Source organism: Sporosarcina sp. Y1004 (genome assembly GCF_057669665.1).
Window position 1 is genome coordinate 1 of the sequence record NZ_JBYHFQ010000022.1, and the last position, 57,671, is coordinate 57,671.

Genomic DNA, 57,671 nt, shown 5'->3' on the forward strand with positions numbered 1-57,671 from the left:
CCTTTCACGGCGGTATCACGGGTTCGAATCCCGTAGGGGTCATAAAAAAAGCAGTAATACAAGTTTTTTATTAAACTTGCATTACTGCTTTTTTATTGTTTAGAAAGATAATTTTAATGATTGGAATTCATGTCTGGACTCGCCGTTTACTGCTTGTGGGGACAAGTCTTTTCCTACTACTATGAATCTGTAGATTCTCTTAATTATCTAGTGCATTGTAAACCTGAATATACTTTTTCGACTTGGTATTGTACTCAACAAATGCTAATAGATACAATGGAATCTACTTCCATTGTATCTAGCACCATAAATTAAAAACCTATTCCAATTGACTCAATTAACAAATTAATTCATTTTCTTTTGCCGTCAACATAACCATCGCTTTCATGATATGGAATGTCACCAAGTGGGGATTCAATTCCTTCATTATCCAGTTCATCTTCATATTTGTCAGAAGCATCGGATCGTACAAAACCCCTTGATTGACCATTTATATCGGTGCCAGTGAATTCTTCAATTTCTTCAGCTGCACCGTCTGAAATCTCGTTGTCGTATAGCGTATTGTAGCTGGCGTGATCCCCACTAAAATCTGAAGGGGTTTCAGATGTTCCGGATTTTGCAATTTCCTGAAAGCTATCTTCACCGTCCCGAGTTGTTCCCAACTTTCTATCGGCGAATGAGTTAGGGTTGGCCATGGTTAGAGTATCTTCTTCTACAGGTCTGTCTTGAGGTACTTCTTGCTCTGTCGCATGTTCAATGCAAAGAGTGGTATAAGGAACTGCCTCAAGCCGCTCAAATGGTATATCCGTTTGACATACTTCGCATTTTCCATAAGAACCATCCTCCATTGCTTGTAAGGCGTTTTCTACTTTATTAAGCTCAGAGCCTGCATGCACGTTCAGTGCTACGTCTTTCTCTCTCTCAAACAGTTCAGTACCCATGTCAGCAGGATGATTGTCATACATAGAAAGTTCTCCGACTTCTTCTAACGGACTATCTTTAATATCCGTTTCTTTTTCTGTTTTGGTTAAATGATCCATCATTTCATGTAACTCTTTTTTTAATGTCTCTGTTTGTTTCGCATCTAACATGTTTTGCCACGTCCTTTTCAGTAATAGTATCAGTATGCTCATTAATAACTTGCTTAATGAGCATGGAATGGATTGTTGTCTATTCTTTTTACTTTCCTTCTTGAAGTCCTTTTTAAACATTCGAACAAAAAAAGTCCGAGCCATCAGAGTGATGGTTCAGACTTTTTTTGATTAAATATTAAAAAAGAAGATGTCCAATGAGGATTCCAATGCCTAATAGTAATCCAAACAGCGTGTTTGTGATTGCAGTGTTTTTCATGGCAGGGTTCACATGTATGGGTAGGTGGTTATTTCGGAACACGGTGATTGCAGATGCCGGTTTTTTTAGACTTAAGAATATGATTAAAGCCCATGGAGTGAGATGTCCAAAGAGAATCATTGCCACAACCCAACCATAAGATACGATGAAAAATAGCATTAGGATGGTAATTGCATTAGAACGGCCAACTAGAATCGCAAGCGTCTTCCGTCCGCCTTCCTTATCTCCTTCCAAATCACGTATATTGTTTGCCATCATAATACCCGCGACAAGCAACATACTTGGTATGGATAGAAGTACTGCTTCTGTCGTGATCGTTCCTGTCTGAATATAGAATGCAATGAGGATAAGTAGCATTCCCATGACAACTCCGGAAAAGAGTTCCCCAAAAGGCGTGTACGCGATTGGATATGGACCGCCTGTATAAAAATAACCAATTATCATGGATATGCCACCGACCACTGCAAGCATCCACGACGTTTCCATGCATATGTATACTCCTATAAGAATGGAGATTCCGTAAAGCATAAAGGCAAGGTTCAACACCGTTTTCGGTTTGACGCCATTCCGGACAATTGTACCTCCGATACCTATGGATTGTTCTGTATCGAGACCTCTTTTGAAATCATAGTATTCATTGAACATATTTGTCGCCATTTGAATGAATATACTTGCAATAAGCATAGCGAAAAATAGAGGAAAATGAATGTCCCCATATGTCAACGCAATCATTGTACCGAGGAAAACTGGTGCAAAAGCTGCAGTGAGTGTATGAGGTCGGGTTAGCTGCCACCAAATTCGCCAACCTGAATCCGCTTCTATTTTCTGTTGCATTATGATTCTCTCCCTACATTTGTGATTAAGCCAAGAACACCCATGATTTCAGTCGTAGGAGGTTCATAATGACCTCATCCATTGTACTCCATAACTGGTGGAGTGAACAGAGAGACTGCATATTATGTGCCGAAACGCTACAGATTCGGTATAATAGAATAAAGGAATAAGCTCAAAATTTGACGTATGAATGTGCGGAGGGAAAATAATGAATCGGAAGTTGACCACTACCCGCGAATCTAAATTAAAAGTTAGTCAGCATGAATTGCGCTTTTTCACAGAAACTGTTGATGCGGATCGAATATCACCACTTGCATTTTTTGAGGCAGGGGATTCATGTTATAAAGATGAACGGTTTTATTGGCAAAATGCAGATAAAACATTAACACTTGTTGGAATTGGACATGCTACTGTATTGACCAGTGAAGAAACGGAGAATCGTTTTGAGGTTATTTCAGAAAGCTGGAAAAACTTGTGTGCGGCGCTTATAAAGGAAGAAAATGATCGGGAGCCTGTTCTTTTCGGAGGTTTCTCATTTGATCCTAAAAGTAATAAGGGAACAGAGTGGGATGCATTTCCATCTGCTCATTTTGTTGTGCCTGCTTTCCAGCTATCAATTACAAATGGCAAGACTGCCATCTCCATAAACCTAGTTACGAAAAGCAATGATGCTGCGGAGCAGTTTGAAAAGTTGCGCGAGGAAAGGGATCGTCTTATCCATATTGCACAAGTGGAAGAATTCGCTCTTCATACCAAGCCAGAAGTTGTATCTATTGAGGAGCTAGCGAAAAATCATTATATGGAAACGTTAGTTGATATTACAGAACGAATTAATAATGGTGAAGCGGAGAAGGTTGTAATTGCAAGAGCGATAAAATTAAACTTTAAAGATAAAGTACCTGCTGTCACGGCACTTCACCATATTACGAACGAACAACAAGAAAGTTACCACTTCGGTTTGCAAAAAGAAGGTCAACTATTTTTCGGTGCTACTCCAGAGCGGCTTATAGAAATATCGAATGGACGGGCGTACTCTGCATGTGTAGCAGGGTCTATCAAACGCGGTAAATCAGCGGCTGAAGACCGGAAACTTGGTGATCAACTTCTTGAAGATCGTAAAAATAGAGAAGAGCATCAATACGTTGTAAATATGATTTCACAAGTATTTGAAACTTTTTGTACAGATGTCAAAGTTTCAAAAGTACCGAAATTAATGAAAGTTCGTGATATACAGCATCTGTTAACACCAGTTGAGGGGAAAGTTGAACGTGGGACTGATATTTTTAGCATGGTTCAGGCTCTCCATCCAACTCCGGCACTTGGCGGTGTTCCGACAGAAAAATCGATGGAACTGATTCGCACTGAGGAAAACATGGATCGAGGATATTATGCAGCACCAATCGGCTGGACGGATACAGCAGGAAATGGTGAATTTGCTGTGGCTATCCGCTCTGCACTACTCGATGGGGATAGTGCATATTTGTATGCGGGGGGCGGTATTGTGGCGGATTCTGAACCTGATAAGGAATACGACGAAACATGGGTGAAATTCAGACCGGTCATACGTGCACTTGGGGGTAAATTAAATGGATAACCGAATAGTTTTGACTGATTATGTTCGACGTATGACAAGTGCTTTGATGATGGCCGGTGTGAAAACTGTAGTCATTAGTCCAGGCTCTCGTTCGACACCACTCGCATATGCATTTGCCTCAACAGATGAGCTTGATGTGTATATGCAAGTAGACGAACGCTCAGCAGCCTATTTTGCACTTGGAATGGCAAAGGCCTCTTCTGATCCTGTCGTTCTCTTATGTACATCAGGTACAGCGGCGTCCAACTATCATCCTGCGATAACAGAAGCGTACTATGCGCGAATCCCACTAATTGTTATTACTGCGGATCGCCCACACGAACTAAGAGAAGTTGGAGCACCACAGGCAATCGATCAAATTCGAATGTACGGTAAGCATGTGAAACATAGTGTAGACTTTCCACTTGCAGAAAAAAATACAGACATTGATGACTTTATCGATAGACATATAAGTCGGGCATTATCGGTAGCAACTACAGCTCCACGCGGACCGGTCCATTTAAATGTTCCGTTCCGTGAACCGCTACTCATTGATTTTGATCGTGAGATACCCAAAATGACTTTCCAGAAAAGGATTCAAAGTGTAGATAGTCTGGATCTAGAAACGATTCAACAAATTACCTTGTTACTTGCTCGTTCAGAAAAGGGAATAATTATTGCTGGGGAAATGCCAGTAGGATTAAATAAAGAGCTTTTCTGGAGCTTTGCAAAAGCGCTGGAATGGCCGGTATTGTGCGATCCGATATCAAATCTTCGTACGGAAATACCAGAGCAATGCCGTTCACTATGTATTGATCATTATGATGCAATATTAAAGAGTGAGTTATTCAAAGGGAAATCTGTACCTGATACTGTGATTCGATTCGGTACACAACCGGTTTCGAAACCACTTTCACTATATTTGAAAGCAATGCGACCAGCGAACGTTATCACGGTTGATGAATCACCGGAATTCCGAGATTCACTTGGTATTGTTACCCACCATATCCAGGCTTCACCTGAAACGGTATTAAGAATATTGGTCGAAAAACAAAAGACATCTTTTTCGGAGTCGTGGACACTAGCGAATGATGCTGCATCTGCAATCACCGATGAATACACGGGAGTTGACGGAGATGAAGGAATTTTTGCGAAGTTGCTTTTTGAGCATCTTCCCTCCGGAAGCGACTTAATTACTGGTAGCAGTATGCCAATCCGTGATGTTGATACGTTTTTTAGGAAAACGACCAAAGATATAGCGATTTTTGCCAACCGTGGGACGAATGGAATTGATGGCGTTGTCTCGACAGCTTTTGGTGTCCAGACCAATAGAAAGAGACCGGCGTGGCTATTAATAGGCGACCTGTCGTTCTTACATGACGTCAATGGGCTTATTGTAACTCGTTTTCATGAGGTTGACTTGACTATTGTAATTATCAATAATGACGGTGGTGGTATATTCTCATACCTTCCACAAGCTGAAGCAGGCCGTCATTTTGAAGAATTATTTGGTACACCTACAGGGTTAACGTTTGGTCACATAGCAGCTATGTATGACGCTCAGTATGCAGCGATAACAACCCCAGAAGAGTTTGGGATAGAGTTAGCTAAAGTGAAAAATAAACCAGTGCGCATCATAGAAGTATTTACAAATCGACAGGCAAACGTCGTTGCACACCGTGACCTATGGAAACAAATTACCGCTAGGATTGAGCAGGATGAGTAACAAGACGATTCGCATTCGGGGCATAGATATAAATGTAGTAATTTCGGGTGAAGAACAGTTACCCTCTGTCGTTCTACTACATGGATTCACAGGTAGCACTGCTTCATGGCGTGAAATAGTTGAATTATTCAAAGGTAAATACAGAACAATAGCTGTCGATTTGACTGGACACGGGAAATCGAGTATTCCAGATGATGTAAACAGATACACGATGGAACAGCAATTAGCCGATCTCGAGGAATTATTTACTGTGTTATCACTTGATCAATTAATATTGATAGGTTATTCCATGGGTGGGCGTATCGCTCTGGCTTATACAATTAATTATCCGAATCGGATTTCATCATTAATTCTAGAAAGCTCTTCTCCAGGTTTAAAGACAGAAAATGAAAGAAATGAAAGAAAAGCAGCGGATAAACGTTTGGCAGAAAGAATATTGAAAGATGGGTTACCTTCATTCGTCGACTTTTGGGAAAACGTTCAGTTATTTGCAACACAGAAAGTTTTACCTAAAGAAAAACAGATAGAAATCAGAAATGAGCGGCTAGGTCAAAGGGGTAATGGACTAGCCAACAGCCTACTCGGCATTGGCACAGGCAGCCAACAGTCTTATTGGGAATGTCTTGAGACGATCAATCTGCCTGTTTTGCTAATAACGGGAGAACTCGACACTAAGTTCGTAAATATTTCCCGGGAAATGCATGATAAATTTCACAATGTCCGCCATGAAACGATAAAACACGTTGGGCATGCAATTCATGTGGAAAAACCGGGTACATTTGCTACAATGGTAGAGCAGCATGTTTCAGAGTTGAAAAATCGAGGAGGGTCACTATGACACGTCAATGGGAAACGATACGTACATACGAAGACATCAAATACGAACAGTATGGCGGGATTGCAAAAGTAACAATCAACCGTCCGGAAGTGCGCAATGCATTCCGACCTAAAACGGTATCAGAGTTAATCGACGCATTTTCACGCGCAAGGGACGACCAAAGCATTGGTGTCATCGTATTAACAGGGGAAGGCGAGAAAGCATTCTGTTCAGGCGGAGACCAATCAGTTCGTGGTCACGGCGGCTATGTCGGTGAAGATGAAATACCGCGTCTTAACGTTCTGGACTTGCAGCGCCTAATCCGGGTTATTCCAAAACCGGTTGTGGCAATGGTTGCAGGATATGCAATCGGCGGCGGACACGTTCTGCATGTTGTCTGTGATTTGACGATTGCTGCAGAAAATGCAGTTTTCGGACAAACAGGACCGAAAGTCGGTTCATTCGACGCAGGTTACGGTTCAGGATACTTGGCACGAATCGTCGGTCATAAGAAAGCGCGTGAAATCTGGTTCTTATGCCGTCAATACAACGCACAGGAAGCACTCGACATGGGGTTAGTTAACACTGTGGTTCCTTATGAACAATTGGAAGACGAGACTGTCCAGTGGTGTGAAGAGATGCTTGGCATGAGCCCAACTGCACTTCGTTTCGTAAAAGCAGCAATGAACGCAGATACGGACGGACTTGCTGGACTTCAACAATTAGCTGGTGATGCAACACTTCTTTATTACACAACGGATGAGGCGAAAGAAGGCCGCGATGCGTTCAAAGAAAAACGTAAACCGGAATTCGGACAGTTTCCTCGATTCCCTTAATAAAACTGCATGAATACTTAAAGAGCTGCCTTTAATCGGGTGGCTTTTTCTGAATGGATGGTGATTGGATGATTCCAAATTGGTTAATACAGCGGGCATATTTAACGCCCGATAAAACAGCTTTTTCATTTAAGGATGAAAAGTGGACATTTATACAATTAAAAAATCGTGCAATGACTCTTGCGCAGAAAATGAAAGCCAATGGTTTAAGTGAAGGGGATCGAATTGCACTACTTGGGGCTTCCAATGCTGAAATGGTATTTGTCATTCATGCCTGTATGCTATTGGGACTAGAAATTGTCATGTTGAATAGCCGGTTGACGAAAAAGGAGATTGAGTATCAATTCGACGACTCAAGTGCTACCACGCTAATTGTGGCGGATGATTTACATAGCATAGTTGCTGACATGCCAGTACGGAAGTTACACTTTTCTGTAATTTACACGAGCCCTGAAAGGCCATTTATTATCCAGGATAGTTGGGAAACCGACAGAACCATTACAATTATGTATACATCAGGTACGACAGGATTTCCGAAAGGTGTCCGTCAAACCGTTGGGAATCATGTTTCGAGTGCACTTTCATCCGTCCTTAATCTGGGGCTTAACGAACGGGATGCGTGGCTATGTGCTATGCCACTTTTCCATATTAGTGGCTTTTCAATTCTAGTCCGTTCTGTTCTTTATGGAATGGAAGTCGTATTGCAGGAGAAGTTCGATGCAGTTAAATCTGCCAGTGCAGTAGAGAATGGGTTAGTCACATATATGTCCGTCGTATCACTTATGCTTGATAAAGTCTTGCGTGAAATGGAAGAGAGGAATAAGGTTGCTCATCCTATATTCAAAGCAATGCTAGCCGGAGGTGGACCTCTTCCAATCGATTATTTGAATCGAGCAAAAGCGCTTGGAGTTCCAGTTCTTCAAACATATGGCTTAACGGAAACAAGTTCTCAAACAACAACTTTGGCGGCAAACGATGCCATCCGTAAGATGGGTTCTGCCGGCAAACCTTTGTTTTTAAATCAAATCAAAATCAAAAATACTGAAACACCATTAGAAAAAGGTGAAGTTCTAATACGTGGATCCCACGTCACACCAGGATACATCGGTCGTTTCGGAGGGGTAGATCCTTTGGAGGATGGATGGTTCCCGACAGGCGATATCGGCTACTTGGATGATGAAGGCTATTTATATATCGTTGACAGAAGATCCGATTTAATCATTTCAGGTGGTGAAAATGTCTATCCGGCTGAAATTGAAAATGTGTTAGTTGCGCATCCAAGTGTCCGTGAGGCAGGCGTTTGTGCTAAAGAACATTCAGAGTGGGGAAGTGTCCCCATTGCATTTGTTGTCGTTTCTGGAAAAGTAACGGCTGAAGAGTTAACATTATTTTGCGAAGAGCGATTGGCTCGCTACAAAGTACCGAAGTCGTTCCATTTTGTCGAAAAGCTCCCGCGTAATGGGTCTAATAAGCTAATGCGTCGTAAATTGAAAGAGTTGGATGGATACTGAATAAAGAAAGAGCTCTTAAGTAGTCCAAGCTTGCACGCTCCCTCGGAGTGCCGTCTAAAACAAGTTATTCACAAGTCTTAGATTTGAAAATTCTGGCAACAAAATAGGCTATCAAGCAACCCAGATTTAATCTGGATTACATGATAGCCTTTTCGCATTTACTTCGTATTTAACGCTTTCTTAAGCGTCTCAATATTTTTGTTCATCAAAGTGAAATAGGTTTCATTATTTTTTATATCATCGACGGTTAATACGCCTAGATTATGAAGCATGAGTGACTCTGCTCCAATTTCATTCCTTACGACATCAGTCAATTTTGAAGAAACATTCTGCTCGAATAATACATACTGAACATTCTGCTCCTTCGCTGCTTTAACAATTTTAGTTAATTGTTTTTGTGAAGGTTCGCTTTGCGAATTCAATCCCGCAATTGCAATTTGTTCAAGGCCGTATGAATTTGCAATATAACCAAAAGAAGCATGAGAAACAAAGAATGTCTTCGAAGGTGCATTCAGAGCCATTTCTTTAAATTTATCATCGAGTTCATCAAGTTCTAGTTTCAATTGTTCATAGTTCTCTTCAAATTCAATTTCCATTTCAGGCTTTGATACAATTAATGCGTCTTTAATAGAAGATGCAAGTTCAATACTTAGTTTTGGCGAAATCCATACGTGCGGATCAATGCTGCCATGATTATGCTCTTCGTGTTCATCCTGTTCTGCATCATGGCCATGTGCTTCCTCTAGCGACTCTTCGGTTATAGCTTCTGCTGTTGCAATCAGTTTGACATTTTCATTTTTTAATGTTTTTTCAGCATTTTCGACAAATCCTTCAAGGCCCATTCCGATATAGAAAAACAAATCCGCTTCCGCAAGTGACATCATATCTTTTTGTGTCGGTTCAAAAGTGTGCTCGTCCGTTCCAGCGGGATAGACGGACTTAACTTCAACATGATCAGCACCAATACGTTCAGTAAAGTATTGTAGTGGATAAACCGTAGTATAAATTGTTAGTTTTTCAGATTCGCTATTCTCTGTGTTCTTCACCTTATTACCACATCCAGAAAGTACTATAATTGTGAGTAAAGAAAAGATGATTAGCAGTTTCCGGTTCATGCAAAAACCTCCATTTATTTAATAGTAATCATTCCGATTTAGAGAACTGACTTTTTTATCATACAAGAGCTTTTCTATTTTGGCAACTAAATAAGTGGTTTTATTATCATCAAAAAAAGACAGTTCGGCAGTTTTGCCTACCTGTCTTGTCCTAGGAATTACTTTTTTTTTGAGTCTTTCTCAGGAACTGGATCAAATCCACCTTCATGAAATGGATGACATTTTGAAATTCTTCGAACCGCCAACCAAGAACCCTTTAATGCACCATGCTTTTCCACTGCTTCAATTCCATAATGGGAGCAAGTTGGATAGAAACGGCAAGACGGGGGAGTTAAAGGCGAGATAACTTTTTGGTAGATTTTGATAATGCCTATTACAATTTTTTTCATTTCATTTCTCCCTATTAGTACCTATATGTTTATTGTAGTGGCTTTAGTGGTAAATATAAAGAAGGACGAACTATATAATAACAAAGGGAGAGATTAATATGTCAAAAGAACTTATTGAAGAATTGAACGTGCAAGTATCAACATGGTCGGTGATGTATGCAAAACTTCATAATTACCATTGGTACATAAAAGGGCCTCATTTCTTCACATTGCATGCCAAATTTGAAGAACTTTATAATGAGGCTACGCTTCATATGGACGAAATCGCTGAACGTGTGTTGACGCTGGGTGGAAATCCGGTAGCTTCTTTAAAAGAACATCTTGAAATGTCTGTGGTGAAAGAAGCTACAGGAAAAGAAAAAGAAGACGATATGGTCAAGAACGTCGTCGATGATTTTGGTAAAATTATGAAATCGTTGAAAAAAGGTATGGAATTAGCTGCAAAAGATGGCGATGACATGACGGAAGATTTACTGAATGCAACTTATCAGAGCATTGAGAAACACCAGTGGATGCTAAATGCGTTCCTTGGGGAAGATAACAAGTAATTAATTTGCATTAAAATAATCAGCTTTATGCCGATAGTATACTAGTGAGGAGAGTGGTGTAAATGAATATGGGTTCCATCATGGCTAGTCAATTGAATAGTTTGCAATCGACTGTCCGGTTGAGTGTTCTAAACAACACACTTTCAATGAATACGGCAGCTGCAACAGAAATGCTGAAAAGTTTAGCTGATCAGTCTGCTGCAACGCATCCTCATAAAGGTGCTTCGGTCGACGTTCAAACTTGATTTGCGATAAAGCATGTATTCCCGTAAAGGGAATGCATGCTTTTGTTCATTTTAAGCCATGCTAAAAAGAAAAAAGGATGGGTTGGCATGGAAAAATACAATATGTACGTTTCAGTTGTACATCAGCAAATATATCATCACCCAGATGATTCACCGTGGGAGTATGAAGTTAAAATCACAGAAGAACATATTCCCGTATTCAATCGTTTATTTTCACAGATAGATGAACTTGAAATTCGGAACTTTATTAGGTCGCATCTACCGTTTTTACCGTATTATTATGGCCGGAATAATGAAAAGGTCGATCAACGTACGATGAGGATTTATGCACTTATCCATGAGTTCACCGATGAGCCATCGAAGCGATTCATCGAAGAACTTCCTTATTTTCGTTGATACTCATCCTGTCCTTCGTTAAAATGAACGAAAGGACGGGATTTTAATGCTGACATTTAATGATGTAAACGGTGGCCGTGTCGAGCTGTCATTTGAAAAGAATCGATTTAGTATGCCTGCTCGGCATGTTCTTGTTGTATTGAAATATAAAGAAAAGTGGCTTCTAACTCGTCATTTGGAGCGTGGTGTCGAGTTTCCAGGTGGCAAAGCAGAAGAAGGGGAATCAATCGAAGAAGCGGCCATTCGTGAAACGATTGAAGAAACCGGCGTTAGAATTACGGATGTGCAAAATTTTGCGGAATATGTCGTTCGAAGCAATATCACATTTTGTAAAGCTGTATTCACGGGAAGCGTTGTAGAAATTGATGAAAATCCAACACTTTACGAAACGAATGGCGCTACATGGATGACAAGTGAGGAACTGGACGCGTGTGATGAGTTAAGTTTTCATATGAAAGGCACGGGAATGGAAGCTTTAAGAAAGTGGGTGGAAGCACGTGAGTTATGATGGCACTATTATTCATCGGAAAGCCTATCCTTCGCCAAACCCAAACGTTTATCTTGAAGAAATCACTTATTTTTCGGATGGGCTGAGAGTGAAAGGGCTTATGGCGCAACCGCTTACGCATGGAACCTATGAAGGTATCCTTTATTTAAGAGGCGGTATGCAACATATAGGAATGGTTCGTCCAGCTCGAATTGCCCAGTTTGCTGCGCAAGGGTTCGTTGTATTCGCTCCTTACTACCGTGGGAACCGTGGAGGGGAAGGTCGGGATGAATTCGCAGGTGCCGATCGTCAGGATGCGTTGAATGCTGTAGACGTGCTGAAACAAAATCCTATGACAAACGTCGAGAGGATTCACTTATTCGCGTTTTCACGAGGCGGCATTATGGCTCTGTGGACCGCTATTTTGCGTGATGATATTACTTCGGTTGTTACGTGGTCGGGTGTTTCCGATGTCATTTTTACATACAAAGAACGGAAAGACATGCGGCGGATGATGAAGCGAGTTATCGGTGGAACGCCGAACAGCGTGCCTGATGAATACAGAAAAAGGACAGCGCTGTTTCGCGTAGATGAAATTACTGCACCTGTTCTTATCATTCATGGCATGATTGATGAGAACGTCTCATTCCAACAGGCTGTGTTATTGGAGAACGCATTGCGTGAACATAATAAAGTATACGAGACATGGTACTTCCCAGAATACACGCATTTCATTCCACCGGGCATGAATGCACAGCTTGTTAGAGATTTGACGAGTTGGATGAAGAGACAGTGAGTAGATCATTACTGATTATAATGATAAAAAAACAGGGTAGCACAATAAATGTGCTACCCTGTTTATATCTGATTGTCTTTACGCCATTCCTAGTCTATCGGATATAGACTAAGAGCAATCTTCTTATGCGATTGGTCCGCCTTTATACGTAATCTCTTCTGAAACCGAACCGAATTTCTTAAAGTTTTCACGGAACATAGATGCTAGTTCTTTTGCTTTAAGATCGTAAGCATTTCCATCAGACCATGCATTGCGTGGGTTCAATACTTCTGTCGGAACGCCTTCAATCTCTGTAGGCATTGCAAGACCAAAAATGCTATTCATTTCTGTTTCAACATTATTTAGTTTACCAGCAAGTGCTGCACGAACCATTGCGCGTGTATATTTAAGATCCATACGCTTACCAACACCATATACGCCACCAGTCCAACCTGTATTCACTAGGAATACTTGTGCGTCATGTTCATCAATTTTTTTCCCAAGCATTTCAGCATATACTGTCGCTGGAAGCGGTAGGAAAGGTGATCCGAAGCATGTTGAGAATGTTGCTTCAGGTGATGTGATACCACGCTCAGTTCCAGCAAGTTTCGAAGTGAAACCACTTAGGAAGTGGTACATTGCTTGCTCTTTCGTTAATTTGGAAATAGGGGGCAGTACGCCGAAAGCGTCAGCAGTCAAGAAAATAATTGTTTTCGGATGACCTGCAACTGAAGGGTCAACGATGTTATCGATTGCTTGAATTGGATATGCTGCACGTGTATTTTCAGTCAAAGATCCATCATCGTAATTAGGAATGTTTGTTACTGGGTCGATAACAACGTTTTCAAGAACTGACCCGAAACGAATTGCACCGAAAATTTCAGGTTCTTTTTCTTGAGATAAATTGATACATTTCGCGTAGCAACCACCTTCGATGTTAAAGACACCAGTGTCAGACCAACCGTGTTCATCGTCTCCGATTAATTTGCGGTTCGCGTCAGCTGAAAGTGTTGTTTTACCTGTTCCTGAAAGACCGAAGAACAAAGCGACATCGCCTTCTTCGCCGACGTTCGCAGAACAGTGCATAGGCATGATGCCATTCTCAGGTAGGAAGTAGTTCATGACAGAGAAGATTGCTTTTTTCATTTCACCAGCATATTCAGTACCACCAATGAGAACGATGCGTTTTTCCATAGACACAATAATGAACGTCTCGGAATTCGTACCGTCAACTGCAGGATCCGCTTTAAAAGAAGGAGCTGAAATGATAGTAAATTGCGCTTCGTGTTTCGAGAGCTCTACTTCAGTCGGGCGAATAAACAATTGATGGACGAATAGGTTATGCCAAGCAAATTCATTCACGACTTGAATGGATAGACGTGAAGCTGGATCTGCACCAGCGAATCCTTTGAAGACGAACAGTTCGTCTTTAACTTTTAAGTGTGTAAGCATTTTATTATATAATGAGTCAAATACATCAGATGAAATCGGACGGTTTACGCTGCCCCAATCGATTTTGTCTTTGGAGGACGCTTCCTCGACAATATATTTATCTTTAGGGGAACGACCTGTATACTTCCCTGTTTGAGCCGTGACTGCTCCATCGGAAGTCAGTTGAGCTTCTCCACGTGATATCGCTTTTTCAACAAGTTGTGGTACTGAAAGTTGAATTTTTATATTTTCACCGGAAAGAAGGTTATTTAGATCGTCGCTAATCTTTGCTGTAATCATAATTATGTACCGTCCTTTACTCATAGTCCCATATAATTGGGTGTCATGTCATCACATTTCTTAAATAGTATAACACATTAAGAATAATAATCTATATTAATCAAAATCTCAAGCAATTAGTTGTAAAATCGGCAAAGAAATTTGACAGGGAACAAGTTTTTTCGTAGCATATATAGTTGAACGGATACTCTTATCCCGAGCTGGTGGAGGGGTCAGGCCCAATGAAACCCGGCAACCTGCAATGACTTATTTGTCTGCGCAAAGGTGCCAAACCTGTAGCAAGGCACAGTCCTTGTATGATAAGAGTGAAAGGTGCTTTTAAAATCATGCCTTTCCTCATGTATTAGTACGTGAGCGAAGGGCTTTTTAATTTGTTTAGCCCTTTATCCTCGTGTATAGAGCTCGCAGTGGCTTGTAGTCTTTCCTGAATCCGGGAGGACTCTACATGGGACATATGAGTACCGTATCAATCTCGTAGGATATAAGGAGGAAAAGACATGACTAACCGCCGACTGTTTACTTCAGAATCGGTAACTGAAGGACATCCAGACAAAATGTGCGACCAAATTTCAGATGCTATCCTTGATGCTATTTTGGAGGAAGATCCAAATGCACGCGTAGCATGTGAAACGACAATCACTACAGGACTGGTACTCGTAGCAGGTGAAATCACGACGACTACATATGTCGATATTCCAAAAGTTGTGCGCGAAACTGTTAAAGGCATTGGTTACGTTCGAGCGAAATACGGATTTGATTGGGAAACGTCTGCAGTTCTCACTGCGATCGATGAACAATCAGCCGATATTGCTGCGGGTGTTGACCAAGCACTTGAAGCGCGTGAAGGATTAATGACAGATGACGAACTTGAAGATATTGGAGCAGGCGACCAAGGTTTGATGTTCGGATATGCTTGTAATGAGACACCAGAACTGATGCCATTACCAATTAGCTTAGCCCATAAACTATCCTTTAAACTTGCACAAGTACGTAAAGATGAAACACTTTCGTACCTAAGACCGGATGGGAAAACGCAAGTGACTGTAGAGTATGATGGAAATAATATACCCGTCAGAATTGATACGATTGTTATTTCAGCACAACATCATCCTGAAGTGACACTTGAGCAGATTCAAAGTGATATTAAGGAATTCGTTATTAATCCAGTTGTACCAACTAATTTAATTGATGAAGAAACAAAGTACTTCATCAATCCAACTGGACGATTTGTAATAGGCGGACCTCAAGGAGATGCAGGTCTGACTGGGCGTAAAATCATTGTTGATACGTATGGCGGTTATGCCCGTCATGGCGGTGGGGCATTTTCGGGGAAAGATCCTACGAAAGTGGACCGCTCAGCTTCATACGCGGCTCGTTATGTTGCAAAAAACATCGTTGCAGCAGAACTTGCAGACCGCTGTGAAGTCCAGTTGGCTTATGCAATCGGTGTAGCTCAACCTGTATCGATTTCGATTGATACATTCGGAACAGGTACTGTTGAGGAGAGTAAACTTGTGGAATTGACACGTGAACTCTTTGACCTTCGTCCAGCAGGTATCATTAAAATGCTTAATCTCCGTCGTCCTATCTACAAGCAGACGGCAGCGTATGGTCACTTCGGCCGCACGGATGTTGATCTGCCATGGGAGCAAACGGATAAAGCTGGAGCTTTGAAAGAACTAACAGGGAAATAATTATTGAAAATGCCGGAAGCAAGGACTCCTCCTTAGCTTCCGGCATTTTTTATCGTGTGTTATTATCCTTCAATAAAAAAAGCCGCCAATCAATGGCGGCAATACATCACTTTTGTAGACTCTTATAATATTGCCCTTTTTCCGCGTATTCACGAACAATTCTTTCCATATCTGCACGGTCATCTTCATTCAGTTCTCGAACAACTTTTGCCGGTGAACCGAGTGCTAACATATTCGGTGGAATCTTCTTACCGGGCGGTACTAGACTGCCCGCTCCAATAAATGCCCCCTCGCCGATTTCAGCCCCGTCTAGAATGATGGAGCCCATGCCAATCAGCGCCCCTTTTTTTATAGTGCAGCTATGTAGAGTAACTTGGTGTCCAATCGACACTTCGTCCTCAAGGATTAGTGGAGAGTGCGGGCTTTGATGTAGGCAGCACAAGTCTTGCACGTTCACTTTACGTCCGATAATTGTAGCTGAGACATCACCGCGAATCACAGTATTGAACCAGATTGACGATTCGGCACCAATTGTTACATCTCCAGAAATTGTTGTATAATCTGCAATGAATACGGATGGATCGATTACGGGTGTTTTATCTTTGTAGGGATAAATCATTCAACTCTCCTCATTTCTTTATGTAGTGTATAATTATCGTAACAAAGATTAGGATTTTATAGTAGGTTAAGAGTTAAACAATAGAAAGAAAATAATGTAATAGGTTAGGGGAAGATGACCGTGTGGAAATGGGAAGCGGAAGGACAGCCTAAAGCTGTCGTGGCGATCGTTCATAATGTGTACGAACATCATAGTAGAAATGCTTGGCTCATTCAGAAGCTTCGTAATAGTGGTTTCCATGTCGTGGCAGGTGATTTACCTGGACACGGAGTAGAAAGCCAAGGGAAAATCCACAACGAACAGGTTGATACATACACTAAATATGTGGAAAAGTTAATAGAGGTCGGTCTCGGTGATAATCTACCTTTTTTTATTATAGGACATGGAATGGGTGCGACGTTCGTCATGCGTCTTTTGCAAAGAAAGAAAATTGAGTGTGCAGGAGTTGTATTCAGTTCGCCTTGGTTGGCGCTGCGTCACCAACCGCCGAAGTTTTCGAACGTACTGACTAAACTTTCATCTTCTACTAAGCTGGATCATGAAATTGATGTTGAAATGTTGACTCGTAACAGTGAGTTATATGAAGAAATACGGTCAGATGAGAATTATGGCACTGAAAGCACGGTATCTTGGTACAAAGAGTTACAGGCATTCATGAAATTGGTGGTACAGCACGAAGGAAATATGCATGATACTCCAGTTTTAATGCACATTGCAGAGGAAGATAAAATTACGGATACCTCCACTGTGAAGAAGTGGCTCATTAGGCAAAATCTATCTGAACTTCAGTACAAGCAATGGAAGCATTTGTACCATGATATTTATCAGGAACCGGAACGAGAAGAAGTTTACTTATATACGGAGTCATTTATGAATAATGTACTGAGATCTGTTGGATACGTCGTGTGAGAACGGCATTGAATTTTTCTAGCAAAGGGGTGTTTAATATTACGACTTTTGGATTTGTGAGACATGGAGTCACTACGTGGAATAAAGAAGGACGTGCTCAAGGGAGTACTGATATCCCGCTTGACGAAGAAGGAATTGAAATGGCTAACCGAGTGGCAAAAAGGCTTTCAAGCGAACAATGGGATTTCATCTACACAAGTCCCTTAATGCGGGCAGCAAAAACAGCAGAAATCATTGCTGATAGTAGTATTGGAATTCCTCTGATCGCTGACAACCGTCTGCGTGAATCAGGGGGCGGCTTAATCGAAGGAATGACGGAAACAGAGCGCGTTGCAAAATGGGGTCATTCGTGGAGAAAGCTTGAACTGGGGTTCGAACCGCAAGAGGAAATTGTCTCACGCGGTTTGGAATTTGTTAAGGAAATGAACGCGGCATATCCTGGGAAAAGAATCCTAGTTGTTAGTCACGGTGGATTTCTCGGCCGTTTGATCAACGAACTAGTTCCCCATAAAGACTTGAGAGAAAATCTTGAAAATACTTCACTTACAATTATTGAGCTTCGAGAAGAAAGAAACATGTGCGAATTATTTAATTGTACGAAGCATTTACAAATGGTTGATTAACAAAGCGCCAGCTAATGGCGTTATTTTTTTGGGGAAAAATATAATCTGAACCGTTGATACGATGCGATTCTGGAATAGTTCAAATAATAAAATAATGCTTCAGTCTTAGAGTCTTTTAGACTATACTTGAACTAAAAGGAATAATGAAAAGGGGAAATAGGATGAAATCAATTCGCACAAAAATTGTAGCTGGCGTTTTTTTACTATTTTTTGTTTCGGTTTTATTCATTTATGGCGTTGTCAGTACGCAGATGGAGAAAAATGCTACCGCAAATGTATTGAATAACAGTCAAGTCACTATTAAAGAAATGAATTATTCAATACATAACTTTCTGATGCAATATGAATATGCTTTAGGAATGGTGTCAGAAAACAGTAACGTTATTGATTATATCGATACACAAACTGGAAAAGAAAATGTAACGGCTACGCTAGACAAAGGGATAGATGAAGCTTTCCTAACTTATCGAAATAATTTATCTGAAACTGAAGCAATCTTTTTTGGATTTGAAAATAAGCATACAAAACTTTCTGGGGACACTCCTCCGCCGGAAGGATATGACCCGACTTCACGAGGATGGTATCAATTGGCAAAGGAAAGTCCTAACGAAGTCATTTGGACAGATCCTTATATTGACGCATTTACGGGCGGCTACGTCATAACGGTAACAAAAGGAATAATGAAAGATGGCGAATTTGTCGGAGCAATTGGGGTCGATCTTCTATTAACATCACTATCTGACAGAATCGGCAAAACAAATCCTGGCTTTGATGGTTACCAGTTCATTTATGATGCAACAGGCGTAGCTGTCGTTCATCCTGTTACACAAGGAGAGAGCAGCATCGAAGAGAAGCATGTTGCCTCACTGTATACAGATGGGAAAACAGACGGAGTAATCGAGTTTACTGAAAATGGTAGAAAAAAGATTGGTGTTTATGAGACGGTGGACAGTTTTGATTGGAAAATTGGAACGGTTTATGATGTAGGTGCCATAAAAGGTTCCGTAACTGAGGCACGTAATCTAATTTTAATCATAGCGCTTATTACTGAATTGGCCGTCATTGTTGTTTTGTGGATACTTATATCACGGCTTATCAGACCTCTTTATACGTTACAATCGGCAATGGACAAAATGGCTGATGGGGATCTAAATGCACATGCCGAAGTGAACTCGAGAGATGAATTTGGTCAACTGGCAACCAATTTTAATACAATGGGTTCTAAAATTAGAGATTTAATTACGCTCGTTAACAGCTCCGTCAATGAAGTTCGTCTCGCTGCAGAAAGCTTAAGTGCATCCGCGGAAGAGACGAATGCCGCTAGTGAGCAGATGGCTGGAGCGATTGATGATATTGCGTCTGGTGCAACAAAGTCTGCGCATGATTCTGAAGACGTTACGAAAACGGTCGACCACTTAGGTAATCAAATTGTTGGAATCCAAGAAAAAGCCAGCATTATGACGGGGATTGCCAAGGAAGCCGAGGTAGTCAATAAGAGTGGACTTAGTCAAGTCAATCAACTACAATCATCGTTCGATGGCTGGAAGAATAACCTACAGTCGATGGCGGATGTCGTTGGTGAGTTAGAAACAAAAGTCGGAGCAATCGGAGTAGTGATGGAAACGATTACTCAAATTTCTACGCAGACGAACTTGCTGGCACTTAATGCGAGCATTGAAGCCGCACGGGCGGGCGAACATGGTAAAGGCTTTGCTGTGGTAGCGGATGAAGTGCGTAAACTTGCAGAACAATCAGCTCGTGCTACAGAGGAAGTGAAAGCAACTGTTATGGAGCTTCAAAATGGTTCTCGTCAAGTTTCCATGCAAATGAGAGAAACGGGAGCTACATTCGAGAAACAAGGTAAAGTGGTAGAAGCTACACAAGTGACGTTCGCTGATATATCCGAACTGATGAATAAGTTAGAGCAGTCAATTAGTAGTGTCTACGATGAGGTCAATAAGGTAGTGGAGCATAAAGAAACGGTCATGCAGACAATTGAAACAATGGCGGCAACCGCTGAAGAAACAGCGGCTGCAAGTGAAGAGATTAGTGCGTCGACAGACGAACAGCTTCGAGCAATCCAAGAAGTGGCACAAGCCGCGGACACATTGTCGGAGTTAAGTGACGACCTCTATAAAGCAATCAGTCATTTCAAAATCTAAAAATAGCATTCATAACTGAACTAAGCACTGTCTTCGGACAGTGCTTCAGATTTGTAGACAAAAAGGCTGGAAATCAAATTGATTTCCAGCCCTTTTGTCTTTTTAATGTTTTGTTTGCGAACAATAGCCATATTCTATCACTATTTTTATTTCAATTACGCCGTAGCTGGCGTTTTTCTGGTCCAGTTTGTGAGCATCTAAAGATTTTGGGCAGGGAAAGTTAGCATCGCCTGCATAGACAATTTTATAAGCCCTCTAGGGGTTGTCCATCGCATACCATGCTTCTCTTTGGCATTGGCAAAGACGCGTTCGACCGTCTCTTTTCGATTACCATATTTTCTTTGATATCATAGTGGTGTCTAAAGTCCCCCACTACATCCAGATAGTCTTGCCAGATGTGTCGCTGAATTAGCTTTTGTTGGTTCTTACTGTTTGTGCATCTTGCCCTTCCCGTTCATGAATTTGATTCTTCGTCATCATATCCATCACCTCATTTGATACTTAGGAAACACTGTTGATTGGAGCGGAGAGCGGCGACTCCTGCGGGAACAGCGCGAGCTGAAGGCCCTGGACTGAGCGCAGCGAGGGAAGCGGCTGAAGCCGTGCCCGCGGAGAACGTCCGCTCGCAGCGGAAATCAACTTTTCAGGCTTTATTCCATTGTAAAAGAAAAAAGACTGTAAGCACTGTCTTCGGACAGTACTCTATCAATTTAGAAAAGAACTTTGACGTTTAGCAGGAAAATTGGATTAAGAATAGAATATAGAGCATAGGTAGTTGTTAAAAGGGAAGTCTTGTTTTGTGCAGATAAAAAACAACGAAAAGAGTTGGGGGTTATCAGATGAAAGAAGGAGAAAAAAGCGATCTTATTTCATGGATTCAATCATTAGCAATAGTCTTCATTATTGCAATTTCCGTACGGCAATTTCTCTTTACACCGGTAGTTGTTTCCGGTCAATCGATGCTGCCAACTTTTGAAAATGATAATAAAGTCGTCATTTCAAAGGTATATAAGATTGATCGCTTTGACACGATTGTTTTTCATGCTCCCAATTCTGACGATGATTTCATCAAGCGAGTAATCGGTCTGCCGGGCGACGTAGTTGTCATGAAAGACGACATACTTTACATAAACGGCGAAGAATACGAAGAGACCTATCTCCGAGACATGAAAGAAAATGTTTTCGAAGGACAAAAATTAACGCAGGACTTGAAGGTAGAAGTACCAGAAGGTTATTTGTATGTCCTCGGCGATAATCGGAGAAACAGTACAGATAGCAGAATCATTGGCTTCGTTGATGAAAAGTCGGTTGTGGGTTCGGTGAAATTCAGGTTCTTCCCATTCCAGGAAATAGGAATTACTAAGTGAAGCATCAATCCAATCATTCTTTCATCCTCGGAATTGACGGTGGTAGTGGATCAGGGAAAACTACGTACGCTCTTACATTGCAGCAACAGTTAGAAGGTTCAATTGTCTTTCACCTTGATGATTTTATTCAGAAAAAGAAAGTCCGATATACCTTTTTCCCGCTGAAGAAGTGTATTTACAAATGTGTAATCCGCGTACGCTAGCAGATGAAATTCGATACGACGTGAAAGGGAGTTTCTAATGACATTTCCACTTTTAAAAACCTCACGCCTTCTATTGACTGAAGTCACACCGGATCATGCACCAGCGCTATTTGAGGTTTTTTCAAATCCAGAAGTAATTAAGTATTATGGAATGGACTTGATGAACGAACAGGCTCAGGCAGACAAAATTATACAGCATTTTAGGACCAATTTTGAAACGGAAAAAGGAATCCGCTGGGCAATTATGTTGAAGGATAGAAATCAGTTCGTTGGCACAATTGGTTTAAATAATCTAGCACTCGGTATGAAAAGAGCCGAAGTCGGATTCGAAATACATCCAGATTTCTGGAGAAGTGGCATTACGTCTGAGGCACTGCAAGAAGTTCTGCATTATTCATTCACAGAACTCGGTCTTCATAGGATAGGCGCAGTTACATTTCTAGCAAACGGTGCATCAATCGGACTTTTGAAGACAAATGGGTTCATAGAAGAAGGAAAGTTGCGCAGTTATTTATTTCAAAATGGGCATTCGCACGACGCGCTAATGTTTTCCCGAATCCATAACGATGGGTCTGTTAAATGAATAAGAACACTCCGATGAGGGTATATTTTTACTGACGAATCTCGAATAGAGGAGTGAAGAACATTGCCACAAGACGAAAAAAAGCCGATGTCCGATAAAAAGACGGGTAGCTTGAACCAAACCGAAACGACTGGCAAAGAATTTTCAGATGAAGAGCGTCATACAAACGAAGTCGCTTCGACTGAGTACACAGGCGGCGGAGAAGGAAAAAAGGATTTGAAAAATGACCGACTCGAAACGGGCGGATTTTAAGACGATTTAGAAGGTCTTTGCACATTCATTGTGTAAAGGCTTTTTGTTTGGGTAACGCTGGATTCCTCTACAATTAAGCATTCTTATGGTAAATTTAGTACAGTTGAAGTAAAAGGAGTTACAAACCATGAATGACTTTTTCGAACGTAAAAAGAAAGAACTAAATATAGATTTAAATGCTGTGCAGAAGAAAGCGGTAACGCAGACGGAAGGCCCGCTCCTTCTATTGGCATGCCCGGGTTCTGGGAAAACGACGACGATGATTATGCGAATTGGTTATTTGATTGAAGAAAAGAAAATCAACCCAAAACGCATAAAAGCAATTACATTCAGCCGGGCATCTGCGCGCGATATGACAGAGCGTTTTACACGGTTTTTCCCACTGAGTTCCAGAGTCGACTTTTCGACAATACATAGTTTGGCATTCAACATTGCACGTACGTATTTAGAGAAAATCGGTACAACTTATGAACTGATTGAAGGAAGCGGTAAAGGACGTCAGTCAGTCAACAAAACTTTTTTATTAAAAGGGATTTATAAAGAAGTATTAAAAGAGGATTGCACGGATGACGAATTGTCCTCACTTTCCACATTCATCAGTTCCATTAAAAACCGGCTAATTCCTATTGGGAAATGGGACGATCTAAAAGGACCTGTCGAAAAGGCGGGCCGTATTGCAAAGAAGTATGAACAATATAAGATGCGTACAAAGGGTCACTTACTTTTGGATTTCGACGATATGCTGACGACTGCAGAACAGGCACTTCGGGAAGACGATGAGCTAAGTGAACATTTTCGAAACCTCTATGATTACCTTCTGACAGATGAGAGCCAAGATACATCACTTGTTCAGCACAAGATTGTTGAGCATCTAGTGGCGCATCATGGCAATCTTTGCGTTGTCGCAGATGATGATCAGTCAATCTATACATGGCGAGGCGCTGAGCCGGATTATCTGCTGGACTTTAAACGTGTCTATCCGGACGCCCAAGTGCTGATGATGGAGCGCAACTACCGTTCGTCAAAAGAGATAGTGGAGATGTCTTCGAGGTTCATCAAACGCAACAAAACACGCTATCCAAAAGAAATGCACACTGAAAATGACAAGTTAGGACCCATTTATATTAAACAACTGAACAACCCGAAACAGCAGTTGGAATACGTGACGTACGAACTGCTGGGTGAAAAGAATTTGAATGAGATCGCCATATTGTTCAGGAATAACTCATCTTCGACGATGTTCGTAAGCGAGTTGCACAGGCGGGGGATTCCATTTTATATGAAGGATGCAGACGATAAGTTTTTCTCGCATTGGATTGTTGAAGACATTCTGAATTTCATGCGTCTCAGTTTTAATGTGGAACGAAAAGATGTTTTCGCAAAAATCATTATGAAAATGAATTTATTTATCTCACGAAACATGCTTACTACGTTTGAAAATACGGAAACGACGGGGAATGTGTTTGATGCCTTTATTCAAACGGTTGAGTTGAAAGACAGCCAAGTTAAAAAGTTAGCGGACTATAAAAAAGGCTATGCTGTGATTCCTGACATGCGGCCTGAACGAGTAATTCAGCTAATTCGCAACGATTTTGGTTATGAGGCGGGACTAAAAAGTAGGGCCGAAAAATTCGGCTATCGATTCGATAGTCTCCTACGCATTTTGGACACGCTTGAAGGCATTGCATCACAACTCCGAACGATGGTGGAATTTGCAACGCGTTTGAAAGAACTAGAACAAGCTGTACAAAATGCTAAATTCAATGCCCCAGAAAATGCAGTGACATTATCAACGTTTCACAGCGCAAAAGGGCTTGAGTTCAGACGTGTATTCATGATTGATTTACTAAAAGGGATCATCCCATCAGAGGACGACGAAGGGGACGTGGCAATGCTTGAGGAAGCGCGTAGGCTCTTCTATGTCGGCATGACACGTGCTAAAAATCGTCTTGAATTGCTTTCATATGGGCAGGACGAAGGAAAACCTAAAGAAGATTCGAGGTTTCTGAATGAAGTGCGAAGCCTCCTATTGAAACCGGGAGAAGTGAAAAAAGACCAGAAACCGATGAAGATTACAAAAGCAGAGATTGAACTTAACCCTGACGGTATACAGGATAGTGAGGAACTCAAAGTCGGAATAGCAGTTAAGCACAGAGTCTTCGGATATGGTGAAATCATCCGTCGTGAGGGTGAAGAAATTCATATTCAATTCGGTGAAACAGAGAAAAGGCTTGACCTTGATACTGTGATATCTCTAAGGCTACTTGAGAAAGTTGCCACATGAAAAAGTTGTTGTGGATTGGGTTGGCGGGAGCGACTGGTGCAATTATGCGGGTGGCGATTGGTCAAGTCATTTCCAGCGATTCAGGATTCCCTATTTCGACTCTTACTGTAAATGTGATTGGAACATTTTTATTATGTTTCATCCTCGCAGGTGCTTTTCGCTCACTTTCAACACATAAAGAATTTCAAGCCGCAGTTACAACTGGTTTTCTTGGTTCATTCACAACATTTTCCGCTTTTAGCATGGAAACGGTTTTACTCGTAGAACAAGATCAATTTCTGCTAGCTGGACTGTATGTCATTATAAGTGTATTTGGTGGAATTTCTGCAGGTGTCCTCGGCTTTCATCTTGGCGGTAAGAAGGTGAGCCCATGACTTTTTTTGAATTATTGATGGTTGGAATCGGAGGTTTTTTTGGTGCTGTCACTCGGTATTTCATTTCCTCTAAAATGAATGGTGAAAAAACTTTGCCTATGGGCACATTGCTTGTAAATCTGACAGGGTCTCTGCTGATTGGAATCATTTTAGGGCTTGGATTACCTCTGTGGGTGAAATTGCTATTGGTCTCAGGATTTGCTGGGGCACTGACGACGTTTTCTACGATGAATAAAGAACTAATCGAACTTTGGAAAAATGACAAAAAGCATCAAACAGTACTGTATTTGCTGTTAACCTATGGGGGGGGAATTGCGCTGGCAGCCCTCGGTTATTACATAGCGGAAATTTAATTGTTTTTACGAAAAGGAATGAGTTATATGGCAAAGGTAAAAGTGAATAAAATTTTAAAAAGCCCGTCAGGTATCGTCAGTATCATTCTTGTCTTAGCCGCTTTAGTTATATATAATCTGTTCTTCCCGGAAACAGACCCAGAACCAGGCCGCTCGGATTTGATCCCTGTCGAACTTGTAAAGACAATCGACGGCGATACGATTAAAATTATGTATGAAGGCAAAGAACAAAATGTCCGTTATTTACTCGTAGATACCCCGGAAACGAATCATCCGCGACTCGGTAAGCAGCCATTCGGCGACAAAGCAAAAGAGCGCAATCAGGAGCTTATGAACAGTGGGAAACTTGAAATCGAATTTGACATTGGCGGAAAAACAGACAAGTATGACAGACTGCTTGCCTATATTTACATTGATGGTGTAAGCGTCCAAGAAAAGCTACTTGAAGAAGGTCTTGCCCGCGTTGCGTATGTTTATCCGCCGAACACACGATATCTCGACACCTATGAAAAAGCGCAGGCAAAAGCGAAAAAAGCGGGAATTGGCATCTGGACACTTGAAGATTATGCGACAGATCGCGGATTCGACAGTGAAACTTCTGTTGACAAGGAAGCCGTGAAGAAGCCGGTGTCGGATGCTGGAGAATCTTTCAAAAATTGTACAGAACTGCGCAAGAGCTATCCGAATGGTGTGAAAAAAGGACATGCTGCATATTCCGAAAAAATGGATGGCGATAAAGATGGCTTTGCATGTGAACGTTGACACTTCGTTTAAGAGTTAGATAAAACACTCAATTTCGTGTTTTCGTAATCCACTTGACTTGCTCCAGTAACATGATAATATTCAAATCAATTACATTCGAAATAACTAATCGTTATAATTAAATAAATGTGAGAGATGGTCCAGTAATCAAATTGTGAGCAGCAGCTAGAGACTGAATGGCAGGTGTGAATTCAGGCAGCAATATGTATGAAGTACGCCATCCGATTTTCTCAACGACTAATGAAGTGGATGGCCGGTTCAGGACTGGTTCGTCAATTAGGGTGGTAACGCGGAGAGCTCCTTCGTCCCTTTCCAAGGGATTGAAGGGGCTTTTTTTGTATCCAAAAGTACTTTTCAGTTTTCAACCATCGAGGAGGATTTCATCATGTTTAAAATAAAAGCAATTATTTCGCCGACTTTTACAGAGGCGGTAACACTTGTAGCAGCAATTGTATTGATGATTAGTGTAAGTATCGTTAAATTTGAAGCAGTTCCGCATATGCCAATTCTATTTTCCATAATGTTATTAATTTGTTATGGTCTGTTCAAAAAAGTTCCTTACCGTAAACTTGAAGGTGGTTTAGTAGAAGGGGCTGGAGCCGGAATGAGTGCGGTCTTCCTGTTTTTCTTCATCGGAATATTGATCAGTAGTTGGATGATGAGTGGGACGATTCCAACGCTAATCTATGCAGGGTTTAATTTGATCACGCCATCCTTTTTCTTTGCAATTGTTTTTATAGTCACTTCAATCATTGGTCTGTCAATCGGCAGTTCTTTGACTACGGTTGCAACGGTCGGTGTTGCATTTATTGGTATGGCTACAGTGCTTGACCTATCAATGGCGATAACGGCAGGAGCAATCGTTTCTGGAGCATTTTTCGGAGATAAAATGTCGCCTCTTTCAGATACGACAAACCTTGCTTCTTCGATTGTGGACGTAGACTTATTCGAACATATACGAAATATGGGCTGGACAACAATTCCCGCTTTTGTTATATCATTAATTATCTTCGGTATACTTTCCCCGAGTACCACGGTGACTGAAGTCGATAAAATCGCCTTTTTCCAGGAAGGGCTTTTAGAGACAGGGATGATTCATTGGTATACGGTAGTTCCGCTAATCGTTCTTGTTATTTTTACGTTCATGAAAGGTCCTGCGTTAATGACATTGGCAGTAAGCGCAGCCAGTGCGGTCGCAATTTCATTTTTCCATCAAAGCTATAGCGCAGCACAAGTATTCAAAATCTTATTCAGTGGCTTTGTTTCTACGACAGGGATTGAGGACATTGATGCGCTGCTCACTCGTGGCGGCATGGAAAGTATGATGTTTACTGTTGGGTTAGTATTATTAGCGCTTAGTATGGGCGGGTTGTTGTTCACGCTTGGGATTGTCCAATCACTGCTTTCCAAAATTGAAAGTCTATTGAAGAAAGCATCATCGGTGATTGCGGCTTCTGCGTTAACCGCTATTGGCATCAATGTGTTGATCGGTGAACAGTATTTATCGATATTACTAACAGGCCAAGCATTTCAATCACAATTTGAAAAGGTGGGCCTCACGGGCAAGAATTTAAGCCGAGTGATGGAGGACGCGGGGACAGTCGTGAATCCATTAGTGCCTTGGAGTGTCTGCGGAATTTTCATCACGGGAGTACTAGGCGTCTCTACGATGGAGTACTTGCCATTTGCATTCTTTTGCCTGTTATCACCTATATTAACGGTTTTCTTCGGATTTACTGGGAAAACGTTGACCTATCGGGCTGTAGAAAAGTGATGTATGAGTAGAATTATGTAACGGGAGAGAGCATACCTCATTAGGTAGTGCTCTTTTTGGTGTGGAATTATGATCGAAGGGAAATACAAGCAATAGCGTATTCTTTTTGCACAAATTATTCTAGACTTCGTTTCTCTGCAATTCTGCAATCCAATGCTGCCCCCGCAATGAATCCTGGAATACCTCCACCTGAAATAGAAACAAACACAAAGGACATTTTAAATGTGCCGTATACGCTATAGAGCGCAGTACATACCAATAGACTTGTTCCAAAAAAGAAAAGTATCGAGTATAAATATGTGATGGCTAAATCATTGTTCATTTGTAGAACCTATTTTTCTTTTTTGATACGAAATGCTGATGTATAGTCGTTTTTCTACTCATTTATTTCACGCCTTTCATCCTATGTTGGGGCCGCTTCATTACTGTAAAAGTAGCGTGACTAACGTAAATAAAGAGATTGGTATAGCAAGTTGCAGTTATTACGCTCGTATATTTTACTACTTTATAAAATCTTTGCCTAGATTTCCTAATTTTATTCGACAATGTAAAGCTAAGGCTAAATCTATTTCTAAGTTGTATTATGAAGTCGTATGATTTTAACCATTAATCATGAGAAATGACGACTCTTCTATAAGAATCATGCTCAAATACATCCATTCAATTAGACAGCCATATTTTAAGACATATTTAGGTGAATTTTTGGGTATATCAATTAAGAACTTTGTATATTTAACGAACATTATAAAATTGTTTGTTCAGGATACATATATTATTACATGAAAATGGTAAACTAGAGGCATCACGTGAGAGTTTGGAGGCGAGCCTATTGGGAAGGATAAACTAAAAATTGCGGAATTAGCCGGTAGTGCAGCTGTATCCAAACGGGGAATTGATGATAATACAAACTTGAATCCTTTAAACCGTCACGTTCCGACACAGGTAATCGTTTTTTGAACTTTCTGATGTTGATTTATTACAGAAAATCGTACATATGAAAGGATAAGGGTTCCCCTGTCAAAAACTTCCGATTCTTAATTCTAATAATCAGATGTTGGAGAACGCACTCCTAATATTAACTAATCTCCAAGAAGTTTTTGATTTAGTAAAATGAGTTAATCGGAAAATGCTTCAAATAATCAAAGTATTACTCATAATACTTTTCCGGTAATTCATGCTATATACCAATTACATGTATAATTCAATACTCGATAGTAGCAAACTATCATTTATGGAGGTGGAAGCCTTGCATCACGTAAGGTTATCATAATGGAAATAATAAACTTAGTATTAGTCGCATTACTTATCGCTTTAACCGCATTCTTTGTAGCAACAGAATTTGCATTAGTGAAAGTTAGAAGTTCAAAAATTGACCAACTCGTTTTAGAAGGTAAAAAAGGGGCTCTATCTGCAAAACATGTAACGACTCATTTAGACGAATATCTTTCTGCATGCCAATTAGGAATTACAATTACGGCTCTAGGGCTTGGATGGCTTGGTGAACCGACGGTAGAGACAATGCTACATCCTTTGTTCGAAAGGTTCGCTGTAGATCCATCTGTCTCTCAGATTCTTTCCTTTGTCATTGCCTTTGTCTTCATCACTTTCCTACATGTTGTAGTGGGGGAACTTGCTCCGAAGACGATAGCGATCCAAAGAGCAGAAGCACTGACATTGCTTTTTTCTAAACCAATCATGTGGTTCTATAAGTTAATGTTTCCGTTTATTTTTGTGTTGAATGGATCAGCTCGTTTGCTTATCGGTCTATTCGGCTTTAAGTCAGTATCGGAACACGAAGTTGCTCTTTCGGAAGAAGAGTTACGGCTCATTTTGTCAGACAGTTTTAAAAGCGGAGAAATTAACCAGTCCGAACTGAACTATGTCAACAAAATGTTTGAATTCGACAACCGAATTGCAAAAGAGATTATGGTGCCACGGACTGAAATGGTAACGTTCTCCTCAGATGTTTCTTTCGATGAAGTAGCCTATACAATCCAAGAGGAAAGATACACACGATATCCCATTTACGAGGGGGATATAGACAATATCATAGGTTTCATCAACAGCAAGGATTTACTATACTTCACCCTCGGCGATCGCTCGTCGTTACAGACATTCTCCATTAAAGACTTGTTACATCCAATACCAATGGCAATCGAAACATTGCCAATCGATGAAGTTCTGAAAAAAATGCAAAACGAACGGTCCCAATTATCGCTTGTAATCGATGAATATGGCGGCACGGCTGGAATGGTAACAATCGAAGACATCCTTGAAGAAATCGTCGGGGATATACACGATGAATATGATGCAGATGAAATCGCGGAAATCACAAGGATTTCAGAGAACCATTATATCGTCAGCGGTAAAGTGTTGATAGAAGAAATCAATGATTTGCTTGGGATATCACTAGAAATGGATACGGTAGATATGATTGGCGGATGGTTCTTAACACAGAGTTCCGATCTTAAAGAGGGAGAACGGATTGAGCAAGATGGCTACATTTTTATCCTCAATGAACTAGAAGGGCACCAAATACACTATATAGAAATTCAAAAAATTTGATAAAATATCTATTTGTAAATGACCATATAATAAACAGGAATACAAAAACGCTGATGAATTCTCATCAGCGTTTTTTTAGTTTAGAGGAATGGTTTAATCGTGCAGTGAAAAGGTCTCTTTATAATTTGTCGCTTCCTTCAATGCTTTCTCTTCCGCAGGAATTCGTACTGACAACATCCATACATTCAACAGAGAAAATACTATTGCTGTTAAATATGCGCTGAACAGTAGTGGAAGCACGAGAAGTTCGGTGGCGACAATTATATAATTCGGATGACGTACCCACTTATAAGGCCCTTTTTGTACAACAGTAGCACCTGGTAGTATGATGATTTTCGTATTCCAAAACTTCCCGAGTGAAGCAAGACACCAGATTCTTGCCGCTTGTGCGATTAGAAAAATGACGAGAAATATAATCCATAGTGGAGACAACGCTTTTTCGAACAAAAAGACCTCTGCAAGGAGTGAAATAAAAAAAACGATATGCATAGATACCATTACGGGATAGTGGGTAGCACCCGCTTCAAATGCCCCCTGACTGCGCATCCATTTTTCATTGCGCTTCGCGATAAAAAGTTCGATGAGGCGCTGTAAGATGACAATTGAAATGACAATCGGAAATAACATTAGCATCAACCCTCATTCCCATTTCAATAGTAACAGTTCACCGCAAAATCCTGGCCCAAGAGCAGCCATCAATCCATAATCACCAGCGACAGGTTCGTTTTCCATGAATTTTTCTAGAACGTAGAGAATAGTTGGTGAAGACATATTGCCATTTTGACGCAGTACGTCGCGCGAGATATCCGTTTTAGTTTTATCAAACCCAAGTGCGGTTTCATAAGCTTCGAGTATTTTTTTACCACCAGGATGTGCGACGAAATGCGTAATATTGTCTTTAGTAAGTCCATGTTCACTGAGAAATTCATGAACGAAAGGGCCGAGCCAATTTGTGATGATAGCAGGAATGCTTTTTGAGAAAACAACATAGAGCCCAGTGTTTTTCACATCCCAGCCCATGACCTCCTCAGAATTGGGCATCAGTTTTGACGTAGTGGCAATCACTTTAGGCATTGCTTTAGTAACCTTTACCAATGATTTCTCTCCAGAAACCAACGCACAAGCAACCCCATCGGAAAATAACGACACACCTACCAGATTGCTTTTTGAATAATCGTCTTTTTGGAATGTTAAACTACATAATTCAACAGAGAGTACGAGCACATTCGCCTCAGGGAATGCAAGGCAATATTCATAAGCTCTGCTAATCCCCACCGCGCCACCAGCGCAACCCAGTCCCCAGATAGGAATACGTTTTGCATTATCACGGAAAGGGATCTTATTCATGATGCGTGCTTCAATACTTGGAGTTGAAATTCCACTGCTTGAAATGAAATAAATCGCGTCAATCACAGATGGTTCAATAGGAATGTCGAGCTTGCCATTTCCTTGAAGGCACGATAGTACGGCTTGTACACCGAAGTCGACCGCATGTTGAATATATAAGTTATTACGCTCTTCAAAGTCATGCTCTTTGCCATACCATTCAATGGGCATGCATACATTGCGAGTCTCGATATCTCCATTTTGAAATACATTTAATAGTCTTTCTATATCCTTGTATTTCTCACTGAAAAGAGAACGCGTCAGTTCAACTGCCTGTTCTTGTCTAACTACATGCGGGGGTTTGAAAGTACTAACAGAAATAATTTTCGGCATAGGTTACCTCCCACTCATTATCTACTACATATTACCTGAATATGACTTCATCAAACGTTTAACCTGAGCGTCCCTACCATATAGTCACTATACTTCGTGTAAAATGGTGGCATAATGAATGGAGGAAATACAATGACCATCAAACTAAGTATATTGGATCAATCACCGATATCTGAAGGTAGCAACGCTATGGAATCATTAAAACAGACAGCAATACTTGCACAAAAAGCCGAAGAATGGGGTTATACTCGTTTTTGGGTTTCCGAACACCATGACACGACATCACTTGCCGGGTCGTCACCTGAAATACTAATCTCTCACCTTGCTTCTGTAACCTCTACAATCCGACTCGGAACGGGAGGTGTTATGCTGCCCCATTATTCCGCGTACAAAGTTGCAGAGAACTTCAAACTCCTTGAAGCACTCTTTCCTGGTCGGATTGATGCGGGCGTTGGGCGCGCTCCGGGAGGAATGCCACGAGCGACATATGCTTTGCATAATGGAAACTATCGGGATGTCAATAAATTCCCGGAACAGGTGGATGATTTAATCATGTATTTGAACGACGCTATCCCAGCTGACCACGCCTACTATGGCTTGAAAGCCACGCCTATAACGGAAGAGGTGCCGCCAGTTTGGATGCTAGGATCGAGTCAAAGCTCTGCCTTTCTTGCCGCTGAAAAAGGTCTACCCTATATGTTTGCACAGTTCATTAACGGAGAAGGCGGTCCCTCATATGCGAATCATTATCGCAAAAGGTTCCAGCCTTCCGTAAATTTACAAAAACCAGAACAAGCAGTTGCTGTCTTTTTCGCTTGTGCAGAAACGGAAGAAGAAGCCGAACGGATCATCTCTTCACTTGATTTATCTAGGATTATGCTAGAACAGGGCATGCGCTCCAAAGGAACACCTTCGCCCGAAAAAGCGCTTGCATACCCATACAGTCATTTTGAACAACTACGTGTTTTAGAAAATCGTAAACGGATGATTGTAGGTACACCTAAAATGGTCAGAATAGAAATAGAAAAGATTGCAGAAGAGTACAATGCGGATGAAGTGATGCTTGTGATGATTGCATATGACTTTCGGGACAAGTTAAAGTCTTATGAATTGATTGCCAATGAGATGCTTACCTGAACGAATGTACATACATTAGCGTACGCATAACTTGTACGAAAGATGACTATTTTATGTAAAAGCACTGCCTAGGTGGTGCTTTGTTATTTTTCGAATTAATAACACTGTTATTTACAAGTCACAATTGTTCTTATATATCATTAAAAAAAGCATCGCAATGCGATGCTTTTTAGTTTAAACAAGTTATTCAGTAAAATTTTCATCTGATAAAATATCTAGATAGCGCTTGTTTAATTTACATGTTTACAAGTTGTGTACATAACTTTTTAAGACTCTCTTCGAACTTCAAATCACTCTCTTTTGAGCGTTTCTTTGGACCACGTAAGCGTCCGCCAGCCATTCGGACTTTTTGTGCAGTATGGCGGGCGTACAATAGCTGATCGATATTGTCCTCCGTATAAAGGCGTCCATTTTGATCGATTGGATGCCCTTTTTTTGCTAGGACCATAGCAGCTAAACCGTAATCTTGTGTAACGACAATATCATCTTTTTGCACACGATTTACAAGAACAAAATCGACTGCATCTGCTCCCTTAGAGACTATTATCGTCTCGGCCCCTTCGCGATGCATTTCATGTGTCGTATCGCAAATGAGGATGCAGCGGAATCCGAAGGTCCCTGCTATTTGAATCGTTTCTTTTACAACCGGACATGCATCCGCGTCGATAAGAATTGTCGTCATGGGACGTCCCCCTTTATACTTTCTTATGCGTAATTCTATTAAAAAAGAACCTTCAACTTGTCATTCTCTATATACGTCTGGCAAAGTTAATTCAAAAACGGAGGAACCGACGATTTTCGCAACGTTCTGTAGACGTTCCTTACTTAACTTTTCAATTGTGTCTTCAGGAGTATGATACCACTCTTCAACAGGATCATAAATGAACAGCGCTGCATCAATTCCCGCATCATGAAATGGAACATGATCACTTCTGTCCCCAAAATCAGTTTCGATAGGGTCTCCATAGAGTTGTTCATTCGCTTTACTTGCGGCTTGTGTAACAGTATTATCCGATCCATCCATCGTTTGAATGGTTAAATCTCCGGCATAAGCACTTCCAACCATATCAAGATTGAACATTGCGACAGAGCGCTTAATTTCACTAGGAGACATCGCATTCACATACTTTTTGGAACCATACAATCCTTCTTCTTCAGCGCCAAAAAGTAAGAAACGGATTTCTTTATTTGTTGGAACGGTTTTGAACAACCGTGCAAGTTCTAAGACAACTGCTGTGCCGCTAGCATTGTCGCTCGCACCGGGTGCATTTGCGACAGAATCATAGTGGGCACCAATTAATACAATTTCATCATTGACTTCGGAAACAGGTTGTTTAGTAGCTATCAAATTTTGCGATTCTTCTATTTGAATAGAGGCACCACCAATTTTAACTTCCGCATTGATAGGGCTGCTAGTTTTAACTAAGTTTACAAGTTTTGTACCTTCCTCATAATTTAGAGCAAGCGCAGGAATGAAATCGTCATAATGTTCATCGCCGAGTGACCAGTTATCAATCTCCGACTCATCAGGGAAATAAAGAATGATTCCCTCCGCACCGGAATCTGCTGCTAGTAAAACGAGTTCGTAGAAAGGTGTATCCTTAACCGCAACAAGTACAATTTTTCCTACTACGTCCACTTTTTTATAGTCGGCTTTTAAACCATGGCCTACGTCAATCAATTGTCCTTTGGCGTGACCGTCAACTGAGTATTGAAACGGAGAAGGTGAGAGCGTGCCATCAAATCCTTCAACGACAATGTTGTGAAATTTAGGCATGATATATCGCTCAAACTCAAAAGGTTGAACTTCAACTTCATAACCAGCCATTTTAAGTTGGGCTGTTATAAAAGTAGCCGCTTGCAGTTCAGATTTCGTGCCTGCAACACGGGGTTCTAACGATAATTCTTTTAGGGAAGCGTAAATGTTATTAACGTTTACATTATTGCTAAAGTCAATATGCATTTGACTGAACTCTGGACTTTCCACGACCTGTGTTTTAGATGAACAGGCTGTTAACAGGACAATACATACGAGTAGTAAAGAGAATAGCTTTTTTTTAAAAATCATAGGACTCCTCCAATCTGATTAAGGAAATTATAGCATGACCATTCAGTTTCAATATAAACAGGTAAGGGAATAGTTACAAAAAGGCTAAAGTGGAAGGAGTGAACTGAATGTTTAAAAAACCAGAAGATGCACGAATGACACGTGAAGAATCGGAAGGATATGGGTGCCATACAGACGCTAAAAATGCAAGATATGAGCATGTTGAGTTGGATAATGATAAAGACAACAATGCCAATTCAGCTAGTACCCCTCTAACTGAAGAAGAAATCGTCAGGCGGGTAGGCGAACAAAATTATAAAAATATGAATGATGATAAGACATGAGCATCCATTAATAGCTAAAAGAGACAGCTTCTTTGTTAATGAAAACAAAGGAAAACGACTATCACATGTCGAATGGTCCTTAAGATAATTAGTATATAACTTGGAGGCGCTGTAGATGTTTAAAACAATTGGAGAATTTCTTGTTAACTGGGGTCATGAAAGTGGTTCTACACAAAAGATTCTAGACACATTGACAGATGAATCACTTCGACAAGAAGTATCACCTGAAGATCGCACGCTCGGTAGAATTGCTTGGCATCTCGTTACAACACTTGACGAGATGGTATCGCGTACAGGTCTTGAATTTGATGCGACTCCCCATGACGCTCCTGTTCCAGGAAAAGCTACTGATATTGCAGATGCCTATCGTTCTTCAAACAATACGATGGTTGCGGCAATAAAAGAACAATGGAATGACGATATTTTGCATGAAAAGAAAGATATGTATGGAGAGCAGTGGACGATTGGCACCGTCCTAAATATATTAATAGCACACCAAACGCATCACCGTGGTCAAATGACTGTTCTTATGAGACAAGCAGGTTTACGTGTACCGGGTGTATATGGACCGTCTCGCGAAGAGTGGGCAGAGTTTGGCGGAGAAGCTCCTAAAGTCTAAATATATGAAAAGCTGCTCAAAATCAGTTGATGATTGAGCAGCTTTTCTTTTAATTATGGGGGGGATAAGTATCTGAACAAGGTTTTTATATTGAACTATAAAGAAAGAAATAAAATATTTGCCTAGCACATTCGTGGGTTACTTTAGCCGCATTGGGGGCAATGAGTATTACCGACCGCTCGAATCTGTACCTGGACCGCTCAAAACTCGCTCAGCAACGATCCAAAACCCACCGCTAACCAACAATATCCATACTTACTTAACCGTAATCCGTCCATTATCGGTCTTTAAACGAATCGTATGCTCTCCGGCACCGATAACCGTCCGTAAATTCCGTTCTCCAAAGACATCAATTCCGCTATGACTCGTCTTCGCATGTATTGTAACATTTTTCGCGCTTTCACTTGATTCAATAAGGATGCTTCCGTTATCTGTTCGTAAATCCATATTTCGATCAATACTATCTGTTTGAACGATAATTCGTCCATTATCCGTACTTCCGACAATGGATCCTGATACATGTTCCAAAACGATTCGCCCGTTATCCGTTTCTGTTGCAATACTGACCGCATCTACATAGCGCATTTCAATCCGTCCGTTATCCGTTTTCGCTGTTATCTGTTCAACTTGTGCTTTATCGACTTCAATTCGCCCATTATCCGTTTCAGCATTCAATGTCGTTGCTGCAATTTCTTTTAAATGGACTGCTCCGTTATCAGTCTTCGCTTGGATTTTCTTGGCAAGCAGTTTCTTAGCGGTAATTCGTCCATTATCCGTCTTCATAGCAATTTTTTGATAAAGTTTAATTGGAATCATGACATTTAGAGTCACTGCCTTAAAATTGAAATGAAGCATGAATAACCAGTGACGCAAACCTTTGAGTCTGATGAACAATGTGTCTTCAATAACTTCAGCCGACAGCTGCAATTTCTCATCCCAACCAACCAATTCAACTGTGGTAACCGAACTGTCGGATGGACTTACCACAATTGACCCATATTTAACATTGATATCGATATTGTTAAAATGGTTATCTGAAATTGTAATCATTTTATTTATTGGTGTCACTTCTACTTCATTTTTAGAGAACGAATGGGAAGCTTGCAATTCTTCAGCAATAGTTTGAGGGGCTCCTAAGGAAGCAGCAATTTCACTATCTGATTTTCCATCTTCACGTCCATTTGTAAAGTATTCTCGGATATCTAGAATAATATCGTTCAGTTCCTCTGCAGGTAGCCTTTTTAAAGCATTTTGAAGTTCAACAATAAATTGATTTTCAGTCATTAATAACGCCCTCCTCGATTAATGTATTAACGCCATCCGTGAAGTTTTTCCATTCAGCCAGTTGTGCATGAAGATAATCCCGGCCACTATCCGTCAATTTGTAATACTTGCGGGGAGGACCTTCCGTCGATTCCTGCAGGTAAGTTGTAAAATAACCTTCCTTGGTCAATCGACGCAGTAAAGGATATACTGACCCTTCTGAAATGGATATTTGATCCGAAATCTTCTGCACGAGTTCATATCCATACCGATCTTGTTTATCCAGCAGTACAAGCACACACAAATTCAACACACCTTTTTTAAATTGCACATTCACTTAATTTCGTCTCCTTTCGCTATTAATCAATGAATAGTACCATACCATGCGATGTACTTAATGACACCAATATATCATATGGTATTGTTCACTACAAGGTACCGATATAAAAATTATATAAGTGAATCCCATTTTAGCAACGGAACTTTCATTAGGGAGAAACGTAGTACATGATAGCAGTTGATTAAATGATAATACCAAGGGGGTAATAAGTTGAAGAAAGTCTTAATGATAATCTTTTCTGTACTGTTACTAACAAGTTGTAGTCAGGGAAAGCCTCATCACAATAAAGAACTCGAGATATTATCTCCATAATGAATGAAAAAGTAGCGGTGGAAATCAACTTGAATAACATGACGGATTTCATATGGGACAAAGCATTCATTATCCGGCCTTATACGACTAATCAAGCGATAAAGGAGCTAATTGGCGGCAAAGACCTGAACAATATGGAAATCCGTGATGATATAAATACTATTATTTTTAGTAAAGCAGGTAAACCGATTCAATATGTGGAAATACCTCGGTATACGGATTTTGTAGTAGAAGACGATACAAAACCGATTACACCGGAAGAAAGTATCTTGAAATTTGAAAAGACCTCATAATCATTTAAAATGTTTCAGCGCTTCTCGCTTACTAAGCGGTTTTAGAGGATGTTTTTCAACAAATGACATCACAAGATCTGGATCTGTTTTGGCATATTCCCTTAATGCCCAGCCAATCGATTTTTGAATGAAGAATTCCTTTGAAGTAGAATGCTGTTGAATGATTCTAAAAAGTAAATCTGCGTCTGTTTCTTGTTTGAATTTTAGTTGATGGAGAATCGCAGAACGGTTAGTCCATATATTGTCTGAAAGAGACCAATCTAGCATCACTTTTTCTCCATATTTACGATTGATTTTCACTACATGACCAACGAGAGAAGGGGCAATCGAATCTACGCTATCCCACCATGATTTAGACTCAATTAGCTCCTTTAAAACAGGGAAGTCATCTATTGATAACTGTTTTTTTAACTTATCAATAAGCGCGATAGCTGCGTACTGATACTCACGTTCTGGAAGATTATACAGTTTCCATGCTTCAACAAAAAGCTCCCCACGTTCAGGTAAGGAGAATTCGGAAAACTGTTCCTTTAATAATACTTTGCGAAGTGGACTTTTAATACCAAGGAAAGGAAAATGGTTTTTCAAATAAGCCACCATTGGTCCTGCCTGTTCAGTGTTTCGATTCGCTTCAAATTTCTCGATAATTCCTTTATGATCCCACGCTTTTTTCAATCCAGCTACCTCCCAGAAGTTTTAATTAAAGTGTAACATACTCACATACATGGGGCCTTTAGACAGAAATACATTCAAAATCGTTTGGAGTCATTCAAATGAAAAACGAGAGTTACTACGTAGGTTGAGGAACACTCGCGTTATTCACTGCACGATTGGCGTAATGGAAAATATGGGCTGAAATGGTTTCTCTTATCTTTAATTATGGTTCATTCACAAGTCTTACCCTCTTTCTTTTGGATAAAAGATAATTCTACGAAATGGAATAATTTACGGTAAACTATTTTAGAAGTCGAAATAATTTACCCAGGGGGAAAATGAATGACTATTGAAGTAAAAGTTATTTTTTCGAGCAATCCAATTGTTTCAGATAATGCCACAGTCAACCAATTTGTTGCCAATCAAAAAGCAGGACATTGTTCTGTATTAATTGGAGAAACGCATTATATCATTGTGAAAAAGTGCAAAGAAAAAGAGATGACACTCGAAAAAGTCCGTGCTACAGCGGGTAATATCGCACGCAATGTAAGCGCTCAAAAAGTGGATAAAGCAATAGTGGACGGCGTGGAACTTTCAAATTCATTTACTGTGTTGGATAAAGAATCCATTCTGACAGCTTTCTCAGAAGGATGGGAATTGGGATCTTATCAGTTCGTAACCTATAAATCAGCAGTCACACCATTCCAAACTGAACTCCATGTAACAGGCGACGAAGCGAAGCCTTTCGTTGAAGTGGGAAAAATTCGTGCGGCAGCAACAGCATTTTCACGTGATTTAATGAATGAAGTATCGAACGTTTTGAATCCTGAAACGTTTCCTGAAGTACTGAAGCAAAATTTTGAAGGCACAAATGTCGAAGTCAATGTGTTAGACAAAAAGAACCTTGAGGAAATGGGAATGAACGGGGTTCTGACAGTTGCTCGGGGTAGTATTTACAAACCTTCATTTGTTGAACTCATCTACAAAGGCGACGCTTCGAAACCGCTTGTTGCACTTGTGGGTAAAGGCGTGACGTTCGATACAGGCGGCATCAGCTTGAAGAGCGGCAAAGATTTAAGCGACATGCGTATGGACATGGGTGGGGCAGCTGCTGTTTCTGGTGCTCTTACATTGTTGGCAAAGTCGAATGCAAAAGTGAATGTCGTGGCATTGATTCCAATCGTGGAAAACATGCCGGATAACACATCTGTTTTGCCCGGTGAAGTTATCACTTACAAAAATGGTTTGACAGTGCAGGTGGGTAACACGGATGCAGAAGGTCGCCTCATTTTAGCAGACGCACTCATTCGTGCAGGTGAATGGAAAGCGGAATACATCGTGGATATCGCTACGCTGACTGGTGCAATCGTCAATGCACTCGGAACTGAACTAGGAGGCGTATTCGGTGATGAAGAACTGTCTGCACAAATGAAAAAAATCGGTGATCAAAATGGCGATTTCATCTGGCCGATGCCATTAGTCGAAGCATACGATAAGTCGCTCGACAGTGATTATGCGGATATGAATAACATCAGTTCACTTGGCGGGGCTGGCTCGATTACAGCGGGATTATTCCTACGCCGTTTCGTACCGAAAGAGAGTAAATGGCTGCATGTTGATATGGCGGGGATGATGAGTAAAACCAGCGCATCAGGCTATTATGCTAAATCTGCTACAGGGTATGGTGCGCGGTTACTGGCTGACTTTACAACGCATATCTCAAAATGAAAGAAAGTGCTCAGTTATACTGGGCACTTTCTTTTTCCTTATTCAAAGTCTAAGTAGTAGAGATGTGGCTGGAAATACACATCAGCAATCAGCGCTAAATCCGTCTTTTTATGAATCAAATGATAAACTCACCAAAAGGGATAAGGCACTTTCATTATTCGCAAACTAATACTTGTCTGATGAAATGTCCCTTTTTAGCAACACAACGATCGACGATAACGAATCCGGCTTCTTCAAGCATATGATCAATCGTTTCAATCGTCACGACAACAACTTTTTTAGTGAAACGGCGTGACTCTATTAATATATCCAGCTGTTCTCCTGGTGTAATATGCGTGAATAAATTATAAGGCATATCAATGATTGCGACGTCATAGTTGTCAACGACTTCTGCAATAGGTCCGATTTCTACATTGCCCTCGAGTCCAAAATGAACGATGTTTTTTCTAGAACCTAAAACGACGCGCGGGTTAATGTCTCGGCCGACGATGTTAATGCCCATTGATAGTGCTTCAACTAAAACTGTTCCAATCCCACAACAAGGATCGATTGCTCGAATCCCTTCAGGATGAGGCACTGCAATATTGGCAACTGCCCTGGCAACACGTGTACTTAGCGCAGTAGAATACATATGCGGTTTTTTCTGATGAAGAAACCAGACAGATTCACTTTCGACATGCTTCCCAAAATACCATTTGCCATTCAATAGGACGATGCCGAATGACTTTTCGGGAGAATTCACTAAATCAGGGGTGCCATTGATACGCAGTCCGATTTCACGTTCGATTTTCCGACGTTCAGGATGTCCAATTTTAGTAGTTGTATCAAGGTTGGTCGTATTTAAGCAGACAACTCTAAATGTAGATTCACCTAAATCATACTGTTCGACTTGACGAGAAACTTCTTCAAGACTGTCACCAACATAAATAATTTCCAGTCTTTCTTTCATGAATGCACTTCGGCTAGGATCGATTTTAATCGAACTTATCAATGCAGTGGAAGGTACATCAAAACCGAAAAAAGATCTCATTTCGAGCATACACAGATCATGCTCATCAGTATGTTGCGTATATGTGTATAGAAAGTTCGAATCGTTCACTCATTTCCCATCCTTCACTGCGTATCATCCATAGCCTCAACCAAATTAAATATAAAATTGTACATTAGTTGTAGAATCTCTATAAATGACAATTCTTCACTAAATCCATCTACGTAGTCTAATGCAAAGTTCATATCCCAAAGTCCGTCTTCACTCGAAAACATCACACTGTATTTCGTGCCATCTCCATTTAAGTGTGTGTCGAGATATGCTTTCATATCATCGCCGTATTTCTTTTGCAATTTCAGTCCAAATAAAGCGGTATACGTTTCAAAAACTTCATCAAATTCAAGTACGACCGCATCGACTCGAATGACTTCAAAAGCACTTGATTCTAAGTAAACGAATTCATTCAGATGACTTTTTAAGTATAGAATATGCTCATTTAAAAAGGACTGATCTTCTTCACGAATTAAATTTTCCGTTTCTTTAACACATCGTTCGATAGCACTGAATTTAAAGTCTTTCTCAACAACTGTTACATCACTAGGTATCAATTGATGCTTCTCTACATACTGTTGATCAATTTCAAATAACTCAATTTTACTATCAAGCGTATTTTCTGTAATATACTTATCCATCTGTTTTTTTAACACAATCAGTCATCTCCTTCATTGAAGAGAAATTAAAATGGTATCCTCTTATATAGTAGTATATCCTAAATTGGACTGTTCGGCTTCGAATTTGTAACTGGCTTTATGTGTGATTAATACAACAGAGGCTTATAAGAAATAACTAATAAGTTGAAGAAAACTGAATTAATATGGTTGAGATTATTAGCGTTGACAAAGTGTCAATGCATCTATACAATTCATCATGTGCGAACTGTACTAATACATACCTAGTATTACAGACAGGAGCATCACCCATGACGGCAGACAAGTTTAGAACAATTTGTTGACAGTCTGAAAGTACCTTTGACTCATTTAGTTGAAGATTCTGGTTTCACGGTTAATGAAAATGGTTCGAAACTGCTTCTAAGAAATTGAATCTCCTGAAACAGGTTAGCATATATATGACTCTCAATTGCAGATCTTTCCAATAGGTTACTTGGACGACGCGATTGCTGTATAATTAACGATGAATGCTTTATCAAATAACTAACAAACAGGTAAATGATAGGTGGATCTATATATGAAAAGAAGCGATAGAAGAAAAAAGAAACATAAAGGGCTCAAAAAGTTCTTTTTAGTAGTTGGATTGTTGGTGTTACTAGGAATTGGCTATGGGGTTTATCAATACTCTAGCGGTTTGTCATTAGCAAACAGTGGCATGCTAAATGATGATGAAACAAATTTTGATGATTTCGAAGGCGCGGATTCACAATTTGGAGAGATTAATGTCCTGTTAATGGGAAGTGATGCTCGAGGCGATGAGAAGGATGCACGATCAGATTCTTTAATGATTGCTCATTACAATCAAACAACGAATGAAGTGAAAGTCGTTTCCATTATGAGAGATACATATGTGGAAATTCCAGGTCACGGAAAACAGAGAATAAATTCTGCGTTTTCAATTGGAGGTCCGGAACTTGTTAGAAAAACGATTAAGCAGAATTTTGATGTAGATGTTCAATACTATGCAATCGTTGACTTTTCGGGATTCCCAAAAATTGTAGATGTTATTGCTCCTGACGGAATAGAAGTGGATATACCATATGCAATGTCTCATGGTATCGGAATGACACTACAGCCGGGAAAACAAGTTTTATCTGGTGAGCAGCTGTTGGGATATGTCCGTTTCCGTCACGATATCAATAGTGATTTTGGGCGAGTAGAACGACAACAAGAAGCATTGTCTAAATTGAAAGAACAAGCAGTGAGTGTTCATAGTTTAATGAAAATACCTAAGTTACTTGGAGTTGTAAATCCTTACGTTGAAACAAACGTTGATAACAGAACGCTACTAACGATTGGGAAAGGCTTACTCAAAGGTAAATCTAAAGAGATGGAGTCGTTAAGAATTCCTGTTGCAAATTCGTTTGAAAATGAACGTGTTGACGTGGGAGAGGTTCTTAGTATTGACTTTGAAAAAAACAAACAGGCACTACAGGAGTTCTTATCATCAGAAGGCAATACGGATGACACAACGCTAGATGAAAGTGAACCTGAAGATAACAAAAATGAGTACAATCAATAAAAAGTTGAATAGAAAGTTAAATCGGAAAACGCGCATGTGTTATTAACACGTGCGCGTTTTTTTGCTTTAGTCCTTAGACGTTTTTTCAAATCATCAACGTTTTTATTACTTCCCGTTAGGCTTTATTAAATACGTAATCGATAAAAATGGGATTGAAAATATACTCATTTCATGTTGGGCACTCAATTTACTGTCTTTCCTATCACTAACGGTAAAATCCTCCGCGATGGGAAGCTTGAACGGTTGATTGGCGAGGAAAGATAGATAAATCCCCGCATCCGATTCACAAGAATGAGGCTTGCTGGTCAGCCGCAAATCGTTCTCACTCTGATGCAGTTCCAAGATCCCGGTCATCGTTGAAAATGGTAGCGGCAAGGCAATGTTCATGTACATTCGACCTGCTGTACTATGCTGTGAATAAAGTGCGATGAATGTAGTGTCATTGCCGATTTTACGGACCCACGCCCTTACATTATCTCTGCCGTCCGCTTCATCCTGAAGTGCAATTACATTCCCGGTCATTTTAACTTGTCTACCATGAAGAGGCAAATTGATTTGTTGGGTTTTTCTGCTTATAAACGCGTAAAGAACGGCAAACGGTTTAAACCAAGAATGCCAGTTAATCGTTGCGAATAACTGGTAGTCATTGGTGTTTTCATAGAAATCAATGATGCGAGGGGATATCGTCTCGCATTGAATAAAAGGCTCGTAAACCTTCATGTCGTCGACAAGTCCTTGATGTTTTTCACGCAATCTGCCTTCGAGAACGTGTTCACCTATAACCCGATTCCCTCGAATACGACTGACGGGGAAAGTGGGGGGACGAAAATTTGTACCGGGAACTTGTAAAGACCAACCGAAAATACCAAATAACGCAAATACCACACAGTTCAACACGCCATGAAAACGAAGCATGAATTCAATGTTCACGGATGTCAGCCCAAAGCCATTGCCAAGGGCATATAACAATGAAAAGATGATTGTCACTCCGAGCGCGCCAAACGATATACGAACGAGCCACTTTTGTATTTTATTTGCGAATGTTGTTTTACAAGCAATTATAATGAAGCCACCTAAACCAATAATGTATAATCCGACAGACAGTAGCTCAATCCACCTGGAAAATGTAATACCAATCGCAACAATCAGCGGTGATACTAAAAGAATTAAACAGACAATCCCATAGATCCGGGGTTTATAAAGTCTTCCCAGTAAACCGATGAAAATCGGCAATAAGAATGCAGAGTAGTGAAAATGTATGGCAGTCAACCACGTAATAAGAGGACTGAATCCAGTGTCAATACCAGTCACATAAGCAAAGAACCAAGCCCCGCCAAGCGAGATGTAAACAAGCCCCGCATCAATCGCGAACTCTTCCGAATGCGTGAATCCCCTATTTATAAATCGCGACAAACCATACAAAGCGATACTTATCGTAAACACTAAATATACCGCCGCTAGCAGACCATTCCACTTTGAATCTGGTATTATTTGCAACAGCGCTACTGCTAAATAAGCGGGAATCGCAAAATAATAATAATGCTTAGAAAACCACTCATTCTTAGTCATAATGAGACGCAATGCAAACGGGACGTAAACGAGCTGTGCAATCGTGAGCATTAGAAAAGGCCACGGATCCTCACTGAAAACAACCACGATGATAAATAAAACACTATGTATACTTGCAAACTTAAGTATTGACATCAGCGGAAAACGCCCCTTTATACGAAAATACGATTCCAATCAGGGGGTTTCTAACCGTAACATGAATTTGGTAAAGGCCTAGTTCATCGTCGAACCTTTCTGTCACGGTTGCAAGCCCTTGAAAAATCCGTGGTAATGGAATTTCGATCTTTCCTAGAACAAGCCGCTGGCGTAGTGATGTAATCGTCAAACTTCCGTTAGTTGCTACTTGGAAATCCAAATCGGCATAAATGAGGTACGGTTCACCCAGGTAATCCCGGATGACAAGCCGTCTTGCATCAAAACTCATAAGCGCGTTAAAATAACGTCTTTTTTTATCGAAATGAAAAACACGTTCCCAGTGCACCTGGCTTTCGCCATTCTCCGCAACAAACGCCTTATTCGTTATTGTAAATGGAGTGTTTATGCCTCTTTCCGGAAAAAGCAGTTTCCATCTAACACCTGCCTTTAAAACCGGATACAACCACTTAGGTCCGCCACCGATTTCTTTCATGACGCCGGATGCTTTAAATGTAGCACCTGTCCGTAGGTCATACCTTTTTTGCAACATGGGATGCATCCGGTTGAAATTATCACCCAATACTTGTCTGAAAATCGACATAAAGTCCACCTCACCTTTTTCGTTTACAGCTTCTTGCCGAAGGCATATCTTTACTCATGAGCAAGCCAATCAGTGAAAGAACAATCAGTGACATATTGAATGTCACAGGATTGAAAGGATGGATTGCTGTTGCCGGTACAGCAATGATCGCCGCTATTGTAAGCAACGGGAATAACAGTAGCTGCAATGTGAATAAATGCCTCTTATTGCGATAAAATAGCCAACTAATCCCGAACAGCACTTCTGTAATTCCAATTAAAATTATTGATGTCGTAATTCCTTTCTCTGATAAAACTAAAACGCTTCCGACCATCGCCCTTTCTTCTATGTGCATCCCGATAAGCTTCGGAACAAGACCTTGATAAATCCAAATGAAAGCAAACAATAGCGACATTAAATAGGTACTGAAAAATCGCAAATACTGGGAGCGGGGGGCTTCGTCTCGCTCAAGCCACCGCTTCAACACATCGAAACTAAGTGCAGTCGCCCAACCAATAACGGGGCGGAATGCGAGTTTATCGGCAACTTCGCCGGCACGACCAAAATTAACGTCGTAATCATACTGAGTCAAAAATTTCACCCCGTCTTTCTGGGGTTCGTATTTCCAAAAACCACGTCCTTCTCGGATAGGGGATATCCATTGCTCCGTTCCGAACTGAAGGGATGAGGATCGCGTACCGTCTTCTTTATGGAATGATCCAACACTTTTTCCCCATCCTTTAACGTATATGAAAGGCCCGACAGTCCTTGAATAAACGAACTCTTGGGGCTTACCTTCTTCTTTTGGCAAATAGGTAATGGAAGAGAAGCGAAGATCCTATTGTTCATGCATGTTCGGTTGTTGCGAGGCGTTCCACACTTTCTCAATATCCGTCTGAATCGGTATTTCAACGTAAATTGGCTTTCTTTTCACCATCTTCACCTCTCTACTTTTTCGTCTAGCAATCACGTAAACAGTTTCTCTACTATCATAAAGAATGTGGATTGCTGATGTTGCTTTTCACACCCTTCGACATAGATGCTAGGACGTCCGCTACCACTAATCAGCATAAGCCTTCTTGTATAAGTTATCACGGTTTGGGAAAGATTGATAATAACCGTATGCAAAAATAGGAAGGTGGTAGTGATGAGTTTTTCGGAGAGTGAAAAGAATGGTCTTACTAATGAAACATCCATACAAAACAATAATGTACTTCTTGACGCAATTAAGAACAAGCTTGATGAAGTAGAAGATGCCGTATTTAAAAACATTCAAACTGCCGATGAACTTGTGACAATCATTTATCTTAGTTCGCTTATCGAAAAACTTACTCTACACAGAACTGTTATTGCGCCATTGTTAACGAATAAAGAAGACCTATTGAAATCTGCCGAAGTACCTGAGAAAGTCAATATTTCTAGCATTTTATCTTCCATCACTGAAGGGAACACGATTGTTTATTTTCAAACAAAAAATCTTTTCGCAACTGTGAATACATATAGCCCACCAACTAGCTCAATCGCTAATTCAGATACCGAATCAACGGTCAGCGGTCCCCGGGATTCATTTACTGAATCTCTACAAACAAACCTATCCCTCATTAAAAGACGGATACAGAATACTGGCTTAAAAAATCGCGACTTTATTATTGGGACAGAAACAAATACTAAAATTTCCGTTTTGTATATCGATCACATTGTAAACGAGAAGAACTTGACCAAGGTTATTAACAAAATTGAAGCGATTGACTATAGGGGTTTTGATGATATCACCATTTTAGCCCAGTTGATGGAAGACCATCAATTCTCTCCATTTCCTCAATACCAAGTAACCGAAAGGCCTGACATGGTAACAAGCTCTCTAATTGACGGAAGGGTTGTTATCATGATGAACAACAGTATAGGCGCAATGATCTGTCCGAGCTCTTTTCTTGGCTTTTTCATGTCCCCGGAAGATTATTATAACCGTTGGACGACAGCCACATTACTTCGTTGTATCCGTTTTTTCGGTTTCTTCTTAACCATAATGCTAACTCCTTTTTATATTTCTGCTCTAACTCACCATCCAGAAATGTTACCTTATGAAGTGTTGAAAAAATTACAAGAATCAAGAAGCCAGGTTCCATTCCCACCAGTCGTTGAAGTTCTTTTTATGGAACTGGTTATTGAAGTACTAAGAGAAGCAGGATCTCGGATGCCGACCAAAATCGGGCAAACGATTGGTATTGTCGGTGGTATCGTTATTGGCACAGCAGCTGTTGAAGCAGGTCTTGTCAGCAATATATTGATTGTGTTGGTAGCCATTTCAGCATTGCTCTCATTTTTACCGCCAAGTTTTAAAATGAGTAATGCAAGTCGCTTTGTTCGATATATTTTTATCTTATCGGCGGGTTTCTTCGGTTTATACGGACAAATGATAGCTTTTGCATGGCTTATTTTTCATTTAGTGAATTTAACATCTTTAGGAACCCCTTTTATGTCACCGGTAATCCCTAGAAAGTGGACAGACCTTCTGGACAGCATTGTTTTGGCGCCACCTTCCTTCCGAAAACATAAAAAGGGTGTCGCAACTGCAGAAAGCAAAAAAGTACTCCCTGAAGACGGAGAGGAATAGGTTATGGATCAAAATAAAACAAAGGTATTGAATGGATACCATGTCGTCTTTCTTGTCCATCTTGTGATGAGCGGCACCATCTTATTAACTTTGCCGAATTTACTAAGTCCGGTAGGCTTTAGCCAGTGGTGGTTCCCGCTCCTGTTCGGAGTTATCGCAAACCTGTTACTTATTCCGATGATTTGGATTGCCATTAAATACAGTCATCATAATTTGTTCGCGATTCACGAGTTATTGCTTGGCAAATGGGTAGGGAAAAGTCTCAATGGAATTCTGATTGTATATACAGCGTTGATTTTGGCGTCTTTTATTGAGGGGTATTTAGACCTAATACAAGTTATTGCACTGCCGGATCGGACAATAATTGGGCCTTTAATCATTTTCATGCTTTTGCTCGTTTACATTGTCAGCGGCGGCATTAAATCAATCGCCCGATTTTGTATCATTAGTTTTTTCCTGGTAGTTTGGATTTTATTTTTTTTGAAATGGGCAATTGGTGAAGGAGACATTAAACATATTCTGCCTCTTTTTAACTTTACTAAACAGGAGTTTTTCACAGCAACAAAAAATGGATTTATAGCAATGTCCGGTTTTGAACTAATCCTTTTTTATTTTTCGTATATTATCCAGCAGAAAAAAGCATTTAAACATGCCTCTTTGGGCATATGGATGACCGTATCCTTATACCTCTTGACCGTCTTTACGAGTGTCATCTATTATTCCGAATGGCAACTTGAACATGTGATGTATCCAGTTTTATATTTGTATAACGCGGTTACTCTTCCTTTTCTTGAGCGAGTTGATGTTTTTGCCATATCACTGTGGGTTTTTCTAATCCTGACGACCGCGGCTGCATTTTTATGGGTTGCAAAAAAGGGGTTGGATTCAATACGAGCAAAAGAAAAAAAGAGTCATTTATACATTATAGCTATTGTTGTATTTATCATAGTAAGCATTCCGTTACCGAAGGAATTCCAAAATAGACTATATGAAGGTATTTATTACATCAACTATGGATTTATAATTTGGCCGATTTTCTTGTGCATCATTCATTTACTGAAAACAAGAAAAGAGGTTGTTACATGAAACGGTTTATATTCTTCATATTCCCAACATTATTGTTGTGTCTAGCCGGTTGTACGCAAGAAAATCGTTCAAATTCCGTTGAGGACTTATCGATGATCAGCAGTATTGCCTTCGATTACATCAGTGAAGATGAAGTAAGGATGACGGTGTCGATTCCACAAGCAACAGGCGATTCACAAGAAATTACTCAAAACTATTCAGTCAATACATCCTTAATCCAGAAAGGGTTCATCGAGATTTCCACGCAGGCGGGTAAAATGATTTCCTTAAACCAGCTTCGAACAATATTATTTAGCGAGGAGTATGCGAGGAAAGGCGATGTAATAAGGACAGCTAAACATTTTTACCGGGATCCAACCGTTGGAAATAATATTCGTCTTGCTATCGTGAAAGGCAGTGCGGAAGAAGTATTGAAAGCTACTTTCCCTGACATCCCAAGTATAAATATGTATTTATATGACTTGTTACAACCCAAAATGCATACAGCATTTAGTCCCTTTACAACGCTTCATGACTTTATTAATTCAGCAACGGATAAGGTGTCTCATTCATCTATGCCTTATTTGGAGAAAAAAGAGGATTCGCTTAATATTGAAAGTGTTGCTTTGTTTGACGTCGGAAAAATGCTTGAAACAATCCCAAGTAAACAATCTTCGCTTATCCAAGCGTTAAAAGGGTTGGACAAACTTGCCCCGATTGATATTACCCTTGAAAAGGGCTCAGATAAGGAAGAACTACATATACAATTGATTGAAAGTAAAGTAAAGATTAACAGTAATAAAAAATTGGATTCTCCACAAGTGTCCATTCGCATTAAATTACAGGGTTCCCTGATGGAATATGAGGGGGACAAAGAATTAAGCAAAAAGAAAGAGCTTGAAGTGCTGCAGAAGGAAATTAGCAAACATGTTGAAAAGGAAGTAGAAGACCTCTTAGAAAAACTTCGGAAATTAGAAGTTGACCCTGTCGGTTTCAGTGAATATTTCAGAATGTATCATAAAGGGAAATGGAATGAAAAGTTAACTCAAAAAGTAATTGCGTCGGTAGATTACAAAGTAAGTGTAGATTTCAAACTTCTTAATACAGGGGTTTTAAAATAAGTTATTAAATTGATGATTTAACGAGCGTAACGATGGGTTACGCTTGTTGAAATTGTGAAGTGTAGAGAAAACCCGAACTATTAGCTGTTTCATAATACTTCTTGCTAAATAAGCAATTATGAAATATAATTCATATTTATACATATTTATGCATAAAGGATTTTGAAAATGAGTGCTTGTAGTATAAAAAAGGAGTGGCAGAATACATGAAACTTTGGGGCGGGCGTTTTACAAGTCGTGCAGATGAAATAATGGAGAAGTTTAATACATCGTTACCTGTAGATCACAGATTATATAAAGAGGACATTGCTGGTAGCTTGGCGCATGTCACAATGTTAGTGCATTGTGATTTATTAACACCGGAAGAAGGGGAGCTACTCGTAAACGGTCTCCAATCGATTTTGAATGACATTGAAACAGGTACCATTAAAATTGAAGGCAATTACGAGGATATACATTCATTCGTAGAAATGCATTTAACAGAACGTATTGGCGAGACTGGAAAGAAACTGCATACAGCACGCAGCCGTAATGATCAAGTTGCAGTAGACATGCGCTTATACGCAAAAGGCAAGGCGGCGGAAGTGATGGACAATCTTCAAATGCTCATCGATTCGTTGTATGAAAAAGGTGCAGCAAACAATGTAATCATGCCTGGCTATACGCATTTACAGCGTGCGCAAGTCGTAACATTCAACCATCACTTAGGTGCGTACGCTCAAATGTTCAAAAGGGATAAAAAACGTGTTGGAAACGCAATCGAAATTTTGGATGAAAACCCATTAGGTTGCGGGGCTCTAGCTGGTACAACGCATAATATTGATCGTGAAGTGACAACGGCTTTATTAGGTTTTGCAAAACCTGTGGATAATTTCCTTGATGGCGTTAGTGATCGTGATTACTTACTTGAACTAATGTCGAATTTCTCTATACTGATGATGCATTTAAGCCGATTGAGCGAAGAACTTATATTGTGGAGTAGCCAGGAATTCAAATTCATCGACATGGCAGATGCGTATTCAACGGGAAGTAGCATCATGCCACAAAAGAAAAATCCGGATGCGGCAGAATTGATCCGCGGGAAAACGGGGCGTGTCTACGGCTCTCTATTTTCACTGCTAACGACTTTGAAAGGGCTACCTTTGACATATAACAAGGACATGCAGGAAGACAAAGAGCAATTTTTCGATGCACTTGATACTGTGTTGGATTGTATAGAAATTATGTCGAAAATGATTGACACACTTCAAGTAAATGCGGATAACATGAAAGCAGCGATTAAAGCTGGTTTTCTGAATGCCACAGAAGTTGCCGATTACTTAGTGAGTAAAGGGACAGCATTCCGCGACGCTCATGAAATCGTCGGGAAATTGATTATTTACTGCGAACAACAAAAGAAAGCGATTGAGGATTTGACAGTTGAAGAGTTGGCGAAGTTCAGCAATCAGATTACGGATGATATCTATGATTACATTGACTACGAAAACATCATTTCAAAAGGGAATAAGCACTTGATGAAGCAAGTGGGGAAATGAAAGAAGGGACTGTCTTATCCAGACAGTCCCTTTTTGTAATATAAAGTATCCCACTCGTTGATACGCCAAGAATAGCCAGTAAATAACTTGATGTCACGCTGGGCACTACATGTATAGCCGCTATTTATTTTTTCGGTAATCTTATGGTGATTGTTCATCCGTCGCTCTCCAAAGACAATAGTAAAAGTAGTTCCGAAGCTTTTCGGGACGAAAGAATAGATCGCTTCTTATATGGAGAGGGGCGGTCAAAGATACAATTTTGACCGCTCAAGCCTTCTAATAAGGTATCTCTATAATTAGGAGAATCTATTAGAGCATAACAAAGAATACAATATACAACGTGCAAGAGTGCCCGAAATTGCATCTTCGGGCACTTACACTCTCTATTGGAAGTCATCTATTCTTTTTTTCCTAAGCAATCGCATTTTTCACTTGAATATTGTAGGAACGCGACAGGTAATTAATCATAACAGTATGTCCGAAAAGAGTGTGGGTAGAAGTGACAGAGTCACTTCTACCCACACATGCCCCACGGTAAAACTGTCGTGATTAATTCACCGAAAGCGTGCCGAAAATAGTCTAGTCAAAATGGCAGTTTTTAAGTCCTACTCGCCCGTGTTTTATGCCGAAATTGGTTAATCCACAGACAAGTTATAGCATAAGTTTCATGACCAGGAATCGCGTCTAAGTGGGTACTTAGCGCTATTACCCCATTATATTGTAGCCGGCATCTACATAAATAATTTCACCAGTTACGCCGCGGGATAGGTTGCTTAACGTGACCAGTGTCATCTCCGCTACTTCTTCTTGTGTTACGTTACGTTTCAAAGGAGCATTCTCTTCAATTTGAGTCAAAATTTTATTGAAAGAAGCGATGCCTTTTGCGGATAGTGTCCGAATTGCACCAGCTGAAATTGCATTGACACGGATATTATCTTTTCCAAGGTCAAACGCCAAATACTTAACAGATGCTTCAAGCGAGGCTTTCGCAACTCCCATTACATTATATCCGTCAAGCACACGCTGTGCCCCCAAGTAACTCATCGTAACGATAGAACCGCCTTCCGTCATAAATGGACGAGCTTCTTTTGCCGTTGCAATAAGTGAATAAGCGCTTGTATCCTGTGCAAATGCAAATCCGCTTCTTGTCGTTTCTACAAAGTCGTTTTTTAAATCCTCAGCATGGGCAAAAGCAAGTGAGTGGACCACTCCGTGAATTGTACCGACTTCTGCGCCGATTGTACCGAACGCTTCATGGATACTTTCATCCTCGTTTACATCACACTGCACAATCAGTTTTGCCTCGTAACCCGCCGTACCTAACAGCTTTTCAAGTTTAGTGAGTGAACGCTCTTTCCGGTATGTGAAAATCACGTTTGCACCGACTGTGAAAAGTGTTTTGGCCACTCCCCAAGCAAGACTCCGTTCATTCGCCACACCCATTACCACAATATTTTTTCCTTTTAGTTTCAATAAATCTTCCATAGTAACCTCCTGATTAGGCAAGTGTAATTCAATGCCTATTATTAGTACCAGATGCTAAGTGAATTATAGCATATCTGTTTCATTCGTGTGAATAACAAAAATAATAAATGAAAACGCATTCAATAATGTAACTCACGAAATAAATAAAAATACAGTTGACTTTATAATTATGCATACATATAATAAGCTTAACTTACAAACAGGAGTGATTGTCATGAAGGTAGGAATCATTGGCGCTTCAGGGTATGGTGGACTAGAGCTCATCCGGCTACTGCACAACCATCCTGAAGTTGAAAAAATTGAATTATTCACATCATCTAAAGAAGGAATTGTCTTTTCGCATAATTTTCCGCATCTAATGAATATATCCGATCAGCCACTCCAAAAAATAGAGTACGAAAAGTTAATGGAATTCGATGTCGTGTTCTCGAGTGCACCTGCGGGAGTCGCAAGTAAGCTTCTTCCTCCGTTACTAGGGAAAGGACCTCGCCTGATCGATTTGTCTGGAGACTTCCGTTTAAAAGATTTAGCTCAATATGAGCAATGGTACCAAAAAGAACCTGCACCGGCATCCGCGGTTGCGCATAGTGTATATGGTCTGACCGAATGGAATACTGATGCAATCAGACAAGCGCAACTAATAGCTAATCCTGGTTGTTATCCTACGGCGGTTCTGTTGGCGCTCTTGCCTTTACTCAAAGATAACTTGATTGATGCAACTCAATTAATCATTGATGCAAAAAGTGGTGTGTCTGGGGCAGGCAATACACCCAATAAAATGACCCATTTCAGTGAAACGAATGAAAATACAGCCATCTATAAATTGAATCAGCATCAGCATATACCAGAAATAGAGCAGGCATTTTCGATGTTTGCACAAGAAACAGCGCCCATCACTTTTAGTACACATCTAGTTCCGATGACAAGGGGAATACTCGCGACAATCTATGCACCCGTCATGGAAGGAATTACGGAGCAACAACTCGTGGATTGCTTAACGACAACCTACGCTGATCATCCATTTGTCCGAGTTATGCAAGAAAATGGAAAGTTCGGTACCAATCAAGTATACGGATCGAACTATTGTGATCTCCTCGTGAAAGTTGATCCGCGGACGAACAGGGCAACCATCGTATCTGTCATTGACAACTTAGTAAAAGGGGCAGCAGGGCAAGCCGTTCAAAATATGAACGTACAATTTGGTCTCAAAGAAATAACCGGTCTTTCACTTGTCCCGGCATTTATTTAACCTAGGGGGTATATTATGACGACAACAGCAAGAGCATTAAAACGTTTATCAGGAAATAATATCTCGTCCCCAATCGGTTTTAAAGCGACGGGGCTTCATTGTGGCATAAAATACAAGAATAATGATTTGGCTTTACTAGTCAGTGAAGTCCCGGCAAGTGTTGCGGGTGTTTTTACAACAAATGCAATTCAGGCAGCACCATTGCTTGTTACGAAAGAAGCGATAAAACAAACGGGAAAAATGCAGGCAATCATCGTGAATTCAGGAAACGCCAATGCCTGCACAGGAAAACAAGGGTTGCTAGATGCACGTCTAATGCAACAAAAGACAGCAGAAAAACTTGGAATCGCTCCTGGGTTAGTCGGAGTAGCATCTACTGGAGTTATCGGTGAAATAATGAAAATGGAACCCATTGTTAAAGGGATTCCAAAACTTCAACCAAGTTCTGCATTAGAAGGATCTATTCTATTTTCTCAAGCGATTTTAACGACAGATACAGTTACAAAAAATACTGCATACAGCACGGTAATCGACGGCAAGAAGATTACTCTTGCGGGGACAGCAAAAGGATCGGGAATGATTGACCCGAATATGGCTACGATGCTTGGTTTCATTACAACTGATGCCAACATTGAATCGGTTCATCTGCAAGCAGCTCTTAAAACTGTAACAGACGTAACGTTCAACTCAATTACGGTGGATGGCGACACCTCTACAAATGATATGGTACTAGTTATGGCGAATGGGTTAGCAGGAAATAGTGCGCTGACACCATTACATCCCGACTGGGAACTGTTCGTTAATGCATTGCACGCAGTATCCCAAGATCTTGCAAAAATGATAGCTAAGGATGGAGAAGGGGCGACAAAGCTCATCGAAGTCGAGGTATCAGGTGCAGTTTCGGATGCTGAAGCAAGAAAAATTGCCAAAACAGTCGTTGGGTCACCACTTGTAAAAACAGCCATTTTTGGTTGTGATGCGAACTGGGGAAGAATTATCGCGGCTGTCGGGTATAGTGGTGCAACACTAGATCCAAATGCCATTAAGATTAAGATGGGATCAACAATCGTAGTTGAAAACGGTGAACCTGTTCCTTTTTCTGAAGCACAACTATCCGGCTATTTGAAAAAGTCGGAAGTGAAAATTACAGTCGACCTTCACCAAGGCAACGGTCATGGGTTGGCATGGGGGTGCGATTTAACATATGACTATGTCCAAATTAACGCAACATACCGATCGTAAACGAATTGTTATTAAGCTAGGTGGCAGTATGCTTGAAGGATTGAACGAAGCCTTTTTCAATAACTTTAAACAACTGCAGGAAACAGGACATGAACTGATACTGGTTCATGGAGGGGGTCCTTTCATTAATAATGAATTGGCCAAAAACAACGTATTGTCCTCCGTGTTAAACGGTATTCGGGTGACATCGAAAGAAGCGGTAGGAATTATTCAAATGACGTTGGTGGGTCAAGTTAATCCAGCCCTTGTCCATCAATTAAATAAAGGCGGCATCGATGCGATAGGTATGAGTGGATATGACGGAAAACTACTTATATGTACAGTGCTTGATGAAGAGGTGTATGGATCTGTAGGGGAAATTCAGCATGTCCGAACAGAACTTCTGGAAAATATTCTAGCAGCAGGGCTTGTACCGGTTATTTCATGTATCGGTGCGTCAGAGGACGGTGCTCCGCTCAATATCAATGCGGATACGGTCGCTAGTAAAATAGCATTTGCGATGAAGGCGGACAGTCTTCTCCTCGT

The 57,671-nt window shown here is 40.5% G+C and carries 56 protein-coding genes, 1 pseudogene and 1 riboswitch (1 of these 58 running past the window's edge); of the genes and pseudogenes, 36 read left to right on the forward strand and 21 right to left on the reverse strand.

The annotated features are described in order from the left end of the window. Positions 1 to 350: 350 nt before the first annotated feature. Both AC25Y6_RS14100 and AC25Y6_RS14105 read right to left on the reverse strand, forming a co-directional pair. A complete protein-coding gene (locus AC25Y6_RS14100; protein WP_488143483.1) occupies positions 351 to 1,091 on the reverse strand; it encodes a TraR/DksA C4-type zinc finger protein in 741 nt (246 codons plus the stop codon). Positions 1,092 to 1,269: 178 nt separating this feature from the next. Further along, positions 1,270 to 2,184, reverse strand: a complete 915-nt coding sequence (locus AC25Y6_RS14105; protein ID WP_488143484.1) for a 1,4-dihydroxy-2-naphthoate polyprenyltransferase — start codon at positions 2,182 to 2,184, stop codon at positions 1,270 to 1,272. 208 nt (positions 2,185 to 2,392) lie between these two features. Between AC25Y6_RS14105 and AC25Y6_RS14110 the strand changes: the two genes are divergently transcribed. From AC25Y6_RS14110 to AC25Y6_RS14130, 5 genes are read left to right on the forward strand one after another with little or no spacing between them, the layout of a single operon-like run. Further along, positions 2,393 to 3,778 (forward strand): isochorismate synthase, encoded by a 1,386-nt coding sequence (locus AC25Y6_RS14110; RefSeq protein WP_482106341.1) that lies wholly within the window; start codon positions 2,393 to 2,395, stop codon positions 3,776 to 3,778. Beyond that, positions 3,771 to 5,483 carry a 2-succinyl-5-enolpyruvyl-6-hydroxy-3-cyclohexene-1-carboxylic-acid synthase gene (menD, locus tag AC25Y6_RS14115; protein ID WP_488143485.1) on the forward strand — a complete coding sequence of 571 codons (1,713 nt, stop codon included), beginning with the start codon at positions 3,771 to 3,773 and terminating at the stop codon, positions 5,481 to 5,483. The genes AC25Y6_RS14110 and menD overlap by 8 nt, the downstream gene beginning before the upstream one ends. Beyond that, on the forward strand, positions 5,476 to 6,321 hold the full coding sequence (gene menH, locus AC25Y6_RS14120) for a 2-succinyl-6-hydroxy-2,4-cyclohexadiene-1-carboxylate synthase (protein WP_488143486.1): 846 nt from the start codon (positions 5,476 to 5,478) through the stop codon (positions 6,319 to 6,321). The genes menD and menH overlap by 8 nt, the downstream gene beginning before the upstream one ends. Further along, positions 6,318 to 7,136, forward strand: a complete 819-nt coding sequence (gene menB / locus AC25Y6_RS14125; protein WP_482106344.1) for a 1,4-dihydroxy-2-naphthoyl-CoA synthase — start codon at positions 6,318 to 6,320, stop codon at positions 7,134 to 7,136. The genes menH and menB overlap by 4 nt, the downstream gene beginning before the upstream one ends. A 53-nt stretch (positions 7,137 to 7,189) precedes the next feature. Further along, positions 7,190 to 8,647: an o-succinylbenzoate--CoA ligase gene (locus tag AC25Y6_RS14130; protein WP_488143487.1), complete on the forward strand. Its 1,458-nt coding sequence runs from the start codon at positions 7,190 to 7,192 to the stop codon at positions 8,645 to 8,647. 158 nt (positions 8,648 to 8,805) lie between these two features. On the opposite strand, the gene AC25Y6_RS14135 is transcribed toward AC25Y6_RS14130, so the two are convergent. Beyond that, positions 8,806 to 9,762, reverse strand: coding sequence for a metal ABC transporter solute-binding protein, Zn/Mn family (locus AC25Y6_RS14135; protein WP_488143488.1), 957 nt, complete (start codon positions 9,760 to 9,762; stop codon positions 8,806 to 8,808). Between the two features lie 158 nt (positions 9,763 to 9,920). Continuing rightward, positions 9,921 to 10,151 (reverse strand): membrane protein insertion efficiency factor YidD, encoded by a 231-nt coding sequence (gene yidD / locus AC25Y6_RS14140; RefSeq protein WP_488143489.1) that lies wholly within the window; start codon positions 10,149 to 10,151, stop codon positions 9,921 to 9,923. A gap of 98 nt (positions 10,152 to 10,249) precedes the next feature. Here yidD and AC25Y6_RS14145 point away from each other — a divergent pair, with 98 nt between their 5' ends. The 5 genes from AC25Y6_RS14145 (at position 10,250) to AC25Y6_RS14165 (ending at position 12,623) form a co-directional block, all read left to right on the forward strand. Further along, a complete protein-coding gene (locus AC25Y6_RS14145) occupies positions 10,250 to 10,699 on the forward strand; it encodes a Dps family protein (protein ID WP_488143490.1) in 450 nt (149 codons plus the stop codon). Positions 10,700 to 10,761: 62 nt separating this feature from the next. Further along, entirely contained in the window at positions 10,762 to 10,944 is a 183-nt protein-coding gene (locus tag AC25Y6_RS14150; protein WP_488143491.1) for a putative motility protein, read from the forward strand. Between the two features lie 87 nt (positions 10,945 to 11,031). Then, the gene (locus AC25Y6_RS14155; RefSeq protein ID WP_482100083.1) at positions 11,032 to 11,340 is read left to right on the forward strand and encodes a transposase; all 309 of its coding nucleotides are present in this window, start codon (positions 11,032 to 11,034) and stop codon (positions 11,338 to 11,340) included. A gap of 46 nt (positions 11,341 to 11,386) precedes the next feature. Further along, positions 11,387 to 11,848 (forward strand): NUDIX domain-containing protein, encoded by a 462-nt coding sequence (locus AC25Y6_RS14160; RefSeq protein ID WP_482106350.1) that lies wholly within the window; start codon positions 11,387 to 11,389, stop codon positions 11,846 to 11,848. Further along, positions 11,838 to 12,623, forward strand: coding sequence for an alpha/beta hydrolase family protein (locus AC25Y6_RS14165; protein WP_482106351.1), 786 nt, complete (start codon positions 11,838 to 11,840; stop codon positions 12,621 to 12,623). Before AC25Y6_RS14160 ends, AC25Y6_RS14165 begins: the two co-directional genes overlap by 11 nt. A 123-nt stretch (positions 12,624 to 12,746) precedes the next feature. Here the strand turns inward: AC25Y6_RS14165 and pckA are convergent, their stop codons facing one another. Next, positions 12,747 to 14,333 carry a phosphoenolpyruvate carboxykinase (ATP) gene (gene pckA / locus AC25Y6_RS14170; RefSeq protein WP_488143492.1) on the reverse strand — a complete coding sequence of 529 codons (1,587 nt, stop codon included), beginning with the start codon at positions 14,331 to 14,333 and terminating at the stop codon, positions 12,747 to 12,749. A gap of 187 nt (positions 14,334 to 14,520) precedes the next feature. Further along, positions 14,521 to 14,639: riboswitch (SAM riboswitch) on the forward strand. 191 nt (positions 14,640 to 14,830) lie between these two features. On the opposite strand from pckA, the gene metK reads away from it, so the two are divergent. Further along, complete coding sequence (metK, locus tag AC25Y6_RS14175) at positions 14,831 to 16,027, forward strand: methionine adenosyltransferase (protein ID WP_488143493.1); 1,197 nt, start codon at positions 14,831 to 14,833, stop codon at positions 16,025 to 16,027. A gap of 106 nt (positions 16,028 to 16,133) precedes the next feature. On the opposite strand, the gene AC25Y6_RS14180 is transcribed toward metK, so the two are convergent. Then, on the reverse strand, positions 16,134 to 16,646 hold the full coding sequence (locus AC25Y6_RS14180; protein ID WP_482100078.1) for a gamma carbonic anhydrase: 513 nt from the start codon (positions 16,644 to 16,646) through the stop codon (positions 16,134 to 16,136). A 114-nt stretch (positions 16,647 to 16,760) separates the two neighbouring features. Between AC25Y6_RS14180 and AC25Y6_RS14185 the strand changes: the two genes are divergently transcribed. From AC25Y6_RS14185 to AC25Y6_RS14195, 3 genes are all read left to right on the forward strand, one after another. After that, entirely contained in the window at positions 16,761 to 17,555 is a 795-nt protein-coding gene (locus AC25Y6_RS14185; protein WP_488141526.1) for an alpha/beta hydrolase, read from the forward strand. Between the two features lie 38 nt (positions 17,556 to 17,593). Continuing rightward, positions 17,594 to 18,178 carry a histidine phosphatase family protein gene (locus AC25Y6_RS14190; protein WP_488143516.1) on the forward strand — a complete coding sequence of 195 codons (585 nt, stop codon included), beginning with the start codon at positions 17,594 to 17,596 and terminating at the stop codon, positions 18,176 to 18,178. Between the two features lie 161 nt (positions 18,179 to 18,339). Next, positions 18,340 to 20,340 (forward strand): methyl-accepting chemotaxis protein, encoded by a 2,001-nt coding sequence (locus tag AC25Y6_RS14195; protein ID WP_488143494.1) that lies wholly within the window; start codon positions 18,340 to 18,342, stop codon positions 20,338 to 20,340. Between the two features lie 197 nt (positions 20,341 to 20,537). Here AC25Y6_RS14195 and AC25Y6_RS14200 read toward each other — a convergent pair. After that, positions 20,538 to 20,785 (reverse strand): annotated as a pseudogene (locus AC25Y6_RS14200) (transposase); the annotation flags it as partial. Between the two features lie 394 nt (positions 20,786 to 21,179). On the opposite strand from AC25Y6_RS14200, the gene lepB reads away from it, so the two are divergent. The 8 genes from lepB (at position 21,180) to nhaC (ending at position 28,292) form a co-directional block, all read left to right on the forward strand. Then, positions 21,180 to 21,707 (forward strand): signal peptidase I, encoded by a 528-nt coding sequence (lepB, locus tag AC25Y6_RS14205; RefSeq protein WP_482100075.1) that lies wholly within the window; start codon positions 21,180 to 21,182, stop codon positions 21,705 to 21,707. Positions 21,708 to 21,947: 240 nt separating this feature from the next. Then, positions 21,948 to 22,493, forward strand: a complete 546-nt coding sequence (locus AC25Y6_RS14210) for a GNAT family N-acetyltransferase (protein WP_482100074.1) — start codon at positions 21,948 to 21,950, stop codon at positions 22,491 to 22,493. A gap of 63 nt (positions 22,494 to 22,556) precedes the next feature. Then, positions 22,557 to 22,745, forward strand: coding sequence for a hypothetical protein (locus tag AC25Y6_RS14215; protein ID WP_488143495.1), 189 nt, complete (start codon positions 22,557 to 22,559; stop codon positions 22,743 to 22,745). Positions 22,746 to 22,872: 127 nt separating this feature from the next. Continuing rightward, positions 22,873 to 25,029 carry an ATP-dependent helicase gene (locus tag AC25Y6_RS14220; RefSeq protein ID WP_488143496.1) on the forward strand — a complete coding sequence of 719 codons (2,157 nt, stop codon included), beginning with the start codon at positions 22,873 to 22,875 and terminating at the stop codon, positions 25,027 to 25,029. Then, positions 25,026 to 25,403, forward strand: coding sequence for a fluoride efflux transporter FluC (locus AC25Y6_RS14225; protein WP_488143497.1), 378 nt, complete (start codon positions 25,026 to 25,028; stop codon positions 25,401 to 25,403). Before AC25Y6_RS14220 ends, AC25Y6_RS14225 begins: the two co-directional genes overlap by 4 nt. After that, positions 25,400 to 25,756: a fluoride efflux transporter CrcB gene (gene crcB, locus AC25Y6_RS14230; RefSeq protein ID WP_488143498.1), complete on the forward strand. Its 357-nt coding sequence runs from the start codon at positions 25,400 to 25,402 to the stop codon at positions 25,754 to 25,756. The genes AC25Y6_RS14225 and crcB overlap by 4 nt, the downstream gene beginning before the upstream one ends. Before the next feature lie 27 nt (positions 25,757 to 25,783). Continuing rightward, complete coding sequence (locus AC25Y6_RS14235; protein WP_488143499.1) at positions 25,784 to 26,518, forward strand: thermonuclease family protein; 735 nt, start codon at positions 25,784 to 25,786, stop codon at positions 26,516 to 26,518. A gap of 385 nt (positions 26,519 to 26,903) precedes the next feature. Then, a complete protein-coding gene (nhaC, locus tag AC25Y6_RS14240) occupies positions 26,904 to 28,292 on the forward strand; it encodes a Na+/H+ antiporter NhaC (RefSeq protein ID WP_488143500.1) in 1,389 nt (462 codons plus the stop codon). A 115-nt stretch (positions 28,293 to 28,407) separates the two neighbouring features. Here the strand turns inward: nhaC and AC25Y6_RS14245 are convergent, their stop codons facing one another. Continuing rightward, positions 28,408 to 28,614 (reverse strand): hypothetical protein, encoded by a 207-nt coding sequence (locus tag AC25Y6_RS14245; RefSeq protein ID WP_482100067.1) that lies wholly within the window; start codon positions 28,612 to 28,614, stop codon positions 28,408 to 28,410. A 947-nt stretch (positions 28,615 to 29,561) separates the two neighbouring features. On the opposite strand from AC25Y6_RS14245, the gene AC25Y6_RS14250 reads away from it, so the two are divergent. Next, the gene (locus AC25Y6_RS14250; protein WP_488143501.1) at positions 29,562 to 30,857 is read left to right on the forward strand and encodes a hemolysin family protein; all 1,296 of its coding nucleotides are present in this window, start codon (positions 29,562 to 29,564) and stop codon (positions 30,855 to 30,857) included. Positions 30,858 to 30,950: 93 nt separating this feature from the next. Here the strand turns inward: AC25Y6_RS14250 and AC25Y6_RS14255 are convergent, their stop codons facing one another. Together AC25Y6_RS14255 and AC25Y6_RS14260 are read right to left on the reverse strand one after the other, a co-directional pair. Continuing rightward, a complete protein-coding gene (locus tag AC25Y6_RS14255) occupies positions 30,951 to 31,484 on the reverse strand; it encodes an isoprenylcysteine carboxyl methyltransferase family protein (RefSeq protein WP_488143517.1) in 534 nt (177 codons plus the stop codon). A gap of 12 nt (positions 31,485 to 31,496) precedes the next feature. Next, positions 31,497 to 32,576 carry a type III polyketide synthase gene (locus AC25Y6_RS14260; RefSeq protein ID WP_488143502.1) on the reverse strand — a complete coding sequence of 360 codons (1,080 nt, stop codon included), beginning with the start codon at positions 32,574 to 32,576 and terminating at the stop codon, positions 31,497 to 31,499. A gap of 132 nt (positions 32,577 to 32,708) precedes the next feature. Between AC25Y6_RS14260 and AC25Y6_RS14265 the strand changes: the two genes are divergently transcribed. Next, the gene (locus AC25Y6_RS14265; RefSeq protein WP_488143503.1) at positions 32,709 to 33,713 is read left to right on the forward strand and encodes an LLM class flavin-dependent oxidoreductase; all 1,005 of its coding nucleotides are present in this window, start codon (positions 32,709 to 32,711) and stop codon (positions 33,711 to 33,713) included. Positions 33,714 to 33,948: 235 nt separating this feature from the next. Here the strand turns inward: AC25Y6_RS14265 and AC25Y6_RS14270 are convergent, their stop codons facing one another. Together AC25Y6_RS14270 and AC25Y6_RS14275 are read right to left on the reverse strand one after the other, a co-directional pair. Continuing rightward, positions 33,949 to 34,395 (reverse strand): YaiI/YqxD family protein, encoded by a 447-nt coding sequence (locus tag AC25Y6_RS14270; protein ID WP_488143504.1) that lies wholly within the window; start codon positions 34,393 to 34,395, stop codon positions 33,949 to 33,951. 60 nt (positions 34,396 to 34,455) lie between these two features. Then, the gene (locus AC25Y6_RS14275) at positions 34,456 to 35,781 is read right to left on the reverse strand and encodes a M28 family peptidase (RefSeq protein ID WP_488143505.1); all 1,326 of its coding nucleotides are present in this window, start codon (positions 35,779 to 35,781) and stop codon (positions 34,456 to 34,458) included. 107 nt (positions 35,782 to 35,888) lie between these two features. On the opposite strand from AC25Y6_RS14275, the gene AC25Y6_RS14280 reads away from it, so the two are divergent. Both AC25Y6_RS14280 and AC25Y6_RS14285 read left to right on the forward strand, forming a co-directional pair. Further along, on the forward strand, positions 35,889 to 36,104 hold the full coding sequence (locus tag AC25Y6_RS14280) for a hypothetical protein (RefSeq protein ID WP_488143506.1): 216 nt from the start codon (positions 35,889 to 35,891) through the stop codon (positions 36,102 to 36,104). Positions 36,105 to 36,219: 115 nt separating this feature from the next. Next, positions 36,220 to 36,723: a DinB family protein gene (locus AC25Y6_RS14285; RefSeq protein WP_488143507.1), complete on the forward strand. Its 504-nt coding sequence runs from the start codon at positions 36,220 to 36,222 to the stop codon at positions 36,721 to 36,723. A 255-nt stretch (positions 36,724 to 36,978) separates the two neighbouring features. Here AC25Y6_RS14285 and AC25Y6_RS14290 read toward each other — a convergent pair whose 3' ends face one another. Both AC25Y6_RS14290 and AC25Y6_RS14295 read right to left on the reverse strand, forming a co-directional pair. Continuing rightward, positions 36,979 to 38,007, reverse strand: a complete 1,029-nt coding sequence (locus tag AC25Y6_RS14290) for a DUF4097 family beta strand repeat-containing protein (RefSeq protein ID WP_482106368.1) — start codon at positions 38,005 to 38,007, stop codon at positions 36,979 to 36,981. After that, positions 38,000 to 38,323: a PadR family transcriptional regulator gene (locus AC25Y6_RS14295; protein WP_482100058.1), complete on the reverse strand. Its 324-nt coding sequence runs from the start codon at positions 38,321 to 38,323 to the stop codon at positions 38,000 to 38,002. The genes AC25Y6_RS14290 and AC25Y6_RS14295 overlap by 8 nt, the downstream gene beginning before the upstream one ends. A gap of 314 nt (positions 38,324 to 38,637) precedes the next feature. On the opposite strand from AC25Y6_RS14295, the gene AC25Y6_RS14300 reads away from it, so the two are divergent. Next, positions 38,638 to 38,931: a hypothetical protein gene (locus AC25Y6_RS14300; protein ID WP_488143508.1), complete on the forward strand. Its 294-nt coding sequence runs from the start codon at positions 38,638 to 38,640 to the stop codon at positions 38,929 to 38,931. Here AC25Y6_RS14300 and AC25Y6_RS14305 read toward each other — a convergent pair whose 3' ends face one another. Then, positions 38,932 to 39,606 carry a DNA alkylation repair protein gene (locus tag AC25Y6_RS14305; protein ID WP_482106370.1) on the reverse strand — a complete coding sequence of 225 codons (675 nt, stop codon included), beginning with the start codon at positions 39,604 to 39,606 and terminating at the stop codon, positions 38,932 to 38,934. 321 nt (positions 39,607 to 39,927) lie between these two features. Between AC25Y6_RS14305 and AC25Y6_RS14310 the strand changes: the two genes are divergently transcribed. Beyond that, positions 39,928 to 41,313 carry a leucyl aminopeptidase family protein gene (locus AC25Y6_RS14310; RefSeq protein ID WP_488143509.1) on the forward strand — a complete coding sequence of 462 codons (1,386 nt, stop codon included), beginning with the start codon at positions 39,928 to 39,930 and terminating at the stop codon, positions 41,311 to 41,313. A 154-nt stretch (positions 41,314 to 41,467) separates the two neighbouring features. On the opposite strand, the gene AC25Y6_RS14315 is transcribed toward AC25Y6_RS14310, so the two are convergent. Then, positions 41,468 to 42,352, reverse strand: coding sequence for a TRM11 family SAM-dependent methyltransferase (locus AC25Y6_RS14315; protein ID WP_488143518.1), 885 nt, complete (start codon positions 42,350 to 42,352; stop codon positions 41,468 to 41,470). A 74-nt stretch (positions 42,353 to 42,426) separates the two neighbouring features. Further along, positions 42,427 to 43,008, reverse strand: a complete 582-nt coding sequence (locus tag AC25Y6_RS14320) for a branched-chain amino acid aminotransferase (protein WP_482106372.1) — start codon at positions 43,006 to 43,008, stop codon at positions 42,427 to 42,429. A 676-nt stretch (positions 43,009 to 43,684) separates the two neighbouring features. On the opposite strand from AC25Y6_RS14320, the gene AC25Y6_RS14325 reads away from it, so the two are divergent. Beyond that, positions 43,685 to 44,551, forward strand: coding sequence for an LCP family protein (locus AC25Y6_RS14325; protein WP_488143519.1), 867 nt, complete (start codon positions 43,685 to 43,687; stop codon positions 44,549 to 44,551). Between the two features lie 105 nt (positions 44,552 to 44,656). Here the strand turns inward: AC25Y6_RS14325 and AC25Y6_RS14330 are convergent, their stop codons facing one another. Genes AC25Y6_RS14330 through AC25Y6_RS14340 form a run of 3 tightly spaced genes read right to left on the reverse strand, consistent with a single transcriptional unit; the run spans position 44,657 to position 47,646 of the window. After that, positions 44,657 to 46,255, reverse strand: a complete 1,599-nt coding sequence (locus AC25Y6_RS14330) for a YndJ family protein (protein ID WP_482105538.1) — start codon at positions 46,253 to 46,255, stop codon at positions 44,657 to 44,659. Beyond that, positions 46,242 to 46,856 carry a DUF4166 domain-containing protein gene (locus AC25Y6_RS14335; RefSeq protein WP_488143510.1) on the reverse strand — a complete coding sequence of 205 codons (615 nt, stop codon included), beginning with the start codon at positions 46,854 to 46,856 and terminating at the stop codon, positions 46,242 to 46,244. Before AC25Y6_RS14335 ends, AC25Y6_RS14330 begins: the two co-directional genes overlap by 14 nt. Before the next feature lie 10 nt (positions 46,857 to 46,866). Then, the gene (locus AC25Y6_RS14340; protein WP_488143511.1) at positions 46,867 to 47,646 is read right to left on the reverse strand and encodes a DoxX-like family protein; all 780 of its coding nucleotides are present in this window, start codon (positions 47,644 to 47,646) and stop codon (positions 46,867 to 46,869) included. 336 nt (positions 47,647 to 47,982) lie between these two features. Here AC25Y6_RS14340 and AC25Y6_RS14345 point away from each other — a divergent pair, with 336 nt between their 5' ends. From AC25Y6_RS14345 to argH, 4 genes are all read left to right on the forward strand, one after another. Beyond that, on the forward strand, positions 47,983 to 49,449 hold the full coding sequence (locus tag AC25Y6_RS14345; protein ID WP_482105541.1) for a spore germination protein: 1,467 nt from the start codon (positions 47,983 to 47,985) through the stop codon (positions 49,447 to 49,449). Positions 49,450 to 49,452: 3 nt separating this feature from the next. Continuing rightward, positions 49,453 to 50,535: a GerAB/ArcD/ProY family transporter gene (locus tag AC25Y6_RS14350; RefSeq protein ID WP_488143512.1), complete on the forward strand. Its 1,083-nt coding sequence runs from the start codon at positions 49,453 to 49,455 to the stop codon at positions 50,533 to 50,535. Then, entirely contained in the window at positions 50,532 to 51,635 is a 1,104-nt protein-coding gene (locus tag AC25Y6_RS14355) for a Ger(x)C family spore germination protein (protein WP_482105543.1), read from the forward strand. The genes AC25Y6_RS14350 and AC25Y6_RS14355 overlap by 4 nt, the downstream gene beginning before the upstream one ends. Before the next feature lie 206 nt (positions 51,636 to 51,841). Beyond that, positions 51,842 to 53,170 carry an argininosuccinate lyase gene (argH, locus tag AC25Y6_RS14360; RefSeq protein ID WP_482105544.1) on the forward strand — a complete coding sequence of 443 codons (1,329 nt, stop codon included), beginning with the start codon at positions 51,842 to 51,844 and terminating at the stop codon, positions 53,168 to 53,170. A 705-nt stretch (positions 53,171 to 53,875) separates the two neighbouring features. On the opposite strand, the gene fabI is transcribed toward argH, so the two are convergent. Next, complete coding sequence (fabI, locus tag AC25Y6_RS14365) at positions 53,876 to 54,655, reverse strand: enoyl-ACP reductase FabI (RefSeq protein WP_482105545.1); 780 nt, start codon at positions 54,653 to 54,655, stop codon at positions 53,876 to 53,878. Positions 54,656 to 54,869: 214 nt separating this feature from the next. On the opposite strand from fabI, the gene argC reads away from it, so the two are divergent. The 3 genes in view from argC to argB are tightly spaced (at most 15 nt apart) and all read left to right on the forward strand, a layout consistent with a single transcriptional unit that may run on beyond the window. After that, positions 54,870 to 55,904 (forward strand): N-acetyl-gamma-glutamyl-phosphate reductase, encoded by a 1,035-nt coding sequence (gene argC, locus AC25Y6_RS14370; RefSeq protein ID WP_482105546.1) that lies wholly within the window; start codon positions 54,870 to 54,872, stop codon positions 55,902 to 55,904. A 15-nt stretch (positions 55,905 to 55,919) separates the two neighbouring features. Further along, on the forward strand, positions 55,920 to 57,146 hold the full coding sequence (gene argJ / locus AC25Y6_RS14375; RefSeq protein WP_482105547.1) for a bifunctional glutamate N-acetyltransferase/amino-acid acetyltransferase ArgJ: 1,227 nt from the start codon (positions 55,920 to 55,922) through the stop codon (positions 57,144 to 57,146). Beyond that, positions 57,109 to 57,671 carry the 5' portion of an acetylglutamate kinase gene (gene argB, locus AC25Y6_RS14380; RefSeq protein WP_482105548.1) on the forward strand. Its footprint extends 217 nt past the window's final position, so only the first 563 of its 780 coding nucleotides appear in the window; its start codon is at positions 57,109 to 57,111; its stop codon lies beyond the right edge, outside the window. Before argJ ends, argB begins: the two co-directional genes overlap by 38 nt.

Bases quoted from the DNA above. Each gene is read 5' to 3' on its own strand.
- AC25Y6_RS14355 (WP_482105543.1), top strand. From the start codon at position 50,532: ATGAAACGGTTTATATTCTTCATATTCCCAACATTATTGTTGTGTCTA.
- argH (WP_482105544.1), top strand. From the start codon at position 51,842: ATGAAACTTTGGGGCGGGCGTTTTACAAGTCGTGCAGATGAAATAATG.
- menB (WP_482106344.1), top strand. From the start codon at position 6,318: ATGACACGTCAATGGGAAACGATACGTACATACGAAGACATCAAATAC.
- AC25Y6_RS14315 (WP_488143518.1), bottom strand. From the start codon at position 42,352: ATGCTCGAAATGAGATCTTTTTTCGGTTTTGATGTACCTTCCACTGCA.
- AC25Y6_RS14325 (WP_488143519.1), top strand. From the start codon at position 43,685: ATGCTAAATGATGATGAAACAAATTTTGATGATTTCGAAGGCGCGGAT.
- AC25Y6_RS14130 (WP_488143487.1), top strand. From the start codon at position 7,190: ATGGATGGTGATTGGATGATTCCAAATTGGTTAATACAGCGGGCATAT.
- AC25Y6_RS14110 (WP_482106341.1), top strand. From the start codon at position 2,393: ATGAATCGGAAGTTGACCACTACCCGCGAATCTAAATTAAAAGTTAGT.
- AC25Y6_RS14195 (WP_488143494.1), top strand. From the start codon at position 18,340: ATGAAATCAATTCGCACAAAAATTGTAGCTGGCGTTTTTTTACTATTT.
- AC25Y6_RS14100 (WP_488143483.1), bottom strand. From the start codon at position 1,091: ATGTTAGATGCGAAACAAACAGAGACATTAAAAAAAGAGTTACATGAA.
- AC25Y6_RS14225 (WP_488143497.1), top strand. From the start codon at position 25,026: ATGAAAAAGTTGTTGTGGATTGGGTTGGCGGGAGCGACTGGTGCAATT.
- argC (WP_482105546.1), top strand. From the start codon at position 54,870: ATGAAGGTAGGAATCATTGGCGCTTCAGGGTATGGTGGACTAGAGCTC.
- AC25Y6_RS14290 (WP_482106368.1), bottom strand. From the start codon at position 38,007: ATGACTGAAAATCAATTTATTGTTGAACTTCAAAATGCTTTAAAAAGG.
- AC25Y6_RS14300 (WP_488143508.1), top strand. From the start codon at position 38,638: ATGAATGAAAAAGTAGCGGTGGAAATCAACTTGAATAACATGACGGAT.
- AC25Y6_RS14275 (WP_488143505.1), bottom strand. From the start codon at position 35,781: ATGATTTTTAAAAAAAAGCTATTCTCTTTACTACTCGTATGTATTGTC.
- AC25Y6_RS14255 (WP_488143517.1), bottom strand. From the start codon at position 31,484: ATGTTATTTCCGATTGTCATTTCAATTGTCATCTTACAGCGCCTCATC.
- AC25Y6_RS14150 (WP_488143491.1), top strand. From the start codon at position 10,762: ATGAATATGGGTTCCATCATGGCTAGTCAATTGAATAGTTTGCAATCG.
- yidD (WP_488143489.1), bottom strand. From the start codon at position 10,151: ATGAAAAAAATTGTAATAGGCATTATCAAAATCTACCAAAAAGTTATC.
- AC25Y6_RS14235 (WP_488143499.1), top strand. From the start codon at position 25,784: ATGGCAAAGGTAAAAGTGAATAAAATTTTAAAAAGCCCGTCAGGTATC.
- AC25Y6_RS14330 (WP_482105538.1), bottom strand. From the start codon at position 46,255: ATGTCAATACTTAAGTTTGCAAGTATACATAGTGTTTTATTTATCATC.
- AC25Y6_RS14265 (WP_488143503.1), top strand. From the start codon at position 32,709: ATGACCATCAAACTAAGTATATTGGATCAATCACCGATATCTGAAGGT.
- AC25Y6_RS14345 (WP_482105541.1), top strand. From the start codon at position 47,983: ATGAGTTTTTCGGAGAGTGAAAAGAATGGTCTTACTAATGAAACATCC.
- AC25Y6_RS14285 (WP_488143507.1), top strand. From the start codon at position 36,220: ATGTTTAAAACAATTGGAGAATTTCTTGTTAACTGGGGTCATGAAAGT.
- AC25Y6_RS14135 (WP_488143488.1), bottom strand. From the start codon at position 9,762: ATGAACCGGAAACTGCTAATCATCTTTTCTTTACTCACAATTATAGTA.
- AC25Y6_RS14145 (WP_488143490.1), top strand. From the start codon at position 10,250: ATGTCAAAAGAACTTATTGAAGAATTGAACGTGCAAGTATCAACATGG.
- lepB (WP_482100075.1), top strand. From the start codon at position 21,180: ATGAAAGAAGGAGAAAAAAGCGATCTTATTTCATGGATTCAATCATTA.
- menH (WP_488143486.1), top strand. From the start codon at position 5,476: ATGAGTAACAAGACGATTCGCATTCGGGGCATAGATATAAATGTAGTA.
- AC25Y6_RS14180 (WP_482100078.1), bottom strand. From the start codon at position 16,646: ATGATTTATCCCTACAAAGATAAAACACCCGTAATCGATCCATCCGTA.
- AC25Y6_RS14105 (WP_488143484.1), bottom strand. From the start codon at position 2,184: ATGCAACAGAAAATAGAAGCGGATTCAGGTTGGCGAATTTGGTGGCAG.
- AC25Y6_RS14310 (WP_488143509.1), top strand. From the start codon at position 39,928: ATGACTATTGAAGTAAAAGTTATTTTTTCGAGCAATCCAATTGTTTCA.
- metK (WP_488143493.1), top strand. From the start codon at position 14,831: ATGACTAACCGCCGACTGTTTACTTCAGAATCGGTAACTGAAGGACAT.
- AC25Y6_RS14160 (WP_482106350.1), top strand. From the start codon at position 11,387: ATGCTGACATTTAATGATGTAAACGGTGGCCGTGTCGAGCTGTCATTT.
- AC25Y6_RS14155 (WP_482100083.1), top strand. From the start codon at position 11,032: ATGGAAAAATACAATATGTACGTTTCAGTTGTACATCAGCAAATATAT.
- AC25Y6_RS14185 (WP_488141526.1), top strand. From the start codon at position 16,761: ATGACCGTGTGGAAATGGGAAGCGGAAGGACAGCCTAAAGCTGTCGTG.
- pckA (WP_488143492.1), bottom strand. From the start codon at position 14,333: ATGATTACAGCAAAGATTAGCGACGATCTAAATAACCTTCTTTCCGGT.
- AC25Y6_RS14260 (WP_488143502.1), bottom strand. From the start codon at position 32,576: ATGCCGAAAATTATTTCTGTTAGTACTTTCAAACCCCCGCATGTAGTT.
- crcB (WP_488143498.1), top strand. From the start codon at position 25,400: ATGACTTTTTTTGAATTATTGATGGTTGGAATCGGAGGTTTTTTTGGT.
- AC25Y6_RS14280 (WP_488143506.1), top strand. From the start codon at position 35,889: ATGTTTAAAAAACCAGAAGATGCACGAATGACACGTGAAGAATCGGAA.
- AC25Y6_RS14220 (WP_488143496.1), top strand. From the start codon at position 22,873: ATGAATGACTTTTTCGAACGTAAAAAGAAAGAACTAAATATAGATTTA.
- nhaC (WP_488143500.1), top strand. From the start codon at position 26,904: ATGTTTAAAATAAAAGCAATTATTTCGCCGACTTTTACAGAGGCGGTA.
- AC25Y6_RS14250 (WP_488143501.1), top strand. From the start codon at position 29,562: ATGGAAATAATAAACTTAGTATTAGTCGCATTACTTATCGCTTTAACC.
- AC25Y6_RS14350 (WP_488143512.1), top strand. From the start codon at position 49,453: ATGGATCAAAATAAAACAAAGGTATTGAATGGATACCATGTCGTCTTT.
- AC25Y6_RS14270 (WP_488143504.1), bottom strand. From the start codon at position 34,395: ATGACGACAATTCTTATCGACGCGGATGCATGTCCGGTTGTAAAAGAA.
- fabI (WP_482105545.1), bottom strand. From the start codon at position 54,655: ATGGAAGATTTATTGAAACTAAAAGGAAAAAATATTGTGGTAATGGGT.
- argJ (WP_482105547.1), top strand. From the start codon at position 55,920: ATGACGACAACAGCAAGAGCATTAAAACGTTTATCAGGAAATAATATC.
- AC25Y6_RS14335 (WP_488143510.1), bottom strand. From the start codon at position 46,856: ATGTCGATTTTCAGACAAGTATTGGGTGATAATTTCAACCGGATGCAT.
- AC25Y6_RS14210 (WP_482100074.1), top strand. From the start codon at position 21,948: ATGACATTTCCACTTTTAAAAACCTCACGCCTTCTATTGACTGAAGTC.
- menD (WP_488143485.1), top strand. From the start codon at position 3,771: ATGGATAACCGAATAGTTTTGACTGATTATGTTCGACGTATGACAAGT.
- AC25Y6_RS14245 (WP_482100067.1), bottom strand. From the start codon at position 28,614: ATGAACAATGATTTAGCCATCACATATTTATACTCGATACTTTTCTTT.